Raw genomic sequence first — 55591 nt, forward strand, 5'->3', positions numbered from 1 at the left:
CGCCGACCTGGACGCGAAGATCCAGGAGTTGCGCCATGCCAGTCACGGCCAAGCGTTCAACATCGAGGACGAGATCGCGACGCTGCAAGGCAAGCTGAAAATCAAGACCGCGGAGATCTTCCGCAATCTCACGTCCTGGCAGGTCGCGCAGGTCGCACGGCATCCGGCGCGTCCGTACACGCTCGACTACATCGGCGTGATCTGCGAGGAATTCCATGAGCTGGCCGGCGATCGCGCCTACGCGGACGACGCCGCGATCGTCGGCGGCCTCGCGCGCATCAACGGTCGCAGCGTGGTCGTGATCGGTCACCAGAAAGGCCGCGACACCAAATCGAAGATCCGGCGCAATTTCGGCATGCCGCGCCCGGAAGGCTATCGCAAGGCGCTGCGCCTGATGCAGCTCGCCGAACGTTTCAAGCTGCCGATACTGACCTTCATCGACACGCCCGGCGCGTATCCCGGCGTCGGCGCCGAGGAGCGCGGCCAGAGCGAAGCGATCGCGCGCAACCTGCTCGAGATGGCGAGCCTGCGAGTGCCGATCGTGTGCACGGTGATCGGTGAAGGCGGCTCCGGCGGCGCGCTCGCGATCGGGGTCGGTGACGTCACCAACATGCTCGAATACAGCACCTATTCGGTGATCACACCGGAGGGCTGTGCATCGATCCTGTGGAAGACCGCCGAAAGGGCAAAGGATGCGGCCGAGGCGCTCGGCATGACCGCGTCACGCCTGCTCGAACTCGGCCTCGTCGACAAGGTGGTGCGCGAGCCGCTCGGCGGCGCACACCGCAACCCACGCGGCATGGCGGTGCGCCTCAAGGCCGTGCTGCTGAACCAGCTCGACGAACTCGAAGCGCTGGACATGGCCTCGCTGCTCGAGCAGCGCTACCGGCGTCTGCGCAGCTACGGCGCGTTCACCGAAGGTTGACGTCGGCGCGTGCCGGGTGAGCGGCGCGCGTCACCGCGGAGCCGGCTGACAGCGTTACCCCTGATTCGCCGCTTCCCAATCGAATGCCATCATGTCCAGCAGCAGAGCATTGATGCCGACCGAACTGCCGACATTGACCGGCCTGCGCGGCTTCGCTGCGTTCTGGGTGCTGCTGTATCACGTCTGGGTCGAAGCCGGTCCGCGCCTCATGACGATAGGCAGCGGTCGATACTCGATCGATATGACGCCGGCATTTTCAGGGGGATGGGCCGGCGTGGACATCTTCTTCACCCTTTCCGCCTTTCTGCTGAGCCTGCCGTTCGTCTCGTGGCAACTGGGCCTGACGCGCCGGCCGTCGTTGCGCACATTCTGGCTACGCCGCGTGCTGCGCATCTTTCCCGCGTACTACGCGCAGATTGCAGTACTCCTGATCCTCGCCGGCTGTTTCGGCGCAGGCGCCTGGCCGGGATTCACGCAGCTGCTTGGCAATCTGCTCCTGTGGTTCAATTTCGGTTCCGTTGGAGTCGCTCCGCTGAATGCAGTGGCATACACGCTGCCGATCGAGTTCTGCTTCTATCTGCTGCTGCCCTTGCTGGCGTGCCTGTTGCGTCCGCGCTGGTGGGTGCTGCTGCTGGTGGTGGCCGTCCTGGAAACGCAGTTGTACCGACACCTCATGTTCGCCGCCATTGGCGACGTCGACACGCCCCACAAGGTCGTCGCGCTGGAGCAGTTGCCTGGGCGTATCGATCAATTCGCCTTCGGCATGCTGGCTGCGTACGCCTACGGGCGCGCCGCGATTGCCGGCCGCCTACCCGACATGCGTACCAACGATGCGCTCCTCGTGCTTGGCGCGGCGGGCGTCGCATTGATGTTGACGCTGATCCATTTCGGCATCGGCACTTACTGGGAAGGCAGTTGGCTTCTTTTTATCTGGCATGGTGCAGTCGGCGCCGCAGTCGGACTGATGTTGTTCGCCTGCGCCGCGGGTAGCCGCATCGCGAATGCACTGTTGAGCAACCGGCCTTTGCATTATCTCGGCGTCATCAGCTTCGGCGTGTACCTTTGGCACTACCCGTTGATCCACTGGCTGAGCGCCACTCACGCCTTCGACTGGATATCGGGATATCGCCTGCCATGGATCTTGCCGATTGTGCTGCTGCTCAGTTGCCTGATTGCCGATGTGTCCTACCGCTTGATCGAGCGCCCGCTGCTGCGTCTCGGCCGCCGCCGCAACCAGCATCCGGGAGTAACGACGGAAGGTGTGCCTGTGGCGCTGACAGCCAACCCCTGACACCATCCAGCATCGCCGCGTGAAATGAACGACGCGGATTGATTCGGTGGCTCGGCGGCACATGCGCAGCCCTCCTGGTAAGGCTGTCGGTGACCAATGCACCGCGCGCGAACAGGATCTGCTTCTCGAAGTACGGCTCGAGCTGCGCTTCGAAGCAGAATCAAGGACTCCAGGAATCAATTTTTGATGCGCGAGGCTCGGCGCCCAGCACCCGCGTTCAACAGCGATCCGTTTGAAATATCCGATGCATCGCAAACCCCTCTACTTCGCGCGACACGCCGTAACGGCAGTGCTCGTGTTCACTCTTTGCACCACTCCCGCGTGGCCGCAACGGCGCGCGCGCGCCTCCGCCCAAGCGACACTGGCGACCGAGGACGAGCCGGTCCTCGACGCGGCCTCGCTGGTGCAACCGGCGCTGCTGTCCGGGCCCGGCTTCAGCGTCGATCCGCACGTCGAGCTGCGCGGCTACATGGCACGCTTCACGCTCGATACGCCGGTCGGACCGCTGTCGGCCGAGAGCGTCGAGATCCTTGCCGAGCGTGAGGCCGAACTGCCCGCACTCGATGCGCTGGACAAGGCCACCCACTCCGATGCGTTCGTGCACGCGGTCGGCGACAAGTTCGCCGCGACCGGCAAGATGCTCGGCAAGATCGTCATGCATCCGATCGACACCGTGCTCGGCATTCCGGCCGGCGTCGCACGCTACTTCGGCGATCGCATCAAGAAGATCGCGACGCAGGCGCAGACGCTGTCCGACCGCACCGCACGCACGCTCGGCAACCACGGCAATCCGTATCCGTCCGACGACGGGCCGATGACCGACGCGCGCGATAGTGGCGATGCGGCGGGAAACGCCCCAAAGCCGAAGAAGCATTGGTACTCGCGCATCGGCAGCGAGGCCGAGCGCGAGGTCAAGCGTCAGCTCAGCTACAACCAGATCAAGCGCGACATCGCCAAGCGGCTCGGCATCGACCCGTACACCGCCAACGCGTACATGCAGGAACGCCTGTCCAGCCTGGCCTGGGCCGGTGTCAGCGGCGGCTTCGGCGCCGGCACCGTGCTCGGCATGGTCGGCGGCACCGGCGCGACCGTGCTCGCGCAGGGTTCGCGCATCAACGACGTGGTCTGGAAGCTCTCACCCGAGGACCTGCGTGTACGCAATCGCGAACGCCTGCGCGCGCACTGCCGCGACGAACTGCTGATCCGCCAGTTCCTGCGCCGCGGCGCGTTCTCGCCGACGCTGCAGACCGGCTTCGCCGACGCGCTGGACCAGCTGCAGGCCGTGGACGGCTGCGATGCGCTGCTCGAACTTGGCATGACCGCGAACTCGGAGCTGGAGGCGCGCTTCCTGGTCAATGCGCTGCGTATGGTCTCCACGCATCTTGGCGCGCGCGCGAAGAGCGGCAGCCTGCGACCGGTCGGCGCCGGACTCGCCTACGTGACGTCGGATGGCGAGCTGGTGCTGCCACTGCCGGTCGACCGGCTGAGCTGGACCAGCGAAGTGCGCCGCTTCCTCGACCGCGCCGAGTTCCGCGTCAGCAACAAGACCGTACTGATCGGCGGCGAGGCGAGTCTGGCGGCGCGCCGTGGCCTCACCGAACGCGGCTGGAGCATCATCGTGCGCGCGCCGTGGCCCGGTGCGCCGCCGTACGCCCGTAGTGGCGAGCCGACGGGTGTCGATCTCGACGGCTGAGGGCCGCATGCCAGAGCCATCGCGAAGGCGACGCGGCCATCGCGCGGCTTTGTCGCTCGCCGGCAGCAGGAGTAAGCTCTCGCTGACGATGCCGCGCCAGACGAGCGCTCGCCGTTCGCTCCCGCCCGACCGCCGGAAGCACCCGCGGGATCCCGCTCGTTGCAGCATCGCCCTGCCGCCGCACCTGCCGAACCCGTCGGCAACGCGACGGCCTGGGTCGCGGTCGCGGAACGCGCCCGCGTTTGCTACCCGGGTGACCGTACACCCATGGAGCGGAAAACGGCCACAGAGGATACGGCCATGCCCGAACCTCGACTCCACGATTATCTCAACCGCAACCACATCACGTTCGACACGATCCAGCATGCGCGCACCATCACGGCGCAGGAAACCGCGGCGAGCGCTCATATTCACGGCCACGAACTGGCCAAGACCGTGATGGTCAAACTCGACGACCGCATCGCGATGGTGGTGCTACCGGCTTCGCAACGGCTGCATTTCGGACGGCTCAAGAAGGCGACCGGCGCGAATACCGCCGGGCTCGCCGACGAATCGGAATTCAGGGATCTGTTTCCCGGCTGCGAACCCGGCGCGATGTCGCCGTTCGGCAATCTGTATGGCCTCGACGTCTACGTCGAGGACAGTCTCGCCGAGGACAGGACGATCGCGTTCAATGCCGGCACGCACACGGAACTGGTGCGCATGCCGTTTGCCGAGTTCGAGCGCCTGGTGAATCCGCGCCGCTTGCACCGGGTGCACCGGCTGGGCGCGCCCGACGACGACATGGACAGCCATTGATGCGATGCGATGGAGTTTCCGGCATCCGCCGCAGGCCTGAACGGAATCAGGACCGGGTCACTCCGCGCCGATAGCGCCGGCAGGCGGGCGCGACGAAATGGCGTGTCGCGAGCGCCAGGTTTCGGCGCGTCGCCCTGCGCGTGCGGCAGCAAACCGGCAGGCATCGATCAGGACGGCTGACGCGCGCGCGGCGATCGCGGAGAATGTCGCTTTGCCCTTTCGCCGAGCCCCGCATGGACACCGCCGCCCGCAACCGCTTCGAAGCCGAACTCGACTCCATCCGCGACCAGGGTCTGTACAAGACCGAGCGCGTGATCACCACGCCGCAGTCCGCCGCGATCCGCACCACGGACGGCGGCGAAGTGCTGAACTTCTGCGCGAACAACTACCTCGGCCTCGCCGACCACCCGGACATCATCGCCGCGGCCAAGCACGCGCTCGACACGCACGGTTTCGGCCTCGCCAGCGTGCGCTTCATCTGCGGCACGCAGGACCTGCACAAGCAGCTCGAAGCGACGATCTCGACGTTCTTCGGCACCGACGACACGATCCTCTACACGAGTTGCTTCGACGCCAACGGCGGCCTGTTCGAGACGATCCTCAACGACGAGGACGTGGTGATCTCCGACGCGTTGAATCACGCCTCGATCATCGACGGCATTCGCCTGTGCAAGGCCGAGCGCCGCCGCTACGCGAACGGCGACATGGCCGAACTCGAAAAGCATCTCGCCGAGACGCAGGGCAGGCGCACGCGCCTGATCGCGACCGACGGCGTGTTCTCGATGGACGGCTACATCGCCAAGCTCGATCAGATCGTCGCGCTGAAGAAGAAGTACAACGCGCTGCTGATGGTCGACGATTCGCACGCGACCGGCTTCGTCGGCCCAACCGGGCGCGGTTCGGCCGAACTGCACGGCGTGATGAACGAAGTGGACGTCTTTACCTCCACGCTCGGCAAGGCGCTCGGCGGCGGTTCCGGCGGCTTCACCAGCGGTCGTCAGCCGATCATCGATCTGCTGCGCCAGCGCTCGCGGCCGTACCTGTTCTCGAACACGCTGCCGCCGCCGCTGGTCGCCGCCTCGATCAAGGTGTTCGAGATGCTGTCGTCGAGCACGAACCTGCGCGACAAGGTCAATGACAACGCGCTGTATTTCCGCAAGCGCATGAGCGAGGTCGGTTTCGACATCCGCCCGGGCACGCATCCGATCGCGCCGGTGATGCTCGGCGACGCCAAGCTCGCACAACAATTCGCGAAGGAACTGCTGGCCGAAGGCATCTACGTGATCGGCTTCTTCTATCCGGTGGTACCGCAGGGGCAGGCGCGCATCCGTACGCAGATGAGCGCGGCGCACACACACGAGCAGATCGACCGTGCGGTCGCGGCGTTCGTGAAGGTCGCCAGGAAGCTGGGTGTGCTGAAGTAACCCGCAACGTGCGCGTGGCGCACGTTGCGGCGCGAAACCAATCGATGGCTCCACGTGCGTTCGCCGCAGCGAACGCACAGCGCGCCTATTGTGCTCGCGCAAGCTCCAGCGCCCGATCCAGCACGGGATCGCGCAGATTCACATAGTCGTCGAACGAGTACGCGACACGGATGTCCGGTTCCAGCGTAGCGACCTGCATCGGATAGAAAGTCATGATCCAGAAACAGCCCGGCTGGCCGGTGCATGGGCGCGTGTAGTCGTGCAGGCCGGTGGCGAAGCCGATCGCGAGTTTCGAGTTTGGCAACGTCAACGTGCCGCCTTCCGCCCACAGGCGGGTGCGATCGCCCACCGGCGCGCCGATCACGGTGACCTTGCCCGCGCCATGCTCCTTCGCCAGCGCCAGGCTTACGTTGCCGGCGGAAAAGGTCCACGCGCTGGTCAGCACATAGACATGCTCCACCGAGTTCGCCAGCGTGGTGAGATTCTTCATCAGCGAAGCGGTGGTGGTGAAGTTGCCGCCCTGGTCGAGACGCAGGTCGAGCACGATGACGCGCGGTCGGTCGGTGCTGATTTCGCGTTTCACACGCGCGACGAAATCGCCGATCGGGTGGCCCGGCTCGTCCGCGTTGCTGCGGAACTGCGCGTAGTAGACGCCCTTGTCGGCCCAGTATTCGGACCGGAACGGGTTCGCGTAGTCGCGCAGGAACATGGGCAAAGGCGCATCGGCCGCGAGCAGCGCCGCCCAGTCCGCGGGCTCCTTCTCGATGCGCTGCGGCGAGAGGTATTCATCCGAATAGGCGCGAGGCGCATCGGCGTCCGCGGGCTCCGCGACGATCGTTGCGTCGCGCTCGATGCCGTCGCGCAGCACGACATGCAGGTTCAGCCGATCCGCAGCGGACGCAACTCCGGCAGCCTGCAGCAGTTCGGGTGATTCCAGGAAAAAGACCGAGGCGAACTGGTCGTAGTGGTTCCGCGGACCACCGAAGTACTCGTACATGCGGTCGGCGACTTCATCGATCGGCCGGCCGTCCACGGCCGTGACTTTCGCACCGAGCAGTTCCGCACACGCCGGGCGCGTGCGCAGCACGCGGTACCCGTCGTCGAATCGGTACAGGTGGCACGGCAAGTGATTGCGACGGCGCGAGAGCGGCCCCGGATGCACTCGCGAATGGCCGTTGTCGGCCAGCGCCACCATGCGCGCGATCGCGAGATCGAACTGCGCCGGCGAGAAGGATCCCGGCTTGGCTGCGTACTCCTCGAGCAGGTGCTCGGCCTGTTCACGCGCCTGCGGCGTGTAGCTGCGATTGAGGTCGAGGTAATGGCGGAAGTAGTCGAGGTCCTGGCGCTGCGCGGTCGCCGCATCCTGGGCGGGCGGATAGGCGGACGCAGGCGCGCTTGGATAGAACGTGTGGAAGAACGCGAATACGATAGCCCCGCCTGCCAACAGCAGGATCAATGCAGCAGCACCCGTTGCCACGGCGATACGACGTGCAAATGTCATGGTTTCCTCAGGGTGGTATACGAGCGGCGTGATCGCCGTGGCGCGCAGACTAAAGGAGGCGTGCGCCTGCCGAGCATGCGCAAAGTCACGATGTTCGCCTGATCGTTGTGCGGAACGGCGAGAACGCGGGTGCGAGTGATCAGCCACGCGCTGCAATGCTGTCGTTGATGCGATAAGTCGGGACTGGACTTGTTGATAGGGCGCGAATCGAGCCGACACGGTTGCCCGGCCGATTCAGGGTGCCGCACTATCCTCGTTGTGAGGTGTCGGACGCTATCTGCAATGCGCGGATCTCGTCGGGGTCCAGCGTGCGCCAAGCGCCCTTCGCGAGCGTTCCCAGCGAAACGGCGCCAACCGCGATCCGCACCAGGCGCAGCACCGCGATGTCGAACGCAGCGAGCAGCCGGCGGATCTGGCGGTTGCGTCCCTCGTCGAGCACGATTTCCAGCCATGCGTTCCGGTCGCCGCGACGCAGCTCGCGCACTGATTTCACAGCGAGCCTCTCGCCGCGATCGTCGATGCCGGCATGCAGCGCGGCGAGCAGGGCTGCATCGGGCAAACGGTCGATCTGCACGTGATAGGTCTTGTCCAGCTCCGTGTCCGGCGCGGTGATGCGCGCGGCCCAGACGCTGTCGTTGGTGAGCAGCAGCAGGCCCTCGCTCGCCTTGTCGAGCCGGCCAACCGGCGCGAGCCAGGGCAATCCGCTTCCTTCCAGCAGCGCATACACCGTGTCGCGGCCGCGCTCGTCGGAGGTCGTCGTGACGTAGCCGCGCGGCTTGTTCAGCATCAGGTAGATGCGTTCGCGCGCGCTGATCTCGGCGCCATCGACCGCGATGCGGTCGCACGTCGCGTCGATCGGCATTTCCGGATCGTGTGCAACGCGGCCATTGACGGTCACGCGACCCTCGCCGATCCATTTGGCGGCCTGCGTCCGCGAAGCAGCGCCAAGCTTCGAGATCACGCGCGCGAGTCCGTGGCGAGGCGTAGCCGCTGAGGGCGCCGCCCGATCCGGGATCGGCTTGCGATGCGAAGGCGGCCGCTGCCGCGGACGTGCCATGCGCAGCTCAGCGCCGCTCGAAGCCGCGATGATCCTGCGGCGGCAGCTCCTCGCGCTCGACCGTATCGACGCACGCCGCGGGTGGCCCGTCATGCAACCAGGCTTCCAGCTCGGCCAGCGCCTCGTGCGATCCGCTCGCGATGACTTCGACGCGGCCGTCCCGCAGATTCCTTGCGTGACCGCTCAATCCGAGTTCGCGCGCGCGCGCCTGCGTCGAGGCGCGGAAGAACACGCCCTGCACCAGTCCGGAAACGAGGAATCGCGCACTGGCCATGGGCGCTGCTACGTCACGGCGGCGCCGGCCGCGATCGCCTTCTCGAGATCCGTCGCGGTGACCGGGCCGGTGAATGTCTTCGCGACATTGCCGTCCGGCGCGATCAGATAGGTCACCGGCAGTCCGCGCGGCTTGTCGAAGTCGGCGGGCGGGTCGTACACGTCCAGCTGCGCGAGCGGGTACTTGACCGGATGCGCTTTCGCGAAGGCCAGCACCTCTGTCTTGTCGGTGTCCTCGTAGGCGAGCCCGATCGCGGCGACATCCTGGCGGCTGGCGACGAACGCCGAGATGTCCGGCATCTCCTTGATGCAGGGCGAGCACCAGGTCGCCCAGAAGTTGACGATCACCCAACGCCCGCGCTCGGCGGCGAGATCGAAGCTCTTGCCATCGAGCGTGGTCACCTTCAGCGTCGGCTGCTTCGCCGTGGTGGCATGCGCAGCGCCAATGCCGAGAAAGACGGCCACGACTGTGGCAACAACGAGTGATCGAAAGGATTTCATGCATGCTCCGTCGAGGCTGGACGCGCCGCGGATGTCGACGGCGCCTGTGCAGCCTGCGATGGTACATCCGGCGGAAACACCTCGGCCAATGGGACGTCCAATGCCGTGCGCAGGTGTTCGCCGAGTTCGTCGAGCAGGCGCACCGCGCGTGGCCCGATCTCGCCGCGCGCGGCGCCAGCATCGAGTGGCAATCGATAACCGCCTTCCTCGTAGATCTCGAGCAGATCGGTGCTGGCGAGATCGCGCACGACCATCCATTCGCCGAGCTCGCCGCGCTGGAGCAGGCCGACGCGGTGCAGATCGCCGAGATAGCGCTGCAGCAAGTCGTCGGTCAGGAACGGCTCGATCGCAAGCAGGTCTGCGCTGTGCAGGCCCTGGCCCGCGCGTTGCGCGGCGACGAAGCGCGCGAGCACGCGCAGCAGACCGGTGAATTCCTGCCCGCGTGGCTGGCGCAACGCGGCAGGTCGATAATCGAACGCGCTCAGCGACGCGGTGATCGACGCACCCAACAGCACGATCGCCCAGGACAGGTAGATCCAGAAGATGAAGATCGGCACCATCGCGAGCGCACCGTAGACCTGCTGGTAGCTCGCATACTTCGTCGCGTACAACGCGAAGCCGCGCTTGGCTGCCTCGAACAGCAAGGCTGCGATCAGAGCGCCGAGCAGCGCGTCGCGGATCCTCACGCTGCGGTTCGGGATCACCGCATAGGCCGCGACCAGCGCGCTCCAGACGATCAGGAACGGCAGCACCGCAAGCACACGCGCCTTGATCGAGAACTGCGCCTCGGCCACGTCGATGAACGGCAATGCGAACGCGTACGAGCTGATCGCGAGCGCGGCGACCAGCAGCAGCGGTCCGAGCGTGAGCGCAGTCCAGTAGATCACGAAGCGCGCGGTCGCTCCGCGCGCGACCTGCACGCGCCAGATCCGGTTGAACGCGTCCTCTATGCTGATCATCAGCGACACCGCGCTGAACAACAGAACCAGCACGCCGACCGCGGTCGCCTGGCTCGCGTTGTCGGCAAACTGCGTGATGTAGCCCTGCACCGTGCTGCCGGCGGCCGGCACGAAGTTCTCGAAGACCCACTGCGTGATCTGCGCGCGCCAGCCGGCGAAGCCCGGGAAGGCGGCGAGGATGCCGAGCACGGCCGCGGTCAGCGGTACCAGTGCGAATACCGAGGTGAACGCGAGCGCGCCGGCGGTCTGCAGGCAGCGATCCTCGACGAAGCGCTGCCAGGTGAAATCGAGAAACGCGAGCGTGCGCTCGCGGTCGTAGCGTGTTCTGGCAAACTTCGCGAAACGCGTGAACATGACGCGAGCCTAACCCAGCCCCCGCAAGGAACCAAACCGTTCAGCCCTTTCTTCAAATGGGGGCTTCAAGGCGCATGGCACGAATGAGCGAAATCCTGGTCCTCTACTACAGCCGCACCGGCAAGGTCGCGCAGCTTGCACGGCACGTCGCGCGCGGTGTCGGCGAAGTGGAAGGCATGCGTGCGCGGCTGCGCAGCGTGCCGCCGGTCGCGCCGGTCACCGAGATCGCGCAACCACCCGAACCCGACGAAGGCGCGCCCTACGCGACGCGGGCGGATCTGCACGAGTGCGCCGGGCTGGTGCTCGGCAGCCCGACGCGCTTCGGCAACATGGCCGCGCCGCTCAAGTACTTCATCGACTCGACGGCGGCCGAATGGGCGTCCGGCACGCTGGTCGGCAAACCGGCGGGCGTGTTCACCTCGACCAGCACGATGCATGGCGGCCAGGAAACGACCCTGCTCTCGATGATGTTGCCGCTGTTGCATCAGGGCATGCTGATCGTCGGCATCCCGTACACCGAGGCAGCGCTGAACCGCACGCTCGGTGGCGGTTCGCCCTACGGCGCGAGCCATGTCGGGAGCGTGTCGGGCGCCAATCCGATCAGCGACGACGAACGCATCCTCGCGCGGGCGCTCGGGCGGCGCGTCGCCGAAGTGGCGGCACGTCTGGAGGTACGCGCATGAATCCCCTGCGCATCGGCGGCATCGCCTGGGCCGCGCTCGTGCTGCTGCAGTTCGCCTGGTACCTCTGGCTGGCGCCGCCGGCGAACGGCTATCCCGCGTTCGCGCTGCTGTTGACCCTGCCACCCCTGCTGCTGCCGCTGCTCGCGCTGCGCACCGGCGTGCGTCGCGCGCTGCTGTGGGTCGGCATCATCGCGCTGTTCTACTTCTGCCACGGCATCGTCGCGGCCTGGGTGATCCCGGCCGCACGTACGCCGGCGTTGCTGGAAGTGCTGTGCTGCGTCGCATTGATCGGCGCGCTCGGCTGGGACGCGCGCGGCTACAAGCGAAGCCGCGCGCGGTAGCAGCCTCTGGCCGTTCGCCCGAGGTATTGAAGGGCCAACGGACTTGCAACCGCGCGCTTCGTCCGAACGCTCTCCCCCACCCCCTCTCTCGGTGAAAGAGGGGCTCAAGCATGACCGTGTCGATCTCGCCGCCCCTCATTCGACGTGTAGATAGAGTCCGGCTTCTCCAGCATTCAAACCGCAGGAAACCGGCTCCCACCCCCGAACCTGAGGAGACACGACGATGCGTTTCATGGTGATGGTCAAGGCCACCACGGACTCGGAAACCGGCGTGATGCCGAGCGCGAAGCTGCTGGCCGACATGGGCAAGTTCAATGAGGAGCTGGTCAAGGCCGGCGTGATGCTCGCGGCGGAAGGGCTACAGCCGAGCGCCAAGGGCGCGCGCGTGCGCTTCTCCGGCGCCAAGCGCAGCGTGATCGACGGCCCGTTCGCCGAAACGAAGGAACTGGTCGCTGGTTTCTGGCTGTGGCAGGTGCGCTCGCTGGACGAGGCGATCGAATGGGTCAAGCGCTGCCCGAATCCGTTCGAGCACGGCGAGTCCGAGATCGAGATCCGCCAGGTATTCGAGGCGGACGATTTCGGTGCCGAATTCACGCCGGAACTTCGCGAGCAGGAAGAACGCCGGCGCACACAGGTCGAAGAACTCAACAAACGCGCCTCGCGCTGAACGCGCCGCTGCGCACGACTCACCCAATCAAGGAGACACGACATGCGTTATTTCAGCATCTACATCCCCGATCAGAAGACGAACCCCAGCGGCCCCCTGACCGGCAAGAAAAGAGAGGAGATGGACCAGTTCGTCGAAGCAAGTTTGAAGCGCGGCGAATTCCTCTCCGGCGGCGGCTTCCTGTCGATCAAGCAACACGGAGCCGTCGTACGGCGCACGAATGGCAAGAACGTGGTCATCGACGGGCCGTACGCCGAGTCGAAGGAACTGCTCGGTGGATTCGCGATGCTCGAGTATGCATCGCGCGAAGCCGCGATCGAGGGTGCCAAGCGCTTCCTCGAAGTAGCGGGCGACGGCGAATGCGTGACCTACCAGATCATGGAACCGACCACGCATGCCTGATCCGGCAAGGCTTTCCGCCTGAACTGTGGGGCGCGGATCTCGCGCGGCGAAAGCGGGAATGTGGGGCAACGAGTCGCGACCCGGCACGTCTGGCGCTTGCTTCGGGGTGCGGCTTGATGCTTTGATCGGTCGCGATGAGCGCGACCGATACCCACCGAACCATCGACGCCGTCTGGCGCATCGAATCGGCCCGGCTCATCGCCGGGCTGACACGCATGGTGCGCGACGTCGGCCTCGCGGAGGAACTGGCGCAGGATGCGCTGGTCGTCGCGCTGGAACAATGGCCGCAGTCGGGCGTGCCGGACAATCCCGGCGCCTGGCTCATGGCGACCGCGAAGCATCGCGCGATCGATCGCCTGCGGCGCGGCAAATTGCTCGAACGCAAGCACGAGGAAATCGCGCGAGAAATCGAGTCGGAACAAGATGAGATCGCTTCACACATCGAGACTGCGCTCGACGACCCGATCGGCGACGACCTGCTGCGCCTCGTGTTCATCGCCTGCCACCCCGTGTTGTCGACCGAAGCCCAAGTCGCGCTGACCCTGCGCCTGCTCGGTGGACTGACCACCGATGAGATCGCGCGAGCGTTCCTCGTACCGGAGCCGACCATCGCGCAGCGCATCGTGCGCGCCAAGCGCACGCTCACGAAGGAGCAAGTCCCGTTCGAGGTCCCGCGCGGCGCCGAGCTTGCTGGACGGCTGGCGTCGGTGCTCGGGGTCATCTACCTGATCTTCAATGAGGGCTATTCGGCGACCGCCGGCGACGACTGGATGCGACCGGCTCTGTGTGAAGACGCGCTGCGTCTCGGCCGCATCCTGGCCGGGCTGGTGCCGCAGGAATCCGAAGTGCACGGCCTGGTTGCGCTGATGGAGATCCAGGCCTCGCGTGTGCATGCACGCGTCGCTCCCTCGGGCGAACCGATCCTGCTGCTCGACCAGGACCGGGGGCGCTGGGACCAACTGTTGATCCGGCGCGGACTGGCCGCGCTCGAACGCGCCGAAAAACTCGGTGGCGCGCAAGGTCCGTACGCGCTGCAGGCCGCAATCGCGGCCTGCCACGCGCGCGCGCGCGCCGCGGCGGAAACGGACTGGACACACATCGCGGCCCTCTACGGACTGCTCGCCCAGGCCATGCCCTCGCCCATCGTGGAACTGAACCGCGCGGTCGCAGTCGCGATGGCCACCGGTCCGCAGGCGGGCCTCGACCTCGTCGACGCGCTGGCCGCGGAACCGTCGCTGCAGAACTACCACCTCCTGCCCAGCGTGCGCGGCGATCTGCTCGCCAAGCTCGATCGCCACGACGAAGCGCGCGCGGAGCTCGAACGCGCGGCCTCGCTGACGCGCAATGCACGCGAGCGAGCGCTCCTGCTCGAGCGCGCGGCCGCGTGCGCGCACGGAGAGCCGCCCGGCTAGATTTCCGCCTCCACGCGATTGCGACCGTTGTTCTTGGCGCGATAGAGCGCCACGTCGGCGCGACGCACCAGCGCTCTCATGCCGCTGTCGGCCGGCTTGAGCTGGGTCACGCCGAGGCTGATCGAAACCGTGAGGCCGACCGCCAGGTCGTCCAGCTTCAATCCCGCCACGTTGGCGCACAGTCGCTCGGCGACCTGCATGCCCGCTTCGAGCCGGGTGTCGGGAAGGACCACCAGGAATTCCTCGCCACCGGTCCGGCCGAGCTGGTCGAATTGGCGCAGCGCCGCCTGGCAGGTGCTGGTCACGCGCACCAGGATCTGGTCGCCGACCTCGTGGCCATAGTTGTCATTGATGCGCTTGAAATGGTCGATATCGAACGTGAGGATGGTCATGTCGCGGCTTTCCGCGCGGGCCTGCCGGATCGCCTGGCTGGTCGCGTGTTCGACACGCCGGCGGTTGGCGACGCCGGTCAACGGGTCGGTCATCGCGAGCGTGCTCAGCGTGCGCATCTTGTAGAACTGGCGCAACGCGAACCAGGCCAGCAGAAGCAACAGCAGCGAACCCAGCACGATCGCCAGAGCTTGCCACTGACGGATCCGCTCCAGCGCGACCAGCTCCTGTTCCTTCATTACCTTGTCGGCAGCGAGCCGGCGGTTTTCCAGGTCGCGCCGCGCACTGTCGAACTGATAGCTCAGCAGCACCGTGTACTCGGCCCTCGACTTCTGCTCCAGTGCCTCGTTGGTCTCGAGCAGGCGCTTCAGGTCCGTGAGCGCGGCATCGGTTTTGCCCAGCGCCTCGTAGCTCACCGCGCGAGCGGCATGGAGCTGCGCGAGGTAGCGCAGGTTGTTGCCCGACGCCAGCGATCTCTCTGCGGCATCGAAGTCCTTCAGCGCTTCGGCCTGCAGGCCCATGCCGGCGTGCGCGATGCCGTATTGCAGATGGTTCATGCCCTCGTTGGAATTGTCCGATATCGCCGTCTGTTCCAGCTCGGACTGACGCAGCGCCTCGATGGCCTGCCGGTACTTCCTTTCGATGTTGTACGCCTGCGCCTGTGCCAGAAGCGCGGCACCGGCATTGCCCCGGTCTCCCATCTGCCTGGCCAGTTCCAGCGCGTGCTGAAGCGGCGCGTGGGCATGCGCGGCATCGTTGTTCTCGAAGGCCAGGAAGCCGAATTGCATGTCGACCGCAAGCAGTGTGCTGGTGTCGCCACGCTGCGCAGCAAAGGTCCTGGATTGCTCGAGGTAGCCGCGCGCCTTCTCGAATTCGCCCAGCCGGCGATAGGCGGTTGCGATGTTGAGCAGGTTGAGTTCGCTCGCTGCTTCCTTGCGGGCGCCGTCATAGGATCTCTGCGCCTCCAGGAAATCCAGCAGCGCCTTGGCCTGCTCGCCAAGCAGCGACTGCACCGCTCCGCGCGCGACGAGGCCATCGCCGAGCAGGCGGGCATCCTCGAGGTGCCGCGCCAATTCGATGCCGGCGTCATAGTCGGCCAGCGCGGCGCTCGGCGTTCTCAGTGTCTCGCGGTACTGGCCGCGGCAAAAATCGAAATTCGCTTCGGCCGCCTTGTCGTCACTGCGAAGGGCGTCCTGCAGCCCCTGCTCTGCATAGGCAAAACCGGCCGTCGCATCATTCGGAAATGCCAGATAGCAGTTCAGGTATCGGTAGCGCAGGCCACGCACCTCGTCATCGGACGGCAGCAGCGCGTGCAGCCGGGCCAGGATGTTGGCGGTCTCCGCCGCGCTGGCCAGGGCAAGCTCGCTGTTGTCCAACTGGTCGGCAAGGCGATCGAAGTCGGAACCGGAAGGCGCCGGCAGGGCCGCCAGGCTGGACACGCTTGCCAAGGCAAGGCCCAGCCCGACGATCGACGACAGCGAGCGATACTCCGACAAGCACTCCCCCTCAGGATGGGCCGGCAGCGGGCAGCATGCCAGATCGCGGCCGGCCGTATCCGGCCCGACCCGCTGCTGTCTAGCAAGAACCGTGCACATCGAGCGGACACCGAGATTTTGCGCGGTTTCCGGCCCAGGCGGAGGGCAAACCTGGCGGGAGCCTTGACGGCGCGGCCTTGGCTACCTCCTCATGCGAGTCCGACGTCCAGGTCGTGGCGAGCTCCGTCCCCGCCGACGTTGACGAGCGTCATGCATCTTGAGCTTGGAGTCCACCTGGGCGACCCAGGTGTTGGCGATGGCTTCGGGGTATGCAGGGTGGCGAGCTTCCCTACGGCCGACTGATCTGGGCAGCGTCGTGAGCAGCCCGGACAGCCTCCGCAGACTGGATCGCTTCCACCTGGATACGCAACGTCACGTCCATCTTGAAGCCGTAGGCCTTGCCGCTGTCCATGCCGAAATCGTCGCGCCTGAACGTGCCGAGCGCGTCCGCTCCGCAGACTTCACGCTTGAGCATCGGATGCGGCATGCACTTGAACGAATCGATGTTCAGGATGACGGGCCGGGTCACGCCGCGCAGGGTCAGTTCGCCGACGACGCGCGACGGTGCGCCGTTCGCAAAGCCTTCGAGCTTTCCCTTGTAGGTCGCCAGCGGGTACTTGCCGATATCGAACAACTCCGCTCCCTTCGCGACCTCGTTCAACTTGTCCTGGCCGAAATCGATGCTGGTCACATCGACGGTGATGTCCACAGTGCCCTCGCCAGTTGCCTTGTCCAGCGCCACGTTGCCGCGGGTTGCGTTGAACTTGCCGCGCCAGGTCGACAGGCCGCCGAGGTGGTCAGCTTCGAAGCTGGGATAGGTATGGCTCGGATCGATCTCGTACTTGACCGGTGCGGCCGAGGCGACAGCGCCTGTGGCGAGCGCGATCAGTGGAAACAGTCCCAGTGCCTTGAACGCGTGAGTGTTCTTGAGTGACATGTTCGTTCTCCAGTCCTTTTCGGTGGTGGTGCGATGGGAATGGTGTGGTTTTGCTGCCGCGGTCACGGCGTGGAATGTGTCGGAGTTTGTCCGATTGCCGGATCGATCGGATCGGATAGCTGTTCGTCGACGATCAGCCAATCGCCATCGATCCGAAGCAGGCTCATCGACACGCGCACCCACAGGTCGAGCATCGCTCCGCTCGTGTTCTTGCCGCTGAACTGCTGCAGGAAGCGGCAGGATGCAATGTCGCGCGCCATGGACACGTCGAGTTCGCGGATCTCGCAACCGATGGGGCCGTCCCAGGCCGCGAACCAGTCTTCCAGGCGCTCCTTCGTCGCATCCGATCCGCTGTCGCGCAGCGGTGCGACGAGATCGAAGGCCAGCATGTCGGGCGCGTTGCATGCGATGACCGCTGCGGCATCCTTCGCGCGGATCGCCGCAGCCTGCCCTTCGAGGACATCACGGATGCACTGCTCGGACGTGGCGCGTTCGAGCACCCGGCAACACTCGGCCAGAATGGCCTGATTGCCATGCTTGCGGATACGGGCGCAGGTCTCGCTTTCTTCATGTGCAATGGCCATCGCTTCTGCCCGCGTTGCAGGCGAAAGCCTGCATTCATGGGTAAGACGATCGAGGCAGCGCGATTTCGACACGTTGCGTGACGCCGGCCACGACCAATCCGGACAGCGCATGGCCAAGGCCGGGATTCCGATTCGCACTGGCTAAGCCGCGCTTGCCGCCGGCTTCTTCCCGCATTGCTCGTGCTTGGTCTGCACCGCGCCGGGCAGGCGTTCGGCGAGGAATTCGACGAACGCGCGTACGCTGGGCAGCTGGCCGCGCCGGCTCGGATAGACGAAATGCATCGTGCCCTGCGGCATGCTCCATGTGGGCAGTACGACTTCGAGTTCGCCGCGCGTGATCGCGGGCGCGCAGACGAACTCGGGCAGCATCGCAATGCCGAGGCCACGCTTGGCGGCCTCGTGCAGGAGCGCAAAATCGCCGCAGACGACGCGCGCCTGCATCTCGACACTCACCTTGCCGCCATTGGCGTCGGAGAGGTCGAGGATCTGCGCGCCGTCATGCTCGAGCATCGACAGCAGCGGCAGGCGCTCGAGTTCGCCGGGCTGTTGCGGCCGGCCCTGCGTGTCGAGGAATGCGGGGCTCGCGACCAGCAGAACGCGCGACAGGCCGAAGCTGCGCAACACCATCGTCGCATCGGTATCGAGCTTGTCACGCACGCGGATCGCGACATCGAAGCCCTCGCCGATCACGTCGACACGCCGGTCGCTGGCAAGCACGCGCACCTGCACCTTCGGATACTGGATCAGGAAATCCGGCAGCACGTGCGCGATGATCGTCTGCACGAGCGGTACCGGGCAGCTCACCCGCACCATGCCGCGCGGTTCGGCGCGCAATTCGTCGACCACGTCCTGCGCGGCCTGGGCCTCCTCGAGCGCGGCGCGGCAATGCGTGTAGAAGCGCTCGCCGATCTCGGTGACCGCGAAGCGCCGCGTGGTCCGTTGCAGCAGTCGCACGCCGAGGCGTTCCTCGAGCTGCGCAACGCGCTTGCTGAGCCGGGACTTGGGCGTGCCGAGCGCGCGCCCGGCGGCGGAAAACCCACGATGCTCGACCACGGCGACGAAAAACCGGAGGTCGTTCAGGTCGTGCAGGGCACCCTCGGTCGCAACCATCATCGTTCTCCACAGTGAACGAACCATCGCGATTTTGCGGACTTATCGCCTGATTGTCCACGATCTATCTTGCAGTCGTCCCAAACAACCGACGGCGCCACGCCGTGGAGACTGCCCATGAACCTGCTGCATATCGATTCCAGCGCGCTCGGCGCGCATTCCGTCTCGCGCGAGCTCGGTCGCGCCATCGTCGACGCATGGAAGCGTGCACACCCGGGCGCGACCGTGACTTATCGCGACGTCGCTGCGCATCCGTTGCCGCACTGGACGCCGGTCGCGGATGCCGCTGATCCCGCCGCGCGCCTTGGGGGCGAAGTGCTCGACGAATTCCTCGCCGCCGACGTCGTCGTGATCGGCGCACCGATGTACAACTTCTCGGTCCCGAGCACGCTGAAGACGTGGATCGATCGCGTCGCGGTCGCCGGCAAGACGTTCCGCTACGGTGCGAACGGCCCCGAGGGCCTCGCCGGCGACAAGCAATTGATCATCGTCTCGTCGCGCGGCGGCTTCTACAGCGCTGGCACGCCGGGCGCGGCCGCCGACTTCCAGGAGGCTTATCTGCGCCAGGTGTTCGGCTTCCTCGGCGTGACCGACATCGAGATCATCCGAGCCGAGGGCGTGAACATCAGCGCGGAGCAGAAGGCGCAGGCGATCGCGGCCGCGCACGCGGCGATCGGCGCGAATGAGCGCGTCGCGGCCTGAGCGGTTCAAGTATCCATCGTGCCCCTCTCTCAGCGGGAGAGGGGTTGCGGTGAGGGTTTGGCGCGAGCGAGTCAGGTCGCACCTTGCCCCGCGCCTGAACCCGCGCGTATGGTGACGCGACATCCCGCACGCGCCGCCTCGCAATGGATTTCGTCCAGACCGCCCCGGTTCTCGGCAACCAGTATCGCGACGATCGCGTGTTGCGCGCGTATCTGGAACGTGCGCTGCCCCGGGCAGTACACGCCTCGATCGAGGGCGACCTCGACGAACTCGGCGCGCACGCTGCCGTCGCGTGGAATGAGGCGCGCACTCGCATGCCGAGCGAACCGGTCCTCACGCAATGGGATGCCTGGGGCGCACGCATCGACCACGTCGGGATCACGCCGGTCTGGCAGCGCGGTGCGGCACTGACGGCACGCTACGGTCTCGTCGCCGCCGGGCACGAAACGACACACGGCGCGCATGCGCGCACGGACCAGTTCGCACGCGTCTACCTGCACCATATCGCGAGCGAGTTCTACACCTGCCCGCTCGCAATGAGCGATGGCGCAGCGACCGCGCTGAAGGCATCCGGAAATAGTGCGCTGATCGAGCGTGCGCTGCCGCACCTGCTCTCGCGCGATCCGGCGACGCTGTGGCTGTCCGGCCAGTGGATGACCGAGACCGCAGGCGGTTCCGACGTCGGCGACACTGAAACGATCGCGCGCCTCGACGGCGATGGACGCTGGTGGCTGTACGGCCGCAAGTGGTTCACGTCCGCGGTGGTCGGCGAGATGGCGCTGACGCTGGCCCGGCCCGAAGGCGCGCCCGGCGGCGCCGATTCGCTCGCGCTGTTCTATCTCGAAACCCGCGACGCGACCGGACGCTGGAACGGCATCCGCATCGACCGGCTCAAGGACAAGCTCGGCACGCGCGAGCTGCCGACCGCGGAACTCCATCTCGACGGCGCATATGCCGAACCGGTCGGCGAAGCCGTGCATGGCGTGCGCCTGATTGCGCCGATGCTCAACGTGACGCGCACCTGGAATGCCGTGTGCGCACTGGCGACGATGCGGCGCTGTCTCGCGCTCGCATTCGACTATGCGCGGCGCCGGCATGCCTTCGGCCGTAGGCTGATCGAGCAACCGCTGCATCGCGCGACGCTGGCCGCGCTGCAGGCCGAGTTCGAGGCCGCGTTCCAGCTGGTGTTCTTCGTGACGGAACTGCTCGGTCGCGTCGAAACCGGAGCATCAGCGTCGGATGACAAGGCGCTGTTGCGTGTGCTGACGCCGCTCGCCAAGCTCTGGACCGGCAAGCTCGCAGTGCGCATCGCCTCGGAAACCTGCGAGGCGTTCGGCGGCGCCGGCTACATCGAGAACACCGGCATTCCGCAACTGCTGCGCGATGCGCAGGTCTACCCGATCTGGGAAGGCACGACGAACGTGCTCGCGCTCGACGTGCTGCGTGCGCTGGGGGCGAACGGGATCGATGGCGTGACCCGGGCCGCCGGCGCGTTGCTTGGAGAAGCCGGCAGCGATCGCCACGGCGTGCGTTCCGCACTGGACGCAGCGCGCAACTGGCTCGTGGCGCATTCGGCGCATCGGGATGCGCTCGAGTCCGGTGCACGCGGACTGGCGCTGACGCTCGCACGCAGCTTCGCCGCGGCGCTGCTTGCGCGCCATGCGGCCTGGGCGGAACGCGAGCGCGGCGACACGCATGCACAGGCTGCCCTCGCAATCTTCGCGGCGCATGGACTGGTACGCCTGGACTCGTCCGCAATGGACGCTGCGGCGGCGCTGACCGACAATTGCGCCCCCTGACGCGGCCAGATGCCGCGTCCGTCCATTGCAGGAAGACCGGCCCATGCAGCATCTGACCATCGTCACCACCGGCGGCACGATCGACAAGATCTACTTCGACGACAAGTCCACGTTCCAGATCGGCGCGCCGCAGATCGGCGAGATCCTCGAGGCACTCGGCGTCGCGTTCACGTTCGACGTGGTGCCGCTGCTGCGCAAGGACAGCCTGCACATGGACGACCACGACCGCACGGCGATCCGTACCGCGATCGAACAGCAGCCGCACCGCCACGTGCTGGTCACGCACGGCACCGACACGATGGTCGAGACCGCGCAGGCGCTGGCCGGCATCGCCGGCAAGGTGATCGTGCTGACCGGCGCGCTGAATCCGGCGCTGTTCAAGGGTTCCGACGCGGTGTTCAACATCGGCTGCGCGGTCGGCGCGGTGCAGACCCTGCCGGACGGCGTCTACATCGCGATGAACGGGCGCATCTGGGATCCGGCACGCGTGCGCAAGAACCGCGACGCGAACCGGTTCGAGGCTGCGCAAATCTGATCTTCGCGCGCACCGGATTCTCGAAAAAGAGAGGGCCGCGCAATGCGGCCCTCTCTGCAACTATCGAACAAGGGTGGCCGCATCCAGCAGCCACCCATTGTCTTTAGGCACTCACGTCATTGGACCGCAAAGACCAGATCGTCGTGGTCATCATAGGATCCGGTGCTGCACGACGACGCGCTGCCCAGGTAGCGGAAGTTGGCGCGAACCGCTTGCAGGCTGCCAGTCGGCAAGGTGAACGTCGCCGACAACGTCTGTACACCCGAGACCGTTGGCGAGATCGTCTTGATAAATACCCAGCTCGGTGAATTCGCGTTCGCTGCGTAATACAGATCCAGCGCATCCGACGTGCTGTCGTAGGCCCACACCGTCGATGTCACCGTAACCGTCTTGCCAGCTGCCAGCGGACTGCCATCCGTGGTGGCGATCTTGAGGCGATCATTGGACTCATCCGAGTGGAACGTGCCCGACGTGCCATCCGCGCAGGAGTTGTTGATCGTGTTCGGCTGATTCGCTTCGACACCGCCGGATATCGTGCCGCGGCCCAGCAACAGGCTCGGGCCGGAATCGCAGGACGAGCCCACGGTCGAGCATCCGGGCGCCTTGAGAGTGGAATTGTACGTTGCGGTCAACGCACCGCCGCCACTAGCGACAGAGACCGATGCCGTCTTCGAGCTGGTCTTGCCACTCACACCGTCCGTCACCGTTTCGACCACGCTGTAGGTGCCCGCGGCCGCATAGGTGTGGCTCGGGCTGGTTGCCGTCGACGTACCGCCATCACCGAACGTCCAGGAGTGCGCACTGATCGAACCGCCCGAATCCGTCGAGGTATCGGTGAAGGTCGCGGTCAGGCCGCTCGTGGTAAAGGTGAAGTTGGCCGTTGGCGTGCCGCCCGTACCTGCACCGACCGCAAAGACCAGGTCGTCGTGGTCGTCATAGGATCCGGTGCTGCACGACGACGCGCTGCCCTGGTAGCGGAAGTTGGCGCGAACCGCTTGCAGGCTGCCGCTCGGCAGGGTGAACGTCGCCGACAACGTCTGTACACCCGAGGCTGTTGGCTTGATCGTGTTGATCAATACCCAGCTCGGCGAATTCGCGTTCGCTGCGTAATACAGGTCCAGCGCATCATCCGTGCCGTTGTACGCCCACACCGTCGACGTCACCGTAACCGTCTTGCCAGCCGCCAGCGGAGTGCCATCCGTGGTGGCGATCATGAGGCGATCATTGGACTCATCCGAGTGGAACGTGCCAGACGTGCCATCCGCGCAGGAGTTGTTGATCGTGTTCGGTTGATTCGCTTCGACACCGCCGGACATCGTGCCGCGACCCAGCAACAGGCTCGGGCCGGAATCGCAGGACGAACCCACCGCCGAGCATCCGGGCGCCTTGAGAGTGGAATTGTACGTTGCGGTCAACGCACCGCCGCCACTGGTGACCGAGACCGATACCGTCTTCGAGCTGGTCTTGCCACTCACACCGTCCGTCACCGTCTCGGTCACGCTGTAGGTGCCGGCGGCCGCATAGGTGTGGACCGGGTTGGTCACGGTCGACGTGCCGCCATCACCGAAGGTCCACGCATGCGAGCTGATTGTGCCGCCGCTGTCGGTGGACGAATCGGTGAACGTCGCGGTCAGGCCATTCGTCACGACGCCGAAGTTGGCCGTCGGCGTGCCGCCGGCGCTGGCGACCGTTACCGAGGCGGTCTTGGAGCTGGTCTTGGCGCTGACGCCATCGGTGACTGTCTCGGTCACGCTGTAGGTGCCGGCCGCCGCATAGGTGTGACTCGGGCTGGCCGTGGTCGAGGTGCCGCCGTCGCCGAACGTCCACGAGTACGAGCTGATCGTGCCGCCCGCATCGGTGGAGCTGTCGGTGAAGGTCGCCGTCAAGCCGCTGGTGGTGAAGGTGAAGTTCGCGGTCGGGGTACCGCCAGTGCTGCCGCAGCCCGGGAACTTGAAGCTGCCGATGCGCGTGCTCCAACCGAACGACCCGTTGGTTGCGTAGTACTCCTGGGTGTACCAGAACGTGCAGTCATCGATCGGGTCGACCGTCAGGTCGCTGTAGTCGCCCCACCGGTTACCCGAGCCGCTCTGACTGCCGGCGCCGTCGAACAGGTGCGCTTCGGTCTGAGTCAGCGTGTTCAGCGGATCGCCGGCCAGTCGCCCCGCATAGCGGATCTGCGGATTGATCGTGCTGTTCGAGGCGGAGTAACCGACCGCGAGGTTGCCCTGCTTGTCCATCGCCACGCTGCCCATCCAGCGCCAGGTTGAATCAGGCTGGTAGGTGCTTTCCTGATAGACGACGGGTGTACCGGAAGTCACGCTGCGCAACTCGAACCAGCGAACGCCGGAGACGCTGTTGGCCATGACCGAGTAGTTGCCGACCAGCGATTCGTGATCGCCGAAATTGCGGTAGGCGAGGCGGAACATCAGACGATCGTCGAGAGCGTTGAGATAGTTCGCAGAACCCGCCTTGGTGGGCACACAGGCCGAGGTACTGCCGCAGGGCTGGGTGAACGCCGCGGCCGCCGGACTGGCAGCGAGCGTGAACGTGGTGTTCGCCGGCGTCACGTAATCGGGGTGGAAACGGTAGACCCGATAGGTGCTGTTGTCCGGATATTCCACGAAGGTTTCCGGCGCATTGACCGGCGGCAAGGTCGAGCCGTCCAAGTCGGCCGGCAACAGCGCCGAATCGGTCGAGGTCAGCGAGGTCGTCGTCACGTATGCCGCGCTGGTGTTGCCGGCGATCATCGCCGCACGATCGAATGCAAACGGCTGCGGACGCAGGAATGCCGTGCCTGCGGCGTTGAACACGTTCATGGCCATGTAGTAGCCATCCGTCCACACGCCGAGATGCGGATAGTCGTAGAACTCTGAACCGAGGTGATAGCCGTAGCGGTGGTAGCTGGCGGTCGCATCCGAGGTCGTGGAGACCGCGATGCATTCGTCGGTGATCGCACCACCGGCGGCGCCTGCGAACTGGGTGATGATCCAGCGCTCGGCAATCTGGTCGTACAGCACCACCGGATCGCCGTGGCCATCGGTTTCACAGACGCCGCCGAAACCCGCCCAGATCGACGAGGTCGCGGCCGGGCCGAGCACCGAAACACCGGTGGTCTTGTCAAAGACCTGATAGCCGGAGTTGGTCATCTGCACATACTGCGTCTTGCCGACTTCGCCATCCGTATCGGGCGGCGCACAGCCGCATCCAGCGACGCCCATGCCGTCGAAAGACAGGATCGTCGATGGCATCGGCGCGGTCGGCACCGGTGCCCCGTTCGGTGCCGTCGAGAAGAAATGCTGGACCACCGGGTCCGTCTGGTTGACGTGGTGGCTCGGGATCCGCGGGTTCTCCGCTGCCTCGTGCATGACCGTGCCATGCCACGCGGGCAGGTAATACAGCGGCAGCGAGGTATCGCTCTGGTACGAAGTGCCTTGAACGATGGTCTGTCCGTTCGCGTTCACCACGATGTTTACATTGGAATCGCCGCCGATCTGCACGCCCGATGGCGGGATGATGGCTTGAGCGGGTCCGATGGCCCACCCACTGATGGCGATAGCCGTAGTGAGCGCGGCGCGCCGCGATATATTCGTCGATCTGAGCATTACTGAACTCCCTCAATATGCAAGCATCGAAATTTCGAATGGTTTTTTGAGCACGGCCGTGCCGATCTGGCCTTCGGGTGGCATGCATCCTGCCAACACGCGCAAAGGCCGAACGATGGTTCGACACGGGGAAATCCCACTGCACAGCGGGCACGACGGCTGTACGCGGTCTATCGACCAGCGAGCGCGCAGCCAAGACGCCTTGCACCCCCTCTCTCGGGCACAAGAAATCAATCGAACCAGAGGCAGTCCGCCACTAGGTAATAACACTGAAATACTGTCGTATGCCTGACGGAGCGCCAGTCATCCATTTGGCTGATCGTCAATCATGCGCTTGACGGAGTACCGGCGCGTGCCGGCATCCGACAGATAATGCTGCGTCGCAGAAAGAGCGACAGAACAATAAGCCCGCGTATCAGTTCAGATCACGGGCGCGGCAGTGCGGTTCATGCCGCGGTGCAATGTCGCGCCAATTTCAGCGGCGACGGCCAAACACGCGCACCTGTTTCGGCCTGCGCGTCCACAGGATCACCGCGAGCACGAGGAAAAACGGAGCGGCCCAGTACATCGTCTTGAGCCAACGATGCTGGAGATTCCAGGTCGTGTTGAAGATCAGGTCCATCGCCACGGTCGAATCCCCGCGGATGCGCGCAAAGCTTTCGCCGAACGCATCGCTCAGACGCTTCTCGCCGAACGACTGCAATAGCGGAACCGCTCCATCGAGCCCACTGCCAAGCGCAATGTAGGTCGTCGCCAGCGGCGCCTCGCGGCGTGCAGAGTCTGCTATCGATGCGCCCACTTCCGGCAACGCGGGCAGCGCGCCCCAGACCACGATGTCGTAAAGCAGACTCAACACGAACAGGACCAGCGCGATCAGATGCAGGCGACGTTTCATGGCGACCCTCCAGTCGCGCATCCTGTAACGAAACGCGAATCCGATGCAACGATGGACGCGTGGAACCGTGCCGTGTTCCTGCTCTAGTACATCATGCCGGTTTCGAGGCGCGCCGCATCGGACATCATCGACTGGTTCCACGGCGGATCGAACACGAGGTCGACGTCCGCTTCCGCGATGGTCGGGATCATCTCGAGCTTGGTACGCACGTCGTCGACGAGGATCTCGCCCATGCCGCAGCCCGGCGCGGTCAGCGTCATGCGCACGCTGACCTTGCGCTGACCGTCGTCGAGGTGTTCGAGGTCGCAGTCGTAGACCAGGCCGAGCTCGACGATGTTGATCGGAATTTCTGGATCAAAGCACGTGCGGAGCTGCTGCCAGACCAGCTTCTCGACATCCGCATCGGCCGCGTCGTCGGCGAGCTCGAGCGCAGCCGGCGGCTCCTTGCCGAGCGCATCGGCATCCTCGCCGCGGATGCGGAACAGGTTGCCGTCGACATAGACCGTGAAGCTGCCACCGAGGGCCTGCGTGATGTAGCCGACCTGGCCGGCCGGGAGGGTCACGACATCGCCTTGCGGCACCATCACGGCGCTGCAATCGCGCTCGAAGCGGATCGGTTCGGAAGTCTGGCTGTAGCCCATTGCGTCTTCAGATGCGGCGTCGACCGCGGGATCGGATCGTCCATTATGCCGGCTGACGGACATCGCGGCAGCGGCAACCTGCGATATCGGGGCGTGCGTGCCGGGTTCAACACAGGCGGCGCGATCAATCGCCGGCGAGACCGACCTCGCGCAGGCATTGGCCAAGCAGCCGCATCGCGGCCTCTATGTCAGCCGGTGGCAGACCCGCGTAACCGAGCACGAGTCCCGGCCGCGGCGGCGGCTTCAGGCAATACGGCGCGACCGTGTACAGGCCGAGCCCGCGCGTTCGCGCATGCGCGACCAGCCGCTCGCAATCGCCGTGGTTCGCACGGGTCAGCCATGCGGTCAAGTGCATGCCGGCGTTCGAATCGACGACCTCGACGACGCCGGCCGCATGCTTCTTCAAGCCATTCAGCATGGCTGCACGGCGCGCACGCAGTGCGATTGCGGCTCGGCGCAGATGACGCTCGAAACCACCATCGCCCATGAACTGCGCGAGCGCGGCCTGTTCGAGTGCATTGCAGCCGCGATCCTCGAGCCATTTCGCGGCGACGAACGCATCGCGCAGCACCGCCGGCAGCACCATGTAGCCGAGCCGCAACGCCGGAAACAATGCCTTGGAGAAGCTGCCGATGTAGATCACGCGGCCGTCGCGATCGAGCGATTTCAGCGCCGCGAGCGGGCGGCCGCCATAGCGGAACTCGCCGTCGTAGTCGTCCTCGATCAGCCACGCACGGCGCTCCGCCGCCCAGTCGAGCAGTTCGACCCGACGCGCCAGCGGCAGCAGCGCACCGGTCGGAAACTGGTGCGAAGGGGTGACCACGGCGAGCCGCGCGCTCGAAGGCAGCGCGGCCGGCACCAGGCCATCCGCGTCGACGCGGCAGCCGCGCGCATGTGCGCCGTGCGCCGCGAAGGACTGGCGTGCGCCGCGATAATGCGGATCCTCGAGCACGACCGTGTCGCCGGCTTCGAGCAGCACGCGCGCGGCCAGCGCGAACGCCTGCTGCGTGCCGGAAACGACGAGCACGTCCTCGGGCGTCGCCGGCACACCTCGGCGGCGCGCCAAGTAGTCGCAGATCTGCTCACGCAGCGCCGGCAGCCCCTGCGCGTCTGGGTAGTCGAACTCGACATGCTCGGCCGCGCGGCTGACCTCGCGCCGCCACACGCTGCCGAGCAGAGGATTGGTGAGCGGCAGGCCGTACTGCAGGTTGTAGCGCAGGTCCAGATGCTGGCGTCCGGGAATCCGGCGCCCATCGGTGTTCGCCAGCGCGCGGCGCGCGAAGGCGGACAGCGGCGCGATCAGCGTGTTTGACGCGCGCTTCTGCGGCACGGTGTTGCCGACGTTCGCGACGAAGCTGCCGGAGCCGACCCGGCCCAGCAGGAAGCCTTCCGCCTGCAACTGCTCGTAGGCCGCAAGCACGGTGTTGCGCGACAGGTCGAGCTCGCGCGCGAGCGCGCGACTCGCCGGCAGGCGCGCGCCCGTCGCGACGCGACCATCGAGGATCGCGCCTTTCAATGCGCGAATCAGCTGCGCATAGCGTGCACCCTGGCCATCAAGATCGAGATACACGAATGGCTCCATCGATATCTGTCTGTGCGGAACTGGATGGTACCAATAATCCGGGCAGGATATCGCCTTCCCGATCCCGCATTGCGACCATGAGCGAATCCGTCGAGCAGCAGCAACCCGAAGCCGTGGAGCATCCGCGCGGCGCACGCCACGAGGTGCGCCGCACCCGCGCACGCGCACGCTACGATCGCGCAGCCGTCCACACGATCCTCGACGCCGGCATGATCGCGCATGTCGGATTCTGCACGGATGGTCAACCGTTCGTGATCCCGATGCTGTACGCGCGCGACGGCGATGCGCTGGTGCTGCACGGCTCGGTCGCGAGCCGCCTCATGGGCCGGCTCGGCGAAGGCGTTCCGGTCTGCGTCAGCGTCACCCACGTCGATGGCCTCGTGCTGGCGCGCTCGCATTTCGACCATTCGGTGAATTACCGCTCGGTCGTCGCGTTCGGTCGCGCCACGCTGGTCGAGGATCCGGCCTCGAAGGCCGACGCGTTGAGCCGCTTCGTCGAGGCGCTGATTCCCGGCCGTGCTGCCGAATCACGCCCGGCCGATCGGACCGAACTCGCTGCCACGCACGTGCTGCGCTTCGAGATCGAAGACGCCAGCGCGAAGGTCCGCAGCGGTGGCGTCAAGGACAATCCGGCTGATCTGGCGCTGCCGCACTGGGCCGGCGTGGTACCGCGAAGTGCGGCGTACGGCGCTCCTGAACCGGACGAGCTCCTCGTGGCGGGAACGCCGCTTCCCGCATCGGTGCTCGGCCTCCTCGAAAGGAATGGAAGCCCACGATGATCACCTACCGCACTGACTACCGGCCCGGCCTCGAGGAGGCGCGCGACCTCTACCACGCATCAACGCTTGGCGAGCGCCGGCCGATCGACGACGACGCGCGCTTCGCCGCAATGCTCGCGCACGCGAATCTGATCGTGACCGCATGGGACGATGAACGGCTGGTCGGCATCTCGCGCTGCGTGACCGACTTCGTCTGGACGACGTACCTCGCCGACCTCGCCGTGCGCGCGTCGCATCAGCGCGCGGGGATCGGCAAGGAATTGATCCGTCGCTCGCAGTCAGCCGCTCCGCAGGCGAAAGTGCTGCTGCTCGCCGCGCCGGCCGCCGAACGCTACTACCCGCACATCGGCTTCCAGCATTTTCCGCAGGCGTGGATGTTGCGCGAAAACGAAACGGTGTCCTGAACGCCTGTGCCCGGCCTTTCGGATCCAGGCGACGCGCAATGCCGACGGGGTGAATTCCGCATCCGGCCACAGGTCGCTATCATCGCGTACCTGCGCCGCAGATCGTGCGCATCCACTTACTGGACGAAGCGCGCACGATGCAACGCGAGGTCGCCATTCAGCAACAACGCCCGCGCGCGATCGGCATCGCGACCGCGCTGATGTGTGCGCTCGCCGGTGGCGCGATCTGGTGTCTTCTCTCGCTGTATAGCCGCAGCGACCTCGCCGTATTCGCATTCATCGTTGCACTGCCCGTGGTCTGGACGCTGCGCTCGCACGGCTATGCCGGACGCAGCTCAGGCGCGCTGATCGCTGCGGTCTGCGTCGCGCTCGCCTCGGCGTATTCGTTCTATCTGCAGGCGGTCGCGCAGATTGCTTCGCTGCTCGGCCTGTCGATGCGCGCCACGTTGCTGCAGATGGAGCCCGGAATGGCGATCGCAATCGCGCGTGCGAATCTGTCCGGCTGGAACGCCGCGATCGTCGGCGTCGCCGTAGTGCTGGCGATCGCGCTGATGTTGCGTGCCGGCGCGCTGCAACGCTGATGAACAGCTGATTTCACGCGCACTGCTGTATCGTTGCTTCGCGCGGATCGAACGTGACGGGTTCGCTGATGATTTCGCGCAACGCGCAGCCTGTGTGATGGGCTGGACCACCGAGATGGCGGATACGTTCGGATCGCGACGGCCATGCGCTCACACCCTTCCGATGACGTCCACCTGCTGCGACACGTGCAGCTCAGGGCATTCGCGTATTTCGAACACGAGACGAATCCCGCGAACGGCCTCGTGATCGACAAGACCGCCGCGGACTGGCCGGCCAGCATCGCGGCGACCGGACTCGCGCTGACCTGCTACCCGGTCGCGGTCGAGAACGGCTGGCTGAGCGAGCAGGCCGCGATCGACCGCACTCTGGCTACCTTGCGCTTCTTCATGGGCAGCACGCAGGGACCGGAGCCCGATGCAACCGGCCATCACGGCTTCTACTATCACTTTCTCGACCTGCACAGCGGCCGCCGAGCCTGGCAGTGCGAGCTGTCCAGCGTCGACAGCGCGTTCCTGTTCGCCGGCATGTTCGCGGCGGCAGCGTATTTCACGGCGGACACACCCGAACAGCGCGAGATCCGCGAGCTCGCCGATGCGCTGTACCGGCGCGCGGACTGGCAATGGCTGCAAGCTGACACCGGCACGATCGGGCACGGCTGGCGCCCGGAAACCGGCTTCATTCCGTTCCGCTGGGAAGGCTTCGACGAGGCGTTGCTGATGTATGCGCTCGCGCTCGGTTCGCCGACGCATGCGCTGCCCGCAAGTGCGTATGCGGCGTGGGCATCGACCTACGAATGGAAGCACTGCTACGACCTCGACTATCTCTACTGCGGGCCGTTGTTCACTCACCAGCTCTCGCACGCATGGATCGATTTCCGCGGCTTGCGCGATGACTTCATGCGCACGAAGGGCATCGACTATGCCGAGAACAGCCGCCGCGCGACCCTGATCCAGCAGCGCTACGCGATCGCCAATCCGCTCGGATTCAAGGGCTACGGCGAGAACGCCTGGGGCATCACCGCGAGCGACGGCCCCGGCCCCGCGGTGCGCCGCATCGATGGCGTCGAACGCCGCTTCTATGACTACGAGGGCCGCGGCGCTCCGTTCGGGCTGGATGACGGCACGCTCGCGCCGTGGGCGGTGATCGCTTCGCTGCCATTCGCCCCGGAGCTCGTGCTGCCGACGATCCATCATTTCGTGCACGGACTGCAGTTGCACGACCGGCATCGTTACGGTTTCCGATGCACGTTCAACCAGACCTGGGATGGCGCCTCGGATTCATCATGCGGCTGGGTCTCGCCGTGGCACTACGGGCTCAATCTCGGGCCGATCGTGCTGATGATCGAGAATTACCTCAGCGGCAAGGTCTGGCAGTTGATGCGAAACTGTCCGCATATCGGGGCCGGTTTGCGCCGCGCCGGCTTCAGCGGCGGCTGGCTGTGAGCAGCGACGCGGCGACGACGCCCCTTGCTCCAGTGTCCCCGTTTGAATCACCAGCCGTTCGTGGTGATGCTTCGACAGGCTCAGCACCGGGTACGCCTACGGCGTATCGAACCATGAAAGGCGGCGCCTGAAACCGTTCACCGTGACTCGCGTCATCCTGGCGCTCGCCCTTCGGGCCGACTTCGTCGTTCGCGCGCTCCTGCGCGCGCAGTCGATACTCAGGGCGAACGGTAGTGAAGTACGCTTCGCAATCGAACGGCAAACGACAGCACACAATCACAGGAGCGAACACGATGGAACTCGGCATGATCGGTCTCGGCCGCATGGGCGCCAACATGGCGCAGCGGCTCGTGCGTGGTGGACATCGGGTGGTCGGCTTCGATCCGAAGCCCGAGGCGCGCAAGGCGATCGAGGACAACGGCGCGGAATCCGCGGCGACGCTGGATGCGCTGGTCGCGAAGCTGAAGGCGCCGCGCACGTTGTGGATGATGGTGCCGGCCGGCGCGATCACCGATGACACCGTCAATGCCTTGCTGCCGCTGCTGTCTGCCGGCGACACGCTGATCGACGGCGGCAACTCGAACTACAAGGACACGCTGCGCCGCGCGGCAACCTGCGCCGGCAAGAACATCCAGTACGTCGACTGCGGCACCAGCGGCGGCATCTGGGGCCTCGCCGAGGGCTACAGCATGATGATCGGCGGCGATGCGGCGGCAGTCGAACATCTGCGCCCGATCTTCGAGACGCTCGCGCCGGGCAAGGACACGGGTTGGGGTCGCGTCGGCCCGGTCGGCTCCGGGCATTTCACCAAGATGGTCCACAACGGCATCGAATACGGCTTGATGCAGGCCTACGCCGAGGGCTTCTCGATCCTCGGGCACAAGCAGGAATTCGCGCTCGACCTGCACCAGATCGCCGAGATCTGGCGTACGGGCAGCGTGGTGCGCTCGTGGCTGCTCGATCTCACCTCCGATGCACTTGGCAAGAATCCGAAGCTCGACGGCATCGCGCCCTGGGTCGCCGACTCCGGCGAAGGCCGCTGGACCGTCGCCGAGGCGATCGACCTCGACGTGCCCGCGCCGGTGATCACCGCCTCCCTGATCGAACGCCTGCGCTCGCGCGACACCGACTCGTTCGCCGACAAGCTGCTCGCCGCGATGCGCAACGAGTTCGGCGGGCACGCGATCAAGAAGGAATGAGCATGCCGTCCCCCGTCGCCAACCGCGACAGCCCGGGCGCGACGATCCGGGCTGCCGAGATCCGCGATGCGGGCGCGATCGCGCACATCTACAACCATTACGTATTGAACACGGTCGTCACGTTCGAAGAGGAAGCGGTCAGCGCGGACGAGATGGCAACACGGATCCGCGAAACACTCGCGATCCCGCTGCCATGGTTGGTTGCCGAACAGAACGGCGGCGCGATCGGCTATGCCTACGCATCGAAATGGAAAGGCCGCTGCGCGTACCGTTTCTCGGTGGAAGGCACGGTCTACCTGATCGACGGCGCCGGCGGCCACGGCCTTGGATCGCTGCTCTACGGCGCACTGATCGATCGACTGCGCGAGATGCGCATGCACTCCGTACTCGGCGGCATCGCGTTACCGAACGAGGCGAGCGTGAAGCTGCACGAGCGTCTCGGCTTCGAGAAGGTCGCGCATCTGAAAGAGGTCGGCAGGAAGTTCGATCGCTGGGTGGATGTCGGCTATTGGCAGCTCATCCTGTAACGCGCAAGCCAGGGCATCCAACGACGCACGCCACGTGAGTCGAGACCTGTTCCCTGACCAAATTCCGCTCATTTCGAGAGAAAACTTTATCCAATGGAGAGACTACGAAACATCGCCGTTGCTGTATTCGTGCTGTGGCTCCTGATCGACGGCCTGGTCGTTTTCCGCCGCAAGAGCGGCACGGCAGAAAACCGTGATCGCTTCTCGCTGCGGGTGATCGCAGCGGGCAATCTGCTCGCGTGGACGGTTGGCATCTGGCTGGCTTACAAGCAAATCGGCGTCATCCGGCCAACCATGCCGGTACAAATTGCCGGCCTCGTCAGTCTCGGGCTCGGCATTCTGATCCGCTCGACTGCCATTGCTCAGCTCGGCCGCTTCCATACCCCCAACGTAGCGGTGCTTGCCAATCATGAAGTGATGGATCGAGGCCTGTATCGACATATCCGCCATCCGAGTTATCTCGGTGCGCTCATCGCCTTCTTCGGCTTCGGTCTGGCGCTGGGCAATTGGCCGAGTCTGCTCGTCATCATGCTGCTGACGCCCCCTATATACCTGTTTCGCATCCGCGAAGAAGAAGCGGCGCTCGGCGCAGCCTTGGGCGAGCGTTACGCAAGCTACTGCCGCCGCACCAAGCGACTGATCCCCGGTATCTATTGATAGCGCCGCGGCCGGCATGACAGGCCGTTCCCTGCCTGCAAAGACGGCTTTCGGAGTAGAAACGGTTCGTCGAGATTTCCGATCGGCGAGGTCGCGATCATCACCCCTGCGCCGCGATCTGCCGCAGCGCCTGCTCGAATACCTCGATCGGCTGGCCGCCGGAAATCAGATGACGGTCGTTGATGATCACCGCGGGTACGGAATGAATGCCGCGGTCGGTGTAGAAGCGTTCTTGTGTGCGCACGTCGGCAACGTATTCGTCGGATGACAGGATCTGTTGGGCACGCGCGGCATCGAGGCCGGCCTCACTCGCGACCCGCACCAGTACCTCGTGCGCGGAGACGTCCTCGCCGTCGGTGAAGTACGCGCGCAGCAGTGCGTGCTTGAGTGCGCGCTCCTTGTCGTGCCCTTCGAGCGCGGCCCAGTGCAGCAGGCGGTGGGCGTCGAAGGTGTTGTAGACGCGGCCGCGCGCGCCGAACGTGAATCCGAGTTCGGCGCCGCGCGCGCGGATCGCCTCGCGGTTGCGTTCGAGCTGTTCCGGCGTGGAACCGTACTTCTGCACGAGGTGTTCGGTCGCGTCCTGGCCTTCCGGCGGCATCTGCGGATTCAGCTCGAAGGGCTGGAAATGCAGGTCGACGGCGCCCTTGTCGCCGACGCGGGCGATCGCCTGTTCGAGTGCGTTCAGACCGATGGCGCACCACGGGCAGGAGACGTCGGAGACGAAGTCGATGCGGATGGGGGTGGGTTTGGACGCTACGGACATCGGGAACACCTCATGATCGTGGCGAGCGGGGAAACCGCTCGCGATCGCGAGGAGATGGAGACGGCTGGGTTGCGATCAAGGTGAACGCGGCGATGCGAGGTGTGACCGAATGATAGGGAACGACGTCCTGCGCTCCCTCTCCCCCAATGGCCCCATCGTTGGGATGGGAGGCGGTGCTCCATGCAGGGTGCGCGATCGCAGTATGCGAAGACCTTCAGCGAAGCGCGCTTGCTTGCGGATACTGGCGGAACTCGCAGGGTCTTACTGATCTGCGGCCTCGCCCCCTCACCCAACCCTCTCCCCCAAGCAGAGCTTGGGGGAGAGGGCTTCAGGCGCAGCCGCCTCGCAGCAATGGCGGACATGGCTCGTGTAGTCGGTGTCGCGTGTGTGCGCGCGGATGATCGTGCCGCTGACCATGCCGACTTCGGAGTTCCAGCGCGCGCGGTCGCCGACGTCGAATTTTGCACTCATGCCTCGAACCTCAACGATTCAGCAAGGCTTTCGCGCGCGCGCAGACGTTGTCGACGTTGAAGCCGTATTCGCGCAGCACGACCTCGCCCGGGGCGGATGCGCCGAAGCGGTCGATGCCGAGCACGTCGCCGGCATCGCCGACGTAGCGATGCCAGCCCTGCGTTGCGCCCGCCTCGACCGCCAGCCGCGCACGCACGCCGGGCGGCAGCACCGCGTCGCGCTCGACTGGCGGCAACGCGTCGAACAGCGCCCAGCTCGGCATTGAGACGCAACGCACCGCGATGCCATCGTTGCGCAGGCGCTCGGCCGCCACGACGATCAGGCCGACCTCCGCGCCGCTCGCGATCAGGATCAACTCGGGCTTGCCCTGCGCAGCGTCGCTCAACACATAGGCGCCGCGACGCAAGCCATCGGCGGATGCGTACTGCGCTCGATCGAGCGTCGGCACCGCCTGCCGGCTCAGCACCAGCAGCACCGGCCGCTCGCGCGTCTCGATCGCGACTCTCCATGCGACCGCGGTCTCGTTCGCGTCGGCCGGACGGATCACGGTCACATTCGGGACCGCGCGCAGGCCCGCGAGTTGCTCGATCGGCTGATGGGTCGGGCCGTCCTCGCCGAGTGCGATGGAGTCATGGGTGAACACATGGACCACGTGCAGCTTCGACAACGCAGCGAGGCGGATCGGCGGGCGCATGTAGTCGGAGAAGATCAGGAAGGTCGCACCGTACGGAATCGTGCCGCCGTGCGCGGCGAGACCGTTCACGATCGCGCCCATCGCATGCTCGCGCACACCGAAGTGCAGGTTGCGGCCCGCGTAACTCCAGCCGCCGCCGACCGAACCCTGCGTGTCCTCGTCCTTGTGCGCCGGCGGATTGAAGTCGCCGAGTCCCTTCAGCGCGGTCTTGGTTGACGGATCGAGATCGGCCGAGCCGCCGGTCAGCGACGGAAGCTTTGGCGCGATCGCGTTCATGACCTTGCCCGAGGCCTCGCGCGTGGCAAGGCCTTTCGCGTCGGCCGGGAACGTTGGAATGTCCGCGTCCCAGCCCGCTGGCAACTCGCCGCGCAGGCTGGATGCGAGTTCCGCGGCGGGTTGCGGAAACGCGTTCGTGTACGCGGCGACACGTTCATTCCACGCCGCCTCGCGCTCCACACCACGCGCGACCGCGCTGCGGAAATGCGCGAGCGCATCGTCCGGAATCAGGAATGCCGGTTCGGTCGGCCAGCCGAGCTTTTCCTTGGTCTTGCTCACGTCGTCGACGCCGAGCGGTGAGCCGTGCGCCTCGAAACTGTCCTGCTTGGGCGACCCATAACCGATATGCGTACGCACCAGGATCAGCGAGGGTCGCCGCGTTTCGGCTCGCGCGTGCGTCAACGCGGTCTCAATCGCGGCGAGGTCGTTGCCGTCTGCAACGAATTCGGTGTGCCAGCCGTAGGCCTGGAAGCGGCGCGCGCGCTCCTCGGAAAACGTGATGTCGGTGCCGGCCGCGAGCGAGACGTAGTTGTCGTCATACAGGCAGATCAGCTTGCCGAGCTTGAGATGACCGGCGAGCGAGGCGGCCTCGGCGGCGACGCCCTCCATCAGGTCGCCGTCGCTGACGATTGCGTACGTGTGATGGTCGATCGGCGCGTGGCCTTGGCGGTTATAGCGTGCCGCCAGCTGTGCCTCGGCGATCGCCATGCCGACCGCGTTCGCGAGCCCTTGCCCAAGCGGCCCGGTCGTGGTCTCGACGCCGGGCGTATGCCCGCGTTCCGGATGGCCCGGCGTCCTGCTGCCCCACTGGCGGAACTGCTTGATGTCGTCGAGCGAGAGATCGTAACCGGTCAGGTGCAGCAGGCTGTACAGCAGCATCGAGCCATGGCCGGCCGAGAGCACGAAGCGGTCGCGATCGACCCACTGCGGATTGCGCGGGTTGTGCTTGAGGAAGCGTGTCCACAGCACATAGGCCATAGGCGCCGCGCCGAGCGGCATGCCGGGATGGCCGCTGTTCGCGTTCTGTACCGCGTCGACCGACAGGAAACGGATCGTGTCGATGCATTGCTGATCGAGTGCCCGCGTCATGTTGTTCTCCTCCGAATCAGCGTGATTCTTGCGCGTTGCAATCGCGGTTGGGGAAGGTCTGATCTACCCCCTCTCTACCAACTGCTTCATCGTTGGGGGAGAGGGCTGGGGTGAGGGGGCTTTTGCTGGTGCTGCAAAAGCATCGCGAAAACAACAGCAAGAGCGCTCGCGCCTTCGACGCTCACCCCTCACCCTCGCGCCGACCTGCGGTCGGGGCGAGGGGACAAATCAGAGCTCCTTAAGCATATCCGCTCGGTAGAAAGGTCAGGTGGGATCGGCGCCTGTGAAGGGCGTGGCGACTTGCCAGGTGTTGCCCCATTCGTCTTCGACCATGCAACGACGATCTCCGTAGGGCGTGTCGAACGGTTCCTCGATAGTACGCGCGCCGGCATCGATGGCGCGTCGATACGTGGCGTCGGTGTCGTCTACATAGATGTAGAGGAAGGCGGTCTGGGGACTGCGAATTCCGGCATCGCTGACCATGACATTCGAATCGCCGAGCCGGACAACGGATGGACGATCCTCCTGAAACTCTCCGGTCGCGGCGAACACGCGCGTCAGGAACTCCACGAGTCGCCGTGCGTCTTGAACGACGATCCGCGGAGTAACGGCGTGCCAGCCGTCGGGGATGAAGCGATGGTTGTTGGCATCCGTCATCGCGTGCTCCTGAAATCAGTGGGCTTCCGCCGCGCCGCCGATCGTGTGGTCGACGATGCGCTGCGCCTCGCGAAAGATTTCCTGCAGATGCGCTTCGCTGCGGAAACTCTCCGCGTAGATCTTGTAGATATCCTCGGTGCCGGACGGCCGCGCCGCGAACCAGCCATTCGCCGCGATGACCTTGATGCCGCCGATTGCCGCGTTGTTGCCCGGCGCGCGATCGAGCACGTGCTCGATCTTCTCGCCGGCGAGCTCGGCGATGCGCACATCCGACGCCGCCAGGTTCGCGAGCTTCGAGCGCTGCGCCGCGTTCGCCGGTGCGTCGATACGATCGGTGAACACCGCGCCGAGATCACGTTCGAGTCCTCGATAACCATCACCCGGATCACGGCCACTGCGTGCGGTGATCTCGGCCGACAGCAAAGCCGGCGCGATGCCGTCCTTGTCGGTCGTCCATACGCCGCCGGCCCTGCGCAGGAACGATGCGCCCGCACTCTCCTCGCCGCCGAAACCGAATGAGCCGTCAAGCAAGCCGTCTACAAACCACTTGAAGCCAACCGGTGTCTCACACACGGCGCGGCCGAGCCGCTTGGCGACACGGTCGATCATCGCGCTGCTGACCGCGGTCTTGCCGATCGCGGCATCCTTGCGCCATTGCGCGCGATGGCTGAACAGATAGTCGATCATCACCGCGAGGTAACGATTCGACGGCATCAGGCCTGCGCTCCGGGTCACGATGCCGTGGCGGTCGTGATCGGTGTCGCAGGCGAACGCGATGTCGTAGCGATCCTTGAGACCAATCAGGCGGCGCATCGCGTATGCCGAGGACGGATCCATGCGGATGCGGCCGTCCCAGTCGAGCGTCATGAACGCGAAGGTCGGATCGATATCCGTGCTGACTACATCGAGAGCGATGCGGTAGCGCTCCGCGATGCGCGGCCAGTAGTTCACACCGGCGCCGCCAAGCGGATCCACGCCGAGACGCAAACCCGAGCCGCGGATCGCGTCGAAATCGATCACTTCGCCGAGATCGGCGACATACGCGGAAAGGAAATCGTGCTCGCGGATGCGGCCGCTGCGGCGCGCCTCGTCGAGGGAGGTGCGGCGCACGCCGTCGAACCCCGCTTCGAGCAACGCGTTCGCACGCTGCTGCACGACGCCCGTGATCTTCGTATCGGCGGGGCCACCGTTCGGCGGGTTGTACTTGAAACCACCGTCCTCGGGTGGATTGTGCGACGGCGTAATCACGATACCGTCGGCGAGACCGCGTTCGCGCCCCCGATTGAAGGTCAGGATCGCGTGCGAAATCGCCGGTGTCGGCGTGAACTCGCCGTCCGTCGCAACACGCACGTCGACGCTGTTCGCGGTGAGCACCTCGACCGCGCTTTCCAGAGCGGGCGCGGACAACGCGTGCGTGTCGATGCCGATGAACAGCGGACCGTCGATGCCTTCGCGCTTGCGGTGCTCGCAGATCGCCTGGCTGATCGCGAGCACATGGTTTTCGTTGAAACTGCTCGCGAACGACGACCCACGATGCCCGGAGGTACCGAAGCTTACTCGCTGCGCCGGCACCGATGGATCGGGCTTGTTCGTGTAGTACGCATCGACGAGCCTGCTGATATCGACGAGGTGACCGGGCTGCGCCGGCGTGCCGGCGAGCGGACTGATCTTCGTGCTCATGGCCGCATACCGCGCAGGCGGCGGTAGCGCCGGATCAGCGCATTGGTGGAGCTGTCGTGATCGAGCTTCGGCTCGGTCGCGCTCGACAGATCCGCCGCGGTGCGCTTGGCCAGCACCTTGCCGAGCTCGACACCCCATTGGTCGAACGAGTCGATGTTCCAGATCGTGCCCTGCACGAATACGCAGTGCTCGTACAGCGCGACCAGCGTGCCGAGCGTGTACGGTGTCAGCCGCTCAACGAGAATCGTGCTGCTCGGCCGATTGCCTTCGAACGTGCGGTGCGGCACCAGCGCCTCCGGCGTGCCTTCGGCGCGCACTTCATCGGCAGTCTTGCCGAACGCCAGCGCCTCACTCTGCGCAAACAGGTTCGCGATCAGCAGGTCGTGCTGATCGCCGAGTGGCGACAGCGCCTGGCAGAAACCGATGAAATCGCAGGGCACGATGCGCGTGCCCTGGTGGATCAGCTGGTAGAACGAGTGCTGGCCGTTGGTGCCGGGTTCGCCCCAGTAGATCGGACCGGTATCGCAATCGACCGGCGCGCCATCCAGCGTGGTGTGCTTGCCGTTGCTCTCCATCGTGAGCTGCTGCAGATAGGCCGGGAAGCGCTTCAGGTACTGCTCGTACGGCAGCACCGCCACCGTGGCCGCACCGAGAAAGTTCGCGTTCCAGATGCCGAGCAAGCCGAGCAGCACCGGCAGGTTGCGCTCGAACGGCGCGCTGCGGAAATGCTCGTCCATCGCGTGGAAGCCGGCCAGCATCGCGCGGAAGTTCGCTTCGCCGATCGCGATCATCGTCGACAGGCCGATGGCCGAATCCATCGAATAACGACCCCCGACCCAGTCCCAGAAGCCGAACATGTTCGCGGTGTCGATGCCGAACTTGCGCACCTCGTCGGCGTTGGTCGAGACCGCGACGAAGTGCTTTGCAATGGCTTGTTCGTTGTGCAGGGCCGCCAGCGTCCACGCGCGTGCCGCATGCGCGTTGGTCAGCGTCTCCAAGGTCGTGAACGTCTTCGAGCAGACGATGAACAGGGTCTCTGCCGGGTCGAGGTCGCGCGTGGCCTCGACGAAGTCGGTGCCGTCGACATTCGACACGAAGCGGAACGTCAGCTCGCGGTCGCTGAAATGGCGCAGCGCCTCGTAGGCCATGACCGGACCGAGGTCCGAACCGCCGATGCCGACGCTGATCACGTTGCGGATGCGCCGGCCGGTATGTCCCAGCCAGACGCCACTGCGTAGGCGCTCGGCGAACGCCGCCATGCGGTCGAGTACCGCGTGCACTTGCGGCACCACGTTCTCGCCGTCGACATCGATATGCGCATCGCGCGGTGCGCGCAGTGCGACGTGCAGCACCGCACGGTTCTCGGTCGTGTTGATGTGCTCGCCACGGAACATCGCCGCGATGCGATCACGCAGGCCGCAGGCCTCGGCGAGTTCGCGCAGCAGACGCAGCGTCTCTTCGCTCACGCGCTGCTTGGAATAGTCGAGATACAGCCCGTCCGCCTCGGCCACGAAGCGCTCGCCGCGCGCCGGATCCGCCGCGAACAGGTCGCGCAGATGCGCCTTCTGCATCGTCGCGCAGTGCGCCTGCAGCGCTTCCCATTCGGCGCGTGCAGTCAACGTCTGCGCGGGTTTCGTGGTGGCGTCGTTCGGCATTCCGCTCTCCGGACGGTTCATGCGTTGGCGTCTGCCAGCGCGGCGCGCTTGTCGGCGATGCGCTGCAACAGCTGGGTCCAGGACTTCACGAACGAGGCCGCACCTTCGCTTTGCAGTTGCACCGCAAGCGCGTCGACGTCGACGCCCGCGTGCGCGAATTGCGCGAGCACGGCCTCCGCGTCGCCACCGTCTGCCGCCATCGCGCCACGCACCGAGCCATGGTCGGAAAGTGCGTGCAGCGTCTTCTCGGGCATCGTGCCGATCGTGTCCGGCGCGGCCAGTGCCTCGACATAGAGCGTGTCGGACGCATTCGGATCTTTCGTTCCGGTGCTCGCCCAGAGCAGGCGCTGCGGGATTGCACCCGCTTCAGCGAGTTTGTTCCAGCGCGGCGACGCCAGAAGTTCGCGATAGGCGCAATAGGTGCGCCCGCCGATCGCGATGCCGAGGCGGTTGCGCAGTTCGGCCGGCACCTTGTCCGCGACTGCCTTGTCCCAGCGACTGATGAACAGCGACGCGACCGAGGCGACCTTCGGATCACGCCCCGCCGCGATACGCCGCTCGATGCCGCGCAGATACGCCTCGGCTGCGGCGAGATAGTGCTCACGCGAGAACAGCAGGGTCACGTTGACCGGCACGCCGGCATAGATCGATTCCTCGATCGCGGGTAGGCCTTCCGGCGTTCCCGGAATCTTGACGAACAGATTCGCGCGCGCGGCCTGGGCGTGGATGCGCAATGCGGCGTCGATGCTGCCTTGCGTGTCGCTGGCGAGCAGCGGCGAGACTTCCATCGACACCCAGCCGTCGACGCCGGCAGTCGCGTCGAACACCGGCCGGAACAGGTCAGCGGCGCGACGCAGGTCCTCGAGTGCGAGCTCCATGAACAGCGCCTCGCCGGATTTGCCGGCGGCGGTCTTCGCATGGATCGCCGCGTCGTACGCGCCGCTGTTGCCGATCGCCTCGTCGAAAATCGTCGGATTCGAGGTCAGGCCGGTGACCGAAAATTCGTCGATGTAGCGGCGCAGCGTGCCGTTGTCGAGGATCTCGCGCGTGATGTTGTCGAGCCAGAGGCTCTGGCCGAGATCGTGCAGTTGCCGTGTCGTGTTCATGGAAGGTCCTGTTTCGGTGCGCTCATGCGCAGGTGCGCACTGGCGCGAAATCCGCAATGCCGCAACCGAGTGCGTCGCCGATCGCGGCGAGGGTCGTATCCGGCGCCGGATCGGCCGCGCCGGCATCCGGCGCTTGGGCATAGTGGCCCTGGCGCACGAACACCGTGGTCAGGCGATCGCCGAGGCTGCGTTTCATCGCGGCCAGCAATTGTGGCTTGTCGTCGAACATGACGTAGTGCGAGGCCGGATAGTTCCTCTGCATCGAGGCCAGCGCGCGCTCCTTGTGCACGGGAATCAGCACGCGGCCCTCGACCGCGGCCCAGATTCCGGATCGCTGGATCTTGCGCGGCTGGAACACGATGTCACCGTCCGAGTACACCACGGTCCGCCCGATCGCGCCCAAGTGCGCGATCACCGCCAGCGCATCCGGATACAGGCGCTCCGCGAATGGATATTCGAGCAGGAACGTCGACATCCGCAGCAGGTCCGGTGTTTCGTCGATTTCGAGGCGGAGCGCCTGCAGCGCGGCCAGGTAGTCCGCGTAGCCGGCCTCCTTGCGCTGGCTCGCGAAGATCGCCCAGTAGCGGTCACGCACCACACTACCAAATGCCCCTTGCAGGCGCTCGCCAAGGTCCGCGGTGAAGCGGTCATTGTCGAGCAACGTGTTGTCGACATCGAGCAGAAACACGGTCGGCGAGTCCGTCAGCACGGAGCGATCTCCTCGGCTTTCGGGTCGTGCCAACCGCCGTTGCCGACGATGATCTTCGCCGCAGCGGCCGGACCCCAGGTGCCGGGTTCGTAGAAGCTGACCGGGTCGACATCGCCGAGCACGGGATCGACAATTCGCCAGGCGGCTTCGACGCAGTCGTCGCGCGTGAACAGCCCTTCGTCGCCGTGCAGCGCGTCGCTGAGCAGGCGCTCATACGGCGATTTCTCGCGCCGCAACTGGTGGCGCGCGACCAGTTCGATCGATTCGCCGTGCATCGTCCCGCCGGGCTTCTTGACGCGGGCTCCAGTCGAGATCACGACTTCAGGGCTGAGCCGGAAGCGGAAATAGTTGGCTTCGTGGGCGCGTGCCCGGTCGAAGATGTCCATAGGCGGCGGCTTCAGGTCGACGCGCACTTCGCTGGCCGTGACCGGCAGGCACTTTCCGGCTCGGATGTAGAACGGCACGCCGGCCCAGCGCCAGGTGTCGACATGCAGGCGCAACGCGACGAAGGTCTCGACCTGTGAATCCGCAGCGACCCCGGGTTCGTTGCGGTATCCCACGAACTGGCCACGCACGATGTCCTTCGGATCCAGCGGACGCACCGCGCGGAACAGCTGCAGCTTCGCCGCATTCATCGACTCGGCATCCTGGCCCACCGGCGCGTCCATCGCGAGCAGCGCAAGTACCTGCAGCAAGTGGTTCTGCACGACATCGCGGATCGTGCCGACCTCCTCGTAGAACGCGCCGCGCCCCTGCACGCCGAAGTTCTCCGCCATCGTGATCTGCACGCTGGCGACATGGTTGCGATTCCAGATCGGCTCCAGGAAGCTGTTGGCGAACCGGAAGTACAGCAGGTTCTGCACCGCTTCCTTGCCGAGATAGTGGTCGATGCGGAAGATCGCCGATTCCGGAAACACCTCGTGCAGGGTGCGATTGAGCGCCTGCGCCGAGGCGAGATCGCGACCGAACGGCTTTTCGACGATCACGCGCGCGTTGGTCGTGCAGTTCGCCGCGGCCAGGCCATGCGCGACCGGTCCGAACATGCTCGGCGGGATCGCCAGGTAATGCAGCGGACGCTGCGAATCCTTCAGCGCGATCTTCAGGTTCGCGTAGGTCGTCGCGTCGTTGTAGTCGCCGTCGACGTAGCGCAACAGAGCGCTCAGCTTCGCGAATGCCGCCTCGTCGACCCCGCCATTGTGTTCGAGGCTGTCGCGCGCGCGTTCGCGCAGCTGATCGATGGTCCAGCCGGAGCGCGCGACGCCGATGATCGGGATGTCCAGGCCATCGCGACGAATCATCGCCTGCAGCGCGGGGAAGATCTTCTTGTAGGCGAGGTCGCCGCTCGCGCCGAAGAAGACGAATGCATCGGAATCGATTGCGGTCATGAATGCGCCTTGTCGCCAGTGAACGGGAGCAGCAAGCGGCGGGCGATGAGCGGAACAAGCAGCTCTGATCGGCAAGGGTTTCCTCGCTGTTCCCGCTCACCGCTCACCGCTTTGCCGCTCACCACGTTTCACTCATCCGCTCAATGCCCGCCGCCGCCCTCGATCGCCTTCAGCTCGGAGATCAGGCTGTTCGCTGCCTCCTTGCCATCGGCATAGAGCATGCGCGTGTTGTCCTGGTAGAACAGCGCGTTCTCGATGCCGGCGAAGCCGGTGCCCTTGCCGCGCTTGATCACGATGGTCTGGCGCGCGTCGACGACGTTGAGGATCGGCATGCCGAAGATCGGCGATGACTTGTCGGTCTTCGCGGCCGGGTTCACCACGTCGTTCGCGCCGATCACGATCGCGACATCGCAGGTCTTGAACTCGGGGTTGATGTCGTCCATGTCCGCGATCAGGTCGTACGGAACGCCGGCCTCGGCCAGCAGCACGTTCATGTGGCCCGGCATGCGTCCCGCAACCGGATGGATCGCGAACTTCACTTCCTTGCCGGCCTTGATCAGCGCCTGCGAGAGCTCCCAGATCTTGTGCTGCGCCTGCGCGACGGCCATTCCGTAGCCCGGCACGATGATGACCTTCTCGGCCATGTACAGCAGCGAGGCCGCATCGCTGGCCTCGATCGGTTTCTGCGCACCCGCGATCGCCGTAGCCTCGCCACCGCCGCCGAAGTTCGAGAACAGCACATTGCTGATCGGCCGGTTCATCGCCTTGGCCATCAGCTGGGTCAGGAAGGTACCGGCCGCACCGACCACCATGCCGGCGACGATCAGCGCCTCGATGCCCATCGCATAGCCTTCGAATGCGACGGCCAGGCCGGTGAACGCGTTGTATAGCGAGATCACGACCGGCATGTCCGCGCCACCGATCGGCAAGGTCATCAGCACGCCGAACGCGAGCGAGAGCAGGAAGAACACGACGACCAGGCTGGCGTCGAGTTTCCAGAACACCAGCGCCGCGCCAGCCAGCGCTGCCGCGACGAGCACCGCGAAATTGACGACCTGCTGGCCGCCGAACATGAAGCGCTTGTCCATGCGTCCATCGAGCTTGGCCCAGGCGATGATCGAACCGGTCATCGAGACCGAGCCAATCAGCGCGCCGACCACCGCAAGCGCGAGTGTCGCCAATGGCGGCTGCGCTGCATCGGACTGCGTGAACTTCAGCAGCTCGCCGGCACCGATCGCCGCGGCCGAACCGCCGCCCATGCCGTTGAACAATGCGACCATCTGCGGCATGTCGGTCATCGCGACCTTCTTGCCCCAGAGCCAGGTCGGGATCACGCCGATCGCGAGACCGGCAGTGATCAGCCCGATATTGTGGCCGCCGGTGATCGCGAATGTCGCCAGCGTGGCGATGACCATGCCGATGCCGGCTTGCACGATGCCCTTGCGCGCCGTGACCGGCGAGGACATGCGCTTGATGCCGAGGATGAACAGCGCCGCGGCGAGGAGGTAGGACGCCTTGGCGAGGAGAACCAGCGATTCTTGAACGATCATGCGTTGCGTTCCCTGAAAAACCTTTCAGCCGTTCGTGATGAGGTATCGAACCACGAATGGCGATCGCGCCGACCGTTCGTCCTTCGATACGCGCAGCGTACCTTGTGCTGAGCTTGTCGAAGCATCAGGGCGAACGGTATGGAGTCCTTCGTCGTTCGTCGTGAGGCATCGAACCACGGCGTGGAGTCGTTGACGCCCCATCAATCACTTCTTGTCCTTGCTCGACTTGAACATCTCCAGCATGCGTTCGGTGACCACGTAACCGCCGGCGGCATTGCCGGCGCCAAGCACGACACCGATGAAGCCGATCGCGATCGCCAGCGGCGATTCCGCATGCGCGAGCGCTATCATCGCGCCGACCAGCACGATGCCGTGCACGAAGTTCGACCCCGACATCAGCGGCGTGTGCAGAATCACCGGCACGCGGCCGATGATCTCCTTGCCGGTGAACGCGGCGAGCATGAAGATGTACAGCGCGAGGAATCCGTCGATCATCTGATTACCCTCCAGTGTGGTGGCTCCCTCTCCCCCTACGGCTCCATCGTTGGGGGAGAGGGTTGGGGTGAGGGGGCGGGGCCGCATGCCTCCCAACGTCGGGGCAACGATCGAGCTTCGCCCCCTCACCCAACCCTCTCTCCCGGCAAGCCGGGGGAGAGGGCTTCAAGCGTTCGACTCCACGAGTTGCTTGGTCGGCTCGTGTTTGATCTCGCCCGCATGCGTCAGGCAGGTCTTCGCGATCAGCTCGTCGTTCCAATCGAGATTCAGTGCGCCATCCTTCAAGCTCAACTCGAGGAAGTTGTACAGGTTGCGCGCATACATCTCGCTCGCATGCACCGGTGCGCTCGCCGGCAGATTCACCGTGCCGATCACGCTGACGCCGTTCGATGAAATGACGGTCTTTCCCGCTTCGCTGAGTTCGCAGTTGCCGCCGCTCTCGGCGGCGATGTCGACGATGACCGCGCCCGGCTTCATGCCGGCGACCATCGCGGCCGAGATGATGCGCGGCGCCCTGCGCCCCGGCACTGCAGCCGTGGTCACCACGACATCGATGCCTTTCAGATGATCAGCCAATACCTGCTGCTGCCGGTCGCGCTCGTCCTGGGTCAGCTCGCGCGCATAGCCGCCGCTGCCGGCCGCACTGACGCCGAGATCGAGGAATTTCGCGCCGAGCGATTCGATCTGCTCCTTCGTCTCGGGGCGCACGTCGAAACCTTCGACCTGCGCACCGAGCCGGCGTGCGGTCGCGATCGCCTGCAGGCCGGCGACACCGGCGCCGACGATCAGCACCTTGCTCGGCCGGATCGTGCCGGCAGCGGTGGTCAGCATCGGGAAAAACTTCGGCACTGCCTCGGCAGCGATCAGCACCGCCTTGTAGCCGGCGACCGCAGCCTGCGAGGACAGCACGTCCATCGCCTGCGCACGCGTCGTGCGCGGCAGCAGCTCCATCGCGAATGCGGTGATCTTGCGGTCGCGCAGCGCCCTGGTGCGTTCCGGCGCGAGGTGCGGCTGCAGATGGGCGATGACGACCGCGCCTTCCTGCAGCGCGGCGATCTCATCCAGCGATGGCGGCTGGACCTTGAGCAGCACCTCGGCCTGCTCCAGCGCGGCGGTGGCCGCGACCACTTCGCAATCGGCATAGGCTGCGTCCGCGAAATACGCCGATGCGCCGGCTCCGTCCTGCAGCACGATGCGCGCGCCACGCGCTTTGAGCTTCTTCGCGACCTCAGGGGTCAGCGCGACGCGACGCTCGCCAGCAACGGTCTCGCGCACCACGGCTACGGTCGTCGCCATGCCAGCCCTCTCTGCCCCGATCGGAGCCGCGATGCTAGCTCAGTCGGCACGACGCTGGCGAGCCCGTGTGCATCGCCGCGCGTGCACCGCGATCCGGCGCCGGCCAGCACATCGTGGCGCATGCCGGCTATCCTTCACGTCTCATTCGCGACCCGACCCCGCACTGGAACCACCCGTGATCTCCCTCGATTCGCTCAACCGGCGCCGCTCCGTGCCTTCACGCCAGCTCGGTGAACCCGGACCCGACTCGGCACAACTCGACCAGCTGCTGCAGGCCGCGATCCGCGTGCCGGACCACGGCAAGCTGGTGCCCTGGCGTCTGCTCGCGATCCGCGACGATGCACGCGCGAAACTCGGCACCGCGCTCGTCGAGCTGCATGCGCGCAAGGAACCGGATGTGCCGTCCAGCGTGCTCGACAAGGATCGCGAACGCTTCAACTTCGCGCCGCTGATCGTCGCGGTGATCGCGCGCATCGAACAGGACCATCCGAAGATTCCCGCCCAGGAACAGCTGCTGTCGGCCGGCTGCGTCGCCTACAACCTGCTGCTGGGCGCGCAGGCGCTCGGCTTCGGCGCGCAATGGCTGACCGGTTGGGCCGCCTACGATCGCGACGTCGCCGCGTTGCTCGGCCTCGCCACGAACGAGCGCGTCGTCGGCTTCGTACACATCGGCACCACAAGGGAACCCGCTCCCGAACGCAATCGTCCGGCATTGGCGGACGTGTTCTCGGAATGGCACCCGGCGCCGTGACGCCGACCGCCCATCTGGTCGACGGCAGCCTGTACGTCTGCCGCGCCTGGTTCGCGCAGGTGCCGGACGTGACCGACGCGGACGGCGCCCCGGTGCACGCCGTGCACGGCTTCACGCGCTTCCTGCTCGACCTGATCGAGCGCACACAACCGACACATCTGGCCGTCGCGTTCGACGAATCGCTGACGACCTCGTTCCGCAACGCGATCTATCCCGACTACAAGGCGAACCGTCCGCCGGCGCCGGCCGACCTGCTGCGCCAGTTCGATGGATGCAGGGAGATCGCGCACGCGCTCGGCGCGACCGTGCTGACCGACCAGCGCTACGAGGCCGATGACCTGATCGGCAGCGCGCTGGCGACCTTGCGCCGCGCCGGCTTCCGCGGCGTGATCGTCTCGGCGGACAAGGACTTCGGCCAGCTGATCGGCGATGGCGACGAGCAATGGGACCCGCCGCGCAACCAGCGCTGGGACGGCGCCGGGGTCAAGGCACGGCTCGGCGTCACGCCGGCGCAGGTCGCCGACTATCTCGCGCTGACCGGGGACGCGACCGACAACATTCCCGGCGTGCCCGGCATCGGTGCGAAGACCGCGGCGATCCTGCTGCACCACTTCGGCACACTCGATGCGCTGCTCGCACGTGCCGACGAGGTCGCGTTCCTGCGCACGCGCGGCGCCGCGGCCGCTGCACTGCGCCTGCGCGAGCACGCCGATCTGGCGCGGCTGTCGCGCGCGCTGACCGGCATCGCGCTGGATGCGCCGGTACCCGCGGAATCGGACGCCTATCGGCGTCGCGACAGCGATGCAGCCGGCATCGACGCGCTGCTCGACCGTCTGCGCTTCGGACCGCTGACGCGCTCCCGCATGCGGGCGCTGACTACTTCGGGCATGTGATCAGGGTTAGCCGACTCGCCATGGCAAGCAGCAGATGAGTCCGACATGTCGCTGGATCCCGTGTCACCGGCCATCCATGGCCTGCACGGGATGAGTCCGATGGATCACTGGATCCCGTGTCACCGGCCATCCATGGCCTGCACGGGATGAGTCCGATGGATCACTGGATCCCGTGTCACCGGCCATCCATGGCCTGCACGGGATGAGTCCATCCTGGACTCAGTTGCCCGTCACCGACTGCGATCCGCCTTCGACGTTCTTGAACGCACCATCGCCGGGTTTCGATGAATTCAATTCATGCGACTCGTGTGGCCCCGCGGCGGCACTGGTGGCGATGCCGCCCTCATTCCAGGCAAAACGCAGGTTGCTGCGGAACACGCGCACCGCCTCCAGTTTGGCGGCGTCCTTCGGACTTCCGTAGGAGTCGTACTGATTCTTCTGGCTGTTTGCGACGAAATAGAGCCCGTCACCATCGATCGCACCGTAGGTCGGCAACGCCAACGCGGGATTGGCCACGTCGAGCGGCATCGCCTTGACCACCTTGTGGCCGTCGGCGTCTAGCGTGAGGCGCATCACGCGATGCGGCACCATGCCGTTCTCGATCGCGACCAGGGTGTGGTCGTACCAGTACAGGCCATCGACGCCGCCGAGCGCGAGCTTGGCCGGATCGTAGACGAGATCGAACGCCTTGCCCGCGGCCAGATCGACGCCGAACACGCCCATCATGTAATCGGCGAAATACAGCGTCTTGCCATCGTCGCTGACGGTCAGACCGCGCACGCTGGTCAGCCTCGGATTCTCGACCATCGGCTTCAGCGCGCCACTATCGAGCCGGTAGATCACGTTGCGCAGGCCATCCGCCGCGAACACCAGGCCGCCCTTGCCGACCGCGATGCTCGACAGCGTGCGCGGCTGCGAGTCCGGCAGCAACAGGTACTTGTTGATCAGCTTGCCGGTCGAGAGCCTGAACTTGAACACACCGGCCTTGCCGTAGTCGGCCTGCGAGAAGCCCTTGAAATAGAGCGATGAGGTGCTCGCGACATAGAGCGCGTCATCGGCCGCATCGACCGCCATCGCGTAGATGCTCCACAGGCCGTTCTGCGCGCTCGGTGCGATGAAATCCTCGAGCTTGCCGTCCTTGCCGACGAGCTGGATCTTGCCCTCGCGCACGCTGCCGACCAGGAACTGCTTGCGCTGGGGATCGAACGCCAGCGAGTCGAACAGGGTGTCGCCCTTGGGCAGCGTGAACGCGACCTTGCCTTCGCCGAACGGCTTCAGGTTTGCGTTGAGGCTGTCGACGACATAGCTCCAGACGCGCGTGTTGGCGATCTTGGTGAAATTCGGGCTGTTCGCGAGGTCGTAGCCGTAGCCCTGCTTCTGCATCGCAAGCAGCAGGTCGTAGGCCTCGGTCTTCATGCCGCGTTGCGCATAGGTCGTCGCCAGCGCGAGCTTGAGGTCGCCCGTGTTCGGCTGCAGCAGGGTCAGGCGCTGCAGCGACCAGGTGAGCCGCTCGAGATCACCGCTCTGCTTGTAGAACGCGGCGAGCCGGTACAGCGCGCTCGGCACCTGGGTCTGTGCGATCTGCGCTTCGGTCAGCGTCGCCGGATCGAGCGCGGGCCTGGACGGCCTGGCCGTACCCGGGGCTGTTTGCGCCGCCGCCACGGATACGAACGCGCAGAATGCGGCCGCACACAGAATTCGCTTGATCTTCATCAGGGGTACCTCGCAAGCTTGGCGGACGTTCGCAGACCGACAGTGTGCGAAAAAGTTCAGGATAGCCGATCACCATGACCGAAACGGAAACGCTTTGCAACGGGAAATGGCTGCGCCTGAAGCGCCGCGGCCGCTGGGAATACGCCGAGCGCACCAACCCCGGCGGCGGCGTGATGATCGTCGCGGTGACTCCGGATGACCGTGTCCTGTTCGTCGAGCAGTACCGCCCGGCGATCGAGTGCATGACGATCGAGATGCCGGCTGGCCTGGTCGGGGACGTCGCGACCAGCTCCGACGAGAGCGCGGTCGATGCCGCGCACCGCGAGCTGATCGAGGAAACCGGCTGGCGCGCAGGTCGCATCGAATTCCTGATGGAAGGCCCGACCTCGGCCGGCATGAGCAACGAGATCCTCGCGTTCGTGCGCGCCTACGACCTCGTGCGCGCGCATGCGGGCGGCGGCGACGAGACCGAGGACATCACCGTGCACGAAGTGCCACTGCGCGAGGCGGCGGCCTGGCTGGTCGACAAGATCAGAACCGGCTATTCGATCGATCCGAAGATGTTCGCGGGCCTGTACCTGCTCGATAACGGCGAGGCGCTGTTCGGCGGCAAGGCCTGAGCGGATCGAAGGCGCCGTTCGCGCCGGGCGAGCGAAGGCGACCGGCACCGCAGGGGCTCAATGCGCAGTCGCGCTCCAGGCGAACCACTGCCAGATCAGCAACAGCGCCATGACCAGCATCACGCCCCAGGTCAGCGCCATGCCGAGCATCCGGCCCATGCTTTCCTTCGACGTGCGCGACAGGCCGACTGCATGCAGGATGCGGCCTACGATCAGCACGCAGCCGAATATGTGCAGCCACAGCGGCCGGGTCTGGTCGAGTTCGAGCATGAGCAGGAGCAGCAGCGCGAGCGGCAGGTTCTCCAGCGCATTTGCGTGCACGCGGATGCGTTTCAGCAGTTCGTGATCGCCGCCGTCGCCGATGCCGACCTTCGCGGTACCCCGACCGGTCGACACGCGCGCGGCCAGGATCAGCACGAGCAATGTCGCGAGCGCGACGTAGATTCCGGTGATGTGCATGGTTCCCCCTCGTGGACAACAGAATCAGTGTGTCGGCGCGGCCTTCAATCGGTTGCCAACCTGCACACCGCTCAAACGCCGCTCGCCCGCGGCCACGACGCGATAGCTGACGCGCAGGTCGCCGGCCGCGCCATGATCGGTACCGGTGTACAGCACACCGTCCCGCTCGCGGAATGTCGCGGCAAGATTCGGCGGCAGCTGCGTCGCATGCACCGGGTACGCAACCGCTTCTGACCCTTCGGCCGCCAGCACCGGATCGACGACGAACGCGCCGAGGCGTACTTCGCCGGCCAGGAAGCGTTCGCTCGCGAACGGAAGCGGCGCAGGATTCTGGTGGCCGGCCGGCTCGCGGAACGCTCGCGAATCGACGGTCGTGGCGGACCACGCCAGCGCATAGTCGCAGGCCTTCGCTGTACAGGTTTCGCGCCACTGCAGCATCTCGACCTGGCGCAGCAGCGCGACCGCTTCTGCGCTGACACCGAGCTGCGCGTCACGCGCGGGTTTCGCCACGCGCAATGTACCGCTCACGATCACGTTGCGGCCTTCGTTCGCCGGATCGATGCGGTCCGCGGCAACGGCCGCTGGCGACGAAACGGCCGGCGTAGCCGCAGCCGGTTGTCGATGCGGCTTTCGCTGCAGCGCGAACCATGCGGCGCCGGCGAACGCGGCAATGACCAGCAGCACGACAATCAGCGAGGACGGACTTCCACGACGTGCGCGCCCCATCACGCGGCCTCGCCGATGAGCTCGGCGCGTTCGTCGGTCGTCGCGAAACGGCCTTTCGCATCGCGCGTCACGCGTGCGCTCGCGCAACCGACGTCGTGGGTAAAGAACAGACGGACATTGCGCGCGAGCTTGTCCTCGAGAAACGTGCGCTTCTCGTCGATCAGCAGTTCCGGATAGCGGTCGTAGCCCATCGTGACCGGCAGATGCACCCATGGCCGGCCCGGGATCAGGTCCGCGCAGAACACGATGCCGCCCTCGCCTTCACTGGCCGCGATCTCGGCCAGCATCAACCCCGGCGTATGTCCGTTCGAATAGCTGAAGCGCACTTGCATGCCGAGCGTCAGCGAGTGCGCGCCCTGCACACGTTCGAGCCGGCGCGAGGCCTCCAGCAACGGCTGCAGTTCCGGAATGAACGAGGCGCGATCGCGCGGATGCGGGTTGATCGCGCGCTGCCAGCATTCCTCGCCGACGATGTAGGTCGCGTTCGGGAACAGGAGGTTCGGCGCCGCGCCTTCCTTCCATGCCGCAAGCAGGCCGCCGGCATGGTCGAAATGCAGGTGCGAGACCACCACGGCATCGATGTCCTCGTGCGAGAAACCGGCCTTCTGCAACGAGTCCAGCAGCACATGACGCTCCTCGACGACGCCGTAGCGCTCGCGCAGCTTCGGCTCGAAGAACGCACCGATGCCGGTCTCGAACAGCACGGTCTTGCCGTTCAGTCCCTCGACGAGCAGCGCACGGCATGCGAGCGGAATGCGGTTCTCCGCATCCGGCGCGATCCAGTGCTCCCACATGCCGCGCGGCACGTTGCCGAACATCGCGCCGCCGTCGAGCTTCTGGGAATTGCCGAGGATGGACCAGAGTTTCATATCAATCAGAATCAGTAACCATGCACGATGGAGACAATGCGCCCATTTCCGTCAACCCAAACAACGTCTCCGGAGAACTCGTCGGGATCATGCCTTCCCAAGTGAATGGTAAATCCACAACGCCCGCGCTCGATGCGTATGACCATGTTCGGCGGCGGAAATCCATTGGGAAAGTAAGGATCTTTCGCAAGCTGGCGGTATAGCTCAACATCACCGATTGGCGCGACACACGTGGTGTTCACTGCTGGCGCGCCGGAACCACCTGCAAGAAAAGCTGTCGCGATCGCAAGCGCGGCGATCATTTGACCACTCCGCTCCCAGAAGTCCCGCGCGGATCCGACCCCGCATGCATCGCGCCGGTCTTCCTGTCCCAGGTGACCGCATTCATGAAGCCCCAGCGGCGCTCGCTTTCGCTGACCTTGTGACCCATCGCCTCGAGCGCCTTGACCTCGTCCGGCGTGAACGCGCCCTTCTCGGCCGAGATCACGTCGGGCAGGTACTGGTGGTGGTAGCGCGGATTGGCGACGAACCGTTCGGGCAGTTCGCCATCGACGAACGCGAGGATGCCTTCGAGCACCATCGTGATGATGCGGCTGCCGCCGGGTGTGCCGATCACGCCGATCTTGTCGGCGCCGATCACGAAGCTCGGCGTCATCGACGACAGCGGCCGGCTGCCGGGTTTCGGCGCGTTGTTGTCGTTGCCGACCAGGCCATAGACATTCGGCTTGCCGGCGACCAGCGCGAAGTCGTCCATCTCGTCGTTGAGCACGAAGCCGGTGCCTGGCGCCACGAAGCCGGAGCCGAAGATGTAGTTCACGGTCTGTGTTTCGGAAACGAGATTGCCGTCCTTGTCGATGATCGAGAAGTGCGAGGTATGCGTGCCCACCGGCGGCGCCATGTAGCCCGGCAGCATGTCGCTCGGCGTCGCCTTGTCCGGATGGATCGATGCGCGCAGACCGGCCGCATACAGCGGACTGGTCAGCTCGGCGACCGGCATCTTCACGAAATCCGGGTCGCCGAGGTATTCGGCGCGATCGCGATACGCGCGGCGCATCGCCTCGACGGTCAGGTGCACGCGATGCACGCGGTCGAGCTTGCCGAGTTCGTAGCCGGACAGAATGTTCAACATCTCGGCCAGCGCGATGCCACCGGAGGACGGCGGCGGTGCGGTCACGATGTGCCAGCCGCGGTAGTCGAACGCGAGTGGCGGACGTTCCTTCGCCTCGTACTTCGCAAGGTCGTCGAGCGACCAGTTGCCGCCGGCCGCGCGCACGCCATCGACGAGCCGCTTCGCGAGGTCGCCGCGATAGAAACCGTCGTTGCCCTGGCTCGCGATGCGTTCGAGCACGCGAGCGAGATCGGGCGTCCTGAAGGTCCAACCCTGTTTCGGCGCTTCGCCGTTGACGAGATACAACGCGGCCGACGCGGGATAGCGCGCGACGATGTCCTTGCGTTCGGCGAGTTCCTTAAGAAAGCGCGAATCCGGCTGGAAACCCTCGCGTGCGATGCGGATCGCGGGGGCGAGCGATTTCGAGAGCGGCAGCCTGCCGT

54 protein-coding genes (2 of these 54 only partly in view) are annotated in these 55591 nt (G+C 65.8%); 23 read left to right on the top strand and 31 right to left on the bottom strand.

All coding sequences use genetic code 11. From position 1 onward, the window contains the following. From ABD002_RS17340 to kbl, 5 genes are all read left to right on the top strand, one after another. A protein-coding gene (locus ABD002_RS17340) for an acetyl-CoA carboxylase carboxyltransferase subunit alpha (RefSeq protein WP_343793416.1) crosses the window boundary here: on the top strand, nucleotides 1–925 show its 3' portion. It extends 35 nt beyond the left edge of the window; 925 of the gene's 960 nt are visible here — the last part of the coding sequence; the start codon falls outside the window, past its left edge; the stop codon is at nucleotides 923–925. Nucleotides 926–1037: 112 nt separating this feature from the next. Further along, complete coding sequence (locus tag ABD002_RS17345) at nucleotides 1038–2216, top strand: acyltransferase family protein (protein WP_343793418.1); 1179 nt, start codon at nucleotides 1038–1040, stop codon at nucleotides 2214–2216. 244 nt (nucleotides 2217–2460) lie between these two features. Then, the gene (locus tag ABD002_RS17350; RefSeq protein ID WP_343793420.1) at nucleotides 2461–3909 is read left to right on the top strand and encodes a hypothetical protein; all 1449 of its coding nucleotides are present in this window, start codon (nucleotides 2461–2463) and stop codon (nucleotides 3907–3909) included. A 300-nt stretch (nucleotides 3910–4209) separates the two neighbouring features. After that, complete coding sequence (locus ABD002_RS17355) at nucleotides 4210–4707, top strand: aminoacyl-tRNA deacylase (protein WP_343793422.1); 498 nt, start codon at nucleotides 4210–4212, stop codon at nucleotides 4705–4707. Between the two features lie 233 nt (nucleotides 4708–4940). Further along, nucleotides 4941–6131, top strand: coding sequence for a glycine C-acetyltransferase (gene kbl, locus ABD002_RS17360; protein WP_343793424.1), 1191 nt, complete (start codon nucleotides 4941–4943; stop codon nucleotides 6129–6131). Between the two features lie 85 nt (nucleotides 6132–6216). Here kbl and ABD002_RS17365 read toward each other — a convergent pair whose 3' ends face one another. From ABD002_RS17365 to ABD002_RS17385, 5 genes are all read right to left on the bottom strand, one after another. Beyond that, the gene (locus ABD002_RS17365; protein ID WP_343793426.1) at nucleotides 6217–7632 is read right to left on the bottom strand and encodes a S41 family peptidase; all 1416 of its coding nucleotides are present in this window, start codon (nucleotides 7630–7632) and stop codon (nucleotides 6217–6219) included. Nucleotides 7633–7879: 247 nt separating this feature from the next. Next, nucleotides 7880–8689, bottom strand: a complete 810-nt coding sequence (locus ABD002_RS17370; protein ID WP_343793428.1) for a pseudouridine synthase — start codon at nucleotides 8687–8689, stop codon at nucleotides 7880–7882. A gap of 7 nt (nucleotides 8690–8696) precedes the next feature. Continuing rightward, nucleotides 8697–8963 carry an acylphosphatase gene (locus ABD002_RS17375; protein WP_343793430.1) on the bottom strand — a complete coding sequence of 89 codons (267 nt, stop codon included), beginning with the start codon at nucleotides 8961–8963 and terminating at the stop codon, nucleotides 8697–8699. A gap of 8 nt (nucleotides 8964–8971) precedes the next feature. Further along, complete coding sequence (locus tag ABD002_RS17380; RefSeq protein WP_343793432.1) at nucleotides 8972–9463, bottom strand: TlpA family protein disulfide reductase; 492 nt, start codon at nucleotides 9461–9463, stop codon at nucleotides 8972–8974. Continuing rightward, nucleotides 9460–10776, bottom strand: a complete 1317-nt coding sequence (locus tag ABD002_RS17385; protein WP_343793433.1) for a YihY family inner membrane protein — start codon at nucleotides 10774–10776, stop codon at nucleotides 9460–9462. The genes ABD002_RS17380 and ABD002_RS17385 overlap by 4 nt, the downstream gene beginning before the upstream one ends. A gap of 83 nt (nucleotides 10777–10859) precedes the next feature. Here ABD002_RS17385 and wrbA point away from each other — a divergent pair, with 83 nt between their 5' ends. The 5 genes from wrbA (at nucleotide 10860) to ABD002_RS17410 (ending at nucleotide 14281) form a co-directional block, all read left to right on the top strand. Next, a complete protein-coding gene (gene wrbA, locus ABD002_RS17390) occupies nucleotides 10860–11459 on the top strand; it encodes an NAD(P)H:quinone oxidoreductase (RefSeq protein ID WP_343793434.1) in 600 nt (199 codons plus the stop codon). Next, on the top strand, nucleotides 11456–11800 hold the full coding sequence (locus ABD002_RS17395; protein ID WP_343793435.1) for a DUF2069 domain-containing protein: 345 nt from the start codon (nucleotides 11456–11458) through the stop codon (nucleotides 11798–11800). The genes wrbA and ABD002_RS17395 overlap by 4 nt, the downstream gene beginning before the upstream one ends. 223 nt (nucleotides 11801–12023) lie before the next feature. After that, nucleotides 12024–12467, top strand: coding sequence for a YciI family protein (locus ABD002_RS17400; protein ID WP_343793437.1), 444 nt, complete (start codon nucleotides 12024–12026; stop codon nucleotides 12465–12467). A 42-nt stretch (nucleotides 12468–12509) separates the two neighbouring features. Then, a complete protein-coding gene (locus ABD002_RS17405; RefSeq protein WP_343793439.1) occupies nucleotides 12510–12869 on the top strand; it encodes a YciI family protein in 360 nt (119 codons plus the stop codon). Between the two features lie 134 nt (nucleotides 12870–13003). Then, nucleotides 13004–14281, top strand: coding sequence for an RNA polymerase sigma factor (locus ABD002_RS17410; protein WP_343793441.1), 1278 nt, complete (start codon nucleotides 13004–13006; stop codon nucleotides 14279–14281). On the opposite strand, the gene ABD002_RS17415 is transcribed toward ABD002_RS17410, so the two are convergent. The 4 genes from ABD002_RS17415 to ABD002_RS17430 all read right to left on the bottom strand — a co-directional run bounded on the left by ABD002_RS17415 (nucleotide 14278) and on the right by ABD002_RS17430 (nucleotide 18837). Then, nucleotides 14278–16167: a diguanylate cyclase gene (locus tag ABD002_RS17415; RefSeq protein ID WP_343793443.1), complete on the bottom strand. Its 1890-nt coding sequence runs from the start codon at nucleotides 16165–16167 to the stop codon at nucleotides 14278–14280. The genes ABD002_RS17410 and ABD002_RS17415 overlap by 4 nt on opposite strands. 328 nt (nucleotides 16168–16495) lie before the next feature. Beyond that, nucleotides 16496–17143: a YceI family protein gene (locus ABD002_RS17420; protein ID WP_343793445.1), complete on the bottom strand. Its 648-nt coding sequence runs from the start codon at nucleotides 17141–17143 to the stop codon at nucleotides 16496–16498. 62 nt (nucleotides 17144–17205) lie between these two features. Further along, nucleotides 17206–17727 carry a nuclear transport factor 2 family protein gene (locus ABD002_RS17425; RefSeq protein ID WP_343793447.1) on the bottom strand — a complete coding sequence of 174 codons (522 nt, stop codon included), beginning with the start codon at nucleotides 17725–17727 and terminating at the stop codon, nucleotides 17206–17208. Between the two features lie 141 nt (nucleotides 17728–17868). Further along, nucleotides 17869–18837, bottom strand: coding sequence for a LysR substrate-binding domain-containing protein (locus ABD002_RS17430; protein ID WP_343793449.1), 969 nt, complete (start codon nucleotides 18835–18837; stop codon nucleotides 17869–17871). Nucleotides 18838–18954: 117 nt separating this feature from the next. Between ABD002_RS17430 and ABD002_RS17435 the strand changes: the two genes are divergently transcribed. The 3 genes from ABD002_RS17435 (at nucleotide 18955) to ABD002_RS17445 (ending at nucleotide 21873) form a co-directional block, all read left to right on the top strand. Beyond that, nucleotides 18955–19539: an FMN-dependent NADH-azoreductase gene (locus ABD002_RS17435; RefSeq protein WP_343793451.1), complete on the top strand. Its 585-nt coding sequence runs from the start codon at nucleotides 18955–18957 to the stop codon at nucleotides 19537–19539. Between the two features lie 143 nt (nucleotides 19540–19682). Next, the gene (locus ABD002_RS17440; protein ID WP_343793453.1) at nucleotides 19683–21338 is read left to right on the top strand and encodes an acyl-CoA dehydrogenase family protein; all 1656 of its coding nucleotides are present in this window, start codon (nucleotides 19683–19685) and stop codon (nucleotides 21336–21338) included. A gap of 43 nt (nucleotides 21339–21381) precedes the next feature. Then, entirely contained in the window at nucleotides 21382–21873 is a 492-nt protein-coding gene (locus tag ABD002_RS17445; protein WP_343793455.1) for an asparaginase domain-containing protein, read from the top strand. A gap of 116 nt (nucleotides 21874–21989) precedes the next feature. Here the strand turns inward: ABD002_RS17445 and ABD002_RS17450 are convergent, their stop codons facing one another. From ABD002_RS17450 to pdxR, 4 genes are all read right to left on the bottom strand, one after another. Continuing rightward, the gene (locus tag ABD002_RS17450; RefSeq protein ID WP_343793457.1) at nucleotides 21990–25475 is read right to left on the bottom strand and encodes a PKD domain-containing protein; all 3486 of its coding nucleotides are present in this window, start codon (nucleotides 25473–25475) and stop codon (nucleotides 21990–21992) included. A 475-nt stretch (nucleotides 25476–25950) separates the two neighbouring features. Continuing rightward, on the bottom strand, nucleotides 25951–26370 hold the full coding sequence (locus tag ABD002_RS17455; RefSeq protein WP_343793459.1) for a hypothetical protein: 420 nt from the start codon (nucleotides 26368–26370) through the stop codon (nucleotides 25951–25953). A gap of 83 nt (nucleotides 26371–26453) precedes the next feature. After that, nucleotides 26454–27011 carry a putative Fe-S cluster assembly protein SufT gene (gene sufT, locus ABD002_RS17460; protein WP_343793461.1) on the bottom strand — a complete coding sequence of 186 codons (558 nt, stop codon included), beginning with the start codon at nucleotides 27009–27011 and terminating at the stop codon, nucleotides 26454–26456. 124 nt (nucleotides 27012–27135) lie between these two features. Next, nucleotides 27136–28581 (bottom strand): MocR-like pyridoxine biosynthesis transcription factor PdxR, encoded by a 1446-nt coding sequence (gene pdxR, locus ABD002_RS17465; protein ID WP_343793463.1) that lies wholly within the window; start codon nucleotides 28579–28581, stop codon nucleotides 27136–27138. A gap of 89 nt (nucleotides 28582–28670) precedes the next feature. Here pdxR and ABD002_RS17470 point away from each other — a divergent pair, with 89 nt between their 5' ends. The 7 genes from ABD002_RS17470 (at nucleotide 28671) to ABD002_RS17500 (ending at nucleotide 34183) form a co-directional block, all read left to right on the top strand. Then, entirely contained in the window at nucleotides 28671–29372 is a 702-nt protein-coding gene (locus ABD002_RS17470; protein ID WP_343793465.1) for a pyridoxamine 5'-phosphate oxidase family protein, read from the top strand. After that, nucleotides 29369–29776 carry a GNAT family N-acetyltransferase gene (locus ABD002_RS17475; protein ID WP_343793467.1) on the top strand — a complete coding sequence of 136 codons (408 nt, stop codon included), beginning with the start codon at nucleotides 29369–29371 and terminating at the stop codon, nucleotides 29774–29776. The genes ABD002_RS17470 and ABD002_RS17475 overlap by 4 nt, the downstream gene beginning before the upstream one ends. Nucleotides 29777–29913: 137 nt before the next feature. Further along, complete coding sequence (locus ABD002_RS17480; RefSeq protein ID WP_343793469.1) at nucleotides 29914–30357, top strand: hypothetical protein; 444 nt, start codon at nucleotides 29914–29916, stop codon at nucleotides 30355–30357. A 144-nt stretch (nucleotides 30358–30501) separates the two neighbouring features. Continuing rightward, entirely contained in the window at nucleotides 30502–31800 is a 1299-nt protein-coding gene (locus ABD002_RS17485; RefSeq protein WP_343793471.1) for a glucoamylase family protein, read from the top strand. 233 nt (nucleotides 31801–32033) lie between these two features. Continuing rightward, complete coding sequence (gene gnd / locus ABD002_RS17490; protein ID WP_343793473.1) at nucleotides 32034–32999, top strand: phosphogluconate dehydrogenase (NAD(+)-dependent, decarboxylating); 966 nt, start codon at nucleotides 32034–32036, stop codon at nucleotides 32997–32999. A 2-nt stretch (nucleotides 33000–33001) separates the two neighbouring features. Then, on the top strand, nucleotides 33002–33526 hold the full coding sequence (locus ABD002_RS17495; RefSeq protein ID WP_343793475.1) for an arsinothricin resistance N-acetyltransferase ArsN1 family B: 525 nt from the start codon (nucleotides 33002–33004) through the stop codon (nucleotides 33524–33526). A 93-nt stretch (nucleotides 33527–33619) separates the two neighbouring features. Next, nucleotides 33620–34183, top strand: a complete 564-nt coding sequence (locus ABD002_RS17500; RefSeq protein WP_343793477.1) for a methyltransferase family protein — start codon at nucleotides 33620–33622, stop codon at nucleotides 34181–34183. 100 nt (nucleotides 34184–34283) lie between these two features. Here ABD002_RS17500 and ABD002_RS17505 read toward each other — a convergent pair whose 3' ends face one another. The 12 genes from ABD002_RS17505 to ABD002_RS17560 form a co-directional block, all read right to left on the bottom strand. Further along, entirely contained in the window at nucleotides 34284–34946 is a 663-nt protein-coding gene (locus ABD002_RS17505; RefSeq protein ID WP_343793479.1) for a DsbA family oxidoreductase, read from the bottom strand. Between the two features lie 285 nt (nucleotides 34947–35231). Continuing rightward, nucleotides 35232–35417, bottom strand: a complete 186-nt coding sequence (locus tag ABD002_RS17510) for a hypothetical protein (RefSeq protein ID WP_343793481.1) — start codon at nucleotides 35415–35417, stop codon at nucleotides 35232–35234. 10 nt (nucleotides 35418–35427) lie between these two features. Next, nucleotides 35428–37476 carry a transketolase gene (gene tkt / locus ABD002_RS17515; protein ID WP_343793483.1) on the bottom strand — a complete coding sequence of 683 codons (2049 nt, stop codon included), beginning with the start codon at nucleotides 37474–37476 and terminating at the stop codon, nucleotides 35428–35430. A 264-nt stretch (nucleotides 37477–37740) separates the two neighbouring features. Further along, nucleotides 37741–38133, bottom strand: a complete 393-nt coding sequence (locus ABD002_RS17520) for a VOC family protein (protein WP_343793485.1) — start codon at nucleotides 38131–38133, stop codon at nucleotides 37741–37743. Between the two features lie 15 nt (nucleotides 38134–38148). After that, nucleotides 38149–39813: a phosphoglucomutase (alpha-D-glucose-1,6-bisphosphate-dependent) gene (gene pgm / locus ABD002_RS17525; RefSeq protein WP_343793487.1), complete on the bottom strand. Its 1665-nt coding sequence runs from the start codon at nucleotides 39811–39813 to the stop codon at nucleotides 38149–38151. Then, a complete protein-coding gene (pgi, locus tag ABD002_RS17530; protein ID WP_343793489.1) occupies nucleotides 39810–41468 on the bottom strand; it encodes a glucose-6-phosphate isomerase in 1659 nt (552 codons plus the stop codon). The genes pgm and pgi overlap by 4 nt, the downstream gene beginning before the upstream one ends. A 17-nt stretch (nucleotides 41469–41485) precedes the next feature. Continuing rightward, complete coding sequence (tal, locus tag ABD002_RS17535) at nucleotides 41486–42574, bottom strand: transaldolase (protein WP_343793491.1); 1089 nt, start codon at nucleotides 42572–42574, stop codon at nucleotides 41486–41488. Nucleotides 42575–42596: 22 nt separating this feature from the next. Then, nucleotides 42597–43283 (bottom strand): HAD family hydrolase, encoded by a 687-nt coding sequence (locus ABD002_RS17540; RefSeq protein WP_343793493.1) that lies wholly within the window; start codon nucleotides 43281–43283, stop codon nucleotides 42597–42599. Further along, the gene (gene zwf / locus ABD002_RS17545) at nucleotides 43277–44668 is read right to left on the bottom strand and encodes a glucose-6-phosphate dehydrogenase (RefSeq protein WP_343793495.1); all 1392 of its coding nucleotides are present in this window, start codon (nucleotides 44666–44668) and stop codon (nucleotides 43277–43279) included. The genes ABD002_RS17540 and zwf overlap by 7 nt, the downstream gene beginning before the upstream one ends. Before the next feature lie 140 nt (nucleotides 44669–44808). Then, entirely contained in the window at nucleotides 44809–46218 is a 1410-nt protein-coding gene (locus tag ABD002_RS17550; RefSeq protein WP_343793497.1) for an NAD(P)(+) transhydrogenase (Re/Si-specific) subunit beta, read from the bottom strand. 204 nt (nucleotides 46219–46422) lie between these two features. Next, nucleotides 46423–46713 carry an NAD(P) transhydrogenase subunit alpha part 2 gene (locus tag ABD002_RS17555; protein ID WP_131994205.1) on the bottom strand — a complete coding sequence of 97 codons (291 nt, stop codon included), beginning with the start codon at nucleotides 46711–46713 and terminating at the stop codon, nucleotides 46423–46425. Nucleotides 46714–46878: 165 nt separating this feature from the next. Then, entirely contained in the window at nucleotides 46879–48009 is a 1131-nt protein-coding gene (locus tag ABD002_RS17560; RefSeq protein ID WP_343793500.1) for a Re/Si-specific NAD(P)(+) transhydrogenase subunit alpha, read from the bottom strand. A gap of 175 nt (nucleotides 48010–48184) precedes the next feature. On the opposite strand from ABD002_RS17560, the gene ABD002_RS17565 reads away from it, so the two are divergent. Together ABD002_RS17565 and ABD002_RS17570 are read left to right on the top strand one after the other, a co-directional pair. Next, the gene (locus ABD002_RS17565) at nucleotides 48185–48760 is read left to right on the top strand and encodes a nitroreductase family protein (protein ID WP_343793502.1); all 576 of its coding nucleotides are present in this window, start codon (nucleotides 48185–48187) and stop codon (nucleotides 48758–48760) included. Beyond that, on the top strand, nucleotides 48742–49653 hold the full coding sequence (locus tag ABD002_RS17570) for a 5'-3' exonuclease (protein ID WP_343793504.1): 912 nt from the start codon (nucleotides 48742–48744) through the stop codon (nucleotides 49651–49653). The genes ABD002_RS17565 and ABD002_RS17570 overlap by 19 nt, the downstream gene beginning before the upstream one ends. Before the next feature lie 219 nt (nucleotides 49654–49872). Here ABD002_RS17570 and ABD002_RS17575 read toward each other — a convergent pair whose 3' ends face one another. Beyond that, nucleotides 49873–51366 (bottom strand): hypothetical protein, encoded by a 1494-nt coding sequence (locus tag ABD002_RS17575; RefSeq protein ID WP_343793506.1) that lies wholly within the window; start codon nucleotides 51364–51366, stop codon nucleotides 49873–49875. A 74-nt stretch (nucleotides 51367–51440) separates the two neighbouring features. On the opposite strand from ABD002_RS17575, the gene ABD002_RS17580 reads away from it, so the two are divergent. Next, nucleotides 51441–51986, top strand: a complete 546-nt coding sequence (locus ABD002_RS17580) for an NUDIX hydrolase (RefSeq protein WP_343793508.1) — start codon at nucleotides 51441–51443, stop codon at nucleotides 51984–51986. 57 nt (nucleotides 51987–52043) lie between these two features. On the opposite strand, the gene ABD002_RS17585 is transcribed toward ABD002_RS17580, so the two are convergent. The 5 genes in view from ABD002_RS17585 to ggt are tightly spaced (at most 24 nt apart) and all read right to left on the bottom strand, a layout consistent with a single transcriptional unit that may run on beyond the window. Further along, entirely contained in the window at nucleotides 52044–52445 is a 402-nt protein-coding gene (locus tag ABD002_RS17585) for an MAPEG family protein (protein ID WP_343793509.1), read from the bottom strand. A 24-nt stretch (nucleotides 52446–52469) separates the two neighbouring features. Then, nucleotides 52470–53171 carry a TMEM43 family protein gene (locus ABD002_RS17590; RefSeq protein WP_343793511.1) on the bottom strand — a complete coding sequence of 234 codons (702 nt, stop codon included), beginning with the start codon at nucleotides 53169–53171 and terminating at the stop codon, nucleotides 52470–52472. Next, a complete protein-coding gene (locus ABD002_RS17595) occupies nucleotides 53171–54040 on the bottom strand; it encodes an MBL fold metallo-hydrolase (RefSeq protein ID WP_343793513.1) in 870 nt (289 codons plus the stop codon). Before ABD002_RS17595 ends, ABD002_RS17590 begins: the two co-directional genes overlap by 1 nt. An 11-nt stretch (nucleotides 54041–54051) precedes the next feature. Next, a complete protein-coding gene (locus ABD002_RS17600) occupies nucleotides 54052–54342 on the bottom strand; it encodes a hypothetical protein (RefSeq protein WP_343793515.1) in 291 nt (96 codons plus the stop codon). Further along, nucleotides 54339–55591 carry the 3' portion of a gamma-glutamyltransferase gene (ggt, locus tag ABD002_RS17605; protein ID WP_343793517.1) on the bottom strand. 436 nt of this gene lie beyond the right edge of the window, so 1253 of the gene's 1689 nt are visible here — the last part of the coding sequence; the start codon falls outside the window, past its right edge; the stop codon is at nucleotides 54339–54341. The genes ABD002_RS17600 and ggt overlap by 4 nt, the downstream gene beginning before the upstream one ends.

The sequence above is a fragment of the Dokdonella soli genome (genome assembly GCF_039523175.1).
In the GTDB taxonomy this organism is placed as follows: Bacteria; Pseudomonadota; Gammaproteobacteria; order Xanthomonadales; family Rhodanobacteraceae; genus Dokdonella_A; species Dokdonella_A soli.

What these genes read in the sequence shown, in the direction of transcription:
- ABD002_RS17585 (WP_343793509.1), bottom strand. Translation starts at nt 52,445, where the DNA reads ATGCACATCACCGGAATCTACGTCGCGCTCGCGACATTGCTCGTGCTG.
- ABD002_RS17595 (WP_343793513.1), bottom strand. Translation starts at nt 54,040, where the DNA reads ATGAAACTCTGGTCCATCCTCGGCAATTCCCAGAAGCTCGACGGCGGC.
- ABD002_RS17550 (WP_343793497.1), bottom strand. Translation starts at nt 46,218, where the DNA reads ATGATCGTTCAAGAATCGCTGGTTCTCCTCGCCAAGGCGTCCTACCTC.
- ABD002_RS17575 (WP_343793506.1), bottom strand. Translation starts at nt 51,366, where the DNA reads ATGAAGATCAAGCGAATTCTGTGTGCGGCCGCATTCTGCGCGTTCGTA.
- zwf (WP_343793495.1), bottom strand. Translation starts at nt 44,668, where the DNA reads ATGACCGCAATCGATTCCGATGCATTCGTCTTCTTCGGCGCGAGCGGC.
- ABD002_RS17370 (WP_343793428.1), bottom strand. Translation starts at nt 8,689, where the DNA reads ATGGCACGTCCGCGGCAGCGGCCGCCTTCGCATCGCAAGCCGATCCCG.
- ABD002_RS17380 (WP_343793432.1), bottom strand. Translation starts at nt 9,463, where the DNA reads ATGAAATCCTTTCGATCACTCGTTGTTGCCACAGTCGTGGCCGTCTTT.
- ABD002_RS17425 (WP_343793447.1), bottom strand. Translation starts at nt 17,727, where the DNA reads ATGGCCATTGCACATGAAGAAAGCGAGACCTGCGCCCGTATCCGCAAG.
- ABD002_RS17580 (WP_343793508.1), top strand. Translation starts at nt 51,441, where the DNA reads ATGACCGAAACGGAAACGCTTTGCAACGGGAAATGGCTGCGCCTGAAG.
- wrbA (WP_343793434.1), top strand. Translation starts at nt 10,860, where the DNA reads ATGAGCGAAATCCTGGTCCTCTACTACAGCCGCACCGGCAAGGTCGCG.
- ABD002_RS17555 (WP_131994205.1), bottom strand. Translation starts at nt 46,713, where the DNA reads ATGATCGACGGATTCCTCGCGCTGTACATCTTCATGCTCGCCGCGTTC.
- ABD002_RS17485 (WP_343793471.1), top strand. Translation starts at nt 30,502, where the DNA reads ATGCGCTCACACCCTTCCGATGACGTCCACCTGCTGCGACACGTGCAG.
- ABD002_RS17450 (WP_343793457.1), bottom strand. Translation starts at nt 25,475, where the DNA reads ATGCTCAGATCGACGAATATATCGCGGCGCGCCGCGCTCACTACGGCT.
- ABD002_RS17475 (WP_343793467.1), top strand. Translation starts at nt 29,369, where the DNA reads ATGATCACCTACCGCACTGACTACCGGCCCGGCCTCGAGGAGGCGCGC.
- kbl (WP_343793424.1), top strand. Translation starts at nt 4,941, where the DNA reads ATGGACACCGCCGCCCGCAACCGCTTCGAAGCCGAACTCGACTCCATC.
- ABD002_RS17590 (WP_343793511.1), bottom strand. Translation starts at nt 53,171, where the DNA reads ATGGGGCGCGCACGTCGTGGAAGTCCGTCCTCGCTGATTGTCGTGCTG.
- ABD002_RS17430 (WP_343793449.1), bottom strand. Translation starts at nt 18,837, where the DNA reads ATGGTTGCGACCGAGGGTGCCCTGCACGACCTGAACGACCTCCGGTTT.
- ABD002_RS17500 (WP_343793477.1), top strand. Translation starts at nt 33,620, where the DNA reads ATGGAGAGACTACGAAACATCGCCGTTGCTGTATTCGTGCTGTGGCTC.
- ABD002_RS17455 (WP_343793459.1), bottom strand. Translation starts at nt 26,370, where the DNA reads ATGAAACGTCGCCTGCATCTGATCGCGCTGGTCCTGTTCGTGTTGAGT.
- ABD002_RS17350 (WP_343793420.1), top strand. Translation starts at nt 2,461, where the DNA reads ATGCATCGCAAACCCCTCTACTTCGCGCGACACGCCGTAACGGCAGTG.
- ABD002_RS17385 (WP_343793433.1), bottom strand. Translation starts at nt 10,776, where the DNA reads ATGTTCACGCGTTTCGCGAAGTTTGCCAGAACACGCTACGACCGCGAG.
- ABD002_RS17560 (WP_343793500.1), bottom strand. Translation starts at nt 48,009, where the DNA reads ATGGCGACGACCGTAGCCGTGGTGCGCGAGACCGTTGCTGGCGAGCGT.
- ABD002_RS17520 (WP_343793485.1), bottom strand. Translation starts at nt 38,133, where the DNA reads ATGACGGATGCCAACAACCATCGCTTCATCCCCGACGGCTGGCACGCC.
- tal (WP_343793491.1), bottom strand. Translation starts at nt 42,574, where the DNA reads ATGAACACGACACGGCAACTGCACGATCTCGGCCAGAGCCTCTGGCTC.
- ABD002_RS17505 (WP_343793479.1), bottom strand. Translation starts at nt 34,946, where the DNA reads ATGTCCGTAGCGTCCAAACCCACCCCCATCCGCATCGACTTCGTCTCC.
- ABD002_RS17395 (WP_343793435.1), top strand. Translation starts at nt 11,456, where the DNA reads ATGAATCCCCTGCGCATCGGCGGCATCGCCTGGGCCGCGCTCGTGCTG.
- ABD002_RS17510 (WP_343793481.1), bottom strand. Translation starts at nt 35,417, where the DNA reads ATGAGTGCAAAATTCGACGTCGGCGACCGCGCGCGCTGGAACTCCGAA.
- sufT (WP_343793461.1), bottom strand. Translation starts at nt 27,011, where the DNA reads ATGGGCTACAGCCAGACTTCCGAACCGATCCGCTTCGAGCGCGATTGC.
- ABD002_RS17435 (WP_343793451.1), top strand. Translation starts at nt 18,955, where the DNA reads ATGAACCTGCTGCATATCGATTCCAGCGCGCTCGGCGCGCATTCCGTC.
- ABD002_RS17345 (WP_343793418.1), top strand. Translation starts at nt 1,038, where the DNA reads ATGCCGACCGAACTGCCGACATTGACCGGCCTGCGCGGCTTCGCTGCG.
- pgm (WP_343793487.1), bottom strand. Translation starts at nt 39,813, where the DNA reads ATGAGCACGAAGATCAGTCCGCTCGCCGGCACGCCGGCGCAGCCCGGT.
- ABD002_RS17600 (WP_343793515.1), bottom strand. Translation starts at nt 54,342, where the DNA reads ATGATCGCCGCGCTTGCGATCGCGACAGCTTTTCTTGCAGGTGGTTCC.
- pgi (WP_343793489.1), bottom strand. Translation starts at nt 41,468, where the DNA reads ATGCCGAACGACGCCACCACGAAACCCGCGCAGACGTTGACTGCACGC.
- ABD002_RS17480 (WP_343793469.1), top strand. Translation starts at nt 29,914, where the DNA reads ATGCAACGCGAGGTCGCCATTCAGCAACAACGCCCGCGCGCGATCGGC.
- ABD002_RS17470 (WP_343793465.1), top strand. Translation starts at nt 28,671, where the DNA reads ATGAGCGAATCCGTCGAGCAGCAGCAACCCGAAGCCGTGGAGCATCCG.
- ABD002_RS17355 (WP_343793422.1), top strand. Translation starts at nt 4,210, where the DNA reads ATGCCCGAACCTCGACTCCACGATTATCTCAACCGCAACCACATCACG.
- ABD002_RS17410 (WP_343793441.1), top strand. Translation starts at nt 13,004, where the DNA reads ATGAGCGCGACCGATACCCACCGAACCATCGACGCCGTCTGGCGCATC.
- ABD002_RS17495 (WP_343793475.1), top strand. Translation starts at nt 33,002, where the DNA reads ATGCCGTCCCCCGTCGCCAACCGCGACAGCCCGGGCGCGACGATCCGG.
- ABD002_RS17440 (WP_343793453.1), top strand. Translation starts at nt 19,683, where the DNA reads ATGGATTTCGTCCAGACCGCCCCGGTTCTCGGCAACCAGTATCGCGAC.
- ABD002_RS17375 (WP_343793430.1), bottom strand. Translation starts at nt 8,963, where the DNA reads ATGGCCAGTGCGCGATTCCTCGTTTCCGGACTGGTGCAGGGCGTGTTC.
- ABD002_RS17405 (WP_343793439.1), top strand. Translation starts at nt 12,510, where the DNA reads ATGCGTTATTTCAGCATCTACATCCCCGATCAGAAGACGAACCCCAGC.
- tkt (WP_343793483.1), bottom strand. Translation starts at nt 37,476, where the DNA reads ATGACGCGGGCACTCGATCAGCAATGCATCGACACGATCCGTTTCCTG.
- ABD002_RS17445 (WP_343793455.1), top strand. Translation starts at nt 21,382, where the DNA reads ATGCAGCATCTGACCATCGTCACCACCGGCGGCACGATCGACAAGATC.
- ABD002_RS17400 (WP_343793437.1), top strand. Translation starts at nt 12,024, where the DNA reads ATGCGTTTCATGGTGATGGTCAAGGCCACCACGGACTCGGAAACCGGC.
- ABD002_RS17570 (WP_343793504.1), top strand. Translation starts at nt 48,742, where the DNA reads ATGGCACCCGGCGCCGTGACGCCGACCGCCCATCTGGTCGACGGCAGC.
- ABD002_RS17420 (WP_343793445.1), bottom strand. Translation starts at nt 17,143, where the DNA reads ATGTCACTCAAGAACACTCACGCGTTCAAGGCACTGGGACTGTTTCCA.
- ABD002_RS17365 (WP_343793426.1), bottom strand. Translation starts at nt 7,632, where the DNA reads ATGACATTTGCACGTCGTATCGCCGTGGCAACGGGTGCTGCTGCATTG.